This is a genomic window from Mycobacterium sp. 050128, assembly GCF_036409155.1.
Classification (GTDB): Bacteria; Actinomycetota; Actinomycetes; order Mycobacteriales; family Mycobacteriaceae; genus Mycobacterium.
The window spans coordinates 1-57,671 of sequence record NZ_JAZGLW010000009.1 but is presented as its reverse complement, the minus strand read 5'-3'; the positions used below and the strand labels follow the sequence as shown (position 1 = coordinate 57,671).

Below are 57,671 nucleotides of genomic sequence, written 5' to 3'. Positions count from 1 at the left end.
GTTGTGGGCGCTGGCTAGAGCCTGCTGATAGGGGCGTTGTTCACCCAAGCGGCGGTGTAGCTCGGCCAGCTCGGCCGCGGCGGCGTGTTCGGCGGGTCCGCCGCCACCGGTGAGGATGGCGTCGGCGAGCTGACGGGCGTGGTGGCGGGCGGCGTCGCGGCGGGCGCGCAGCGCCGGGATGTCGACGTCGTCGACGCCGGCGGGTGTAGCGGGGCGCATGGTGGGCAGGTCGTCGAGGTCGAGGCCGCCGAGGTCGTCTTCGACGAAGCCGTAGGGGTAGTCGTAGGGGTCGGGCGGGGGTTCGTGCAGCGCGGTGTCGTCGATGTTGTGGTCGTCGAGGTCGAATTGCTGTTGGCCGCTTGCGGTTTGGGCCTGTTCGGCGGGGTGGGGGATGTCGGGGTCGATGGTGGCGGCGTGGTGGGTGAGCAGTTCGACACGGTAGGTGAGCAGGCGGGCGTATTCGTCGGGCCGGATGGTTTGGGTGGCCGAGATGTCGTAGAGGTGCTCGGCCGCGGCGGCGAGCAGATCGTGCGGGGGCCAGTTGGCGGCGGTCACAGCGGCGACCAGGCCGGGCCAGGCGGGGTCGGTGATGACGGCTTCGGCGATGCGGGTGCCCAGTAGGTGGTGTAGGTGGGCGGTCCAGGCGGGCCGCAGCTTGGTGTCAGTGCCCTCCAGGGAGGGGGGAGCCAGGGTGCCGGCCAGTCGCCACCACAAGGCGGCAGCGGGCATTTCAGTGGGCAGGGGACCGTGTTGGGCTGCGGCCTCGTGCAGCAGGGCGGGGACGTCGGCGCCGGCGCGGGCGGCGTTGTCGAGGTGGGTGGCCAGCCGGGGCCAGTATGGGTCCTCGGTGAGGTGGGCGTCGATGGTGTCGGCGAGTTGGCGCCAGCGGGTGGTGTCGGCGCCGGCGCGGGTGAGAGCGGCATCGAGGCGGGAGTGGATGGCTTGCTGGATGATCGCCGAGCGGTTCGCGTGCTGTTCGGGCCCGGTAATTCGGGTGTCGGCGGCTTCGACGTGGTGGGCGGCGCGGAAGACCGCGATTTCGGCCAGCAGGTTGCGGTTGGCGTCGAGCAGGGGCCGCGCCCAGGCGGGGGCGGTGGAAGTGTCCCAGGCGCGGGCGGTGCCGCGGATGTGATCGGCTAGCTCGCTGACGAGTTCGGCGCGCTGGTGTAGGTAGGTCGCCCAGGTTGGGTCGACGGTGATGACGTGAGGGATAGCGGGCAGCCAGTGCAGCGGTCCGCGGTCTGCCGCGTCGGTGCCGGTGGGGGCTGGCAGGCGCCAGTCCAGGACGGCGGCGGGGTCGTGGGCGTTACCGAGTCCGGTGGCCGCAGCCTCACTCAGGGCTTGGAGGGGGTCGTGTCCTTCGATGGCCAGCAGGGCGAGGTGGCGGCGCAGCACGGGCCAGGCTTGGGCGTCGGTGAGGTGATGGCCGAGGTGGGCGGCAGCGGTGTCGATGTCGGCCATGACCGTGGGGCCGGCGTGTTGTTCGGCGGCCGCGGTGAGAGCGTCGGTGTACATGTCGGCGGCCAGGTGGAGCCGGTTAAGGGGGTCGGTGTCGGCGTCGGCCAGGGTGTGGGCGGATTGTTGGGCGCCGTCGCGGCTCAGGATGGTGGTCAGGATGTCGACGGCGGTGGGGGGGTGGGTGGCTTTGGGGGTCAGGATGCGGTGCGGGTCGGCTTCGGCGGTGGAGAAGTAGAGGTGGTTTTCGGTGCGGCCGCGGGTGGCGGCGACGTAGAGCTGTTGGCGGGTGAGGCGGTCGGAGCCGACGATGTGGCAGGTGCCTTCGGTGTCGCGGCCGCCGGCGGTCATGCCTTGCGCGGCGTTGATGGTGCTGGCGTAACCCAGGGTGGTGTAGGTGGTGACGTAGCGGGCGGGCAAGCGCACTGGGGTGGCCGGGCCGCGCAGCGGCACGACGGTGATCGAGCCGTCGTCGTGCACGGCGCGGATGATCCAGCGGTGGCCGTTTTTGACCCATGCGCCGTGGGTGGTGGTGCGTAGCCAGCGGGCGTTTTTCCGGGTGGCGACCCAGTCGCCGGCTGAGGCGGTCAATCCGTCGGCGAGGGTGACGGTGATGGCCGCTTGTTCATTGTTGGAGGCGTTGGACGGGGCGCTGGGGGTGTGGGTGAGGCGGTCGAGGCGGGCGCGCTCGTTGAGCTGGGCGACCAGGGCGTTGGTCGGGGCCAACAGGATGGAGTCGCGGCCGGCGGCGCGGTCGGCGGCCCACGCTGTGTAGGCCAAGTCGGAGGCGGTGGCATCGGCGCCGACATGGACGCGGTGGTGGTCGATATAGAAGCCGATTCCGGCGGGATCTCCGGAGCGGATGGCCAGGCTGGCGGCGGCTTCGGCTTTGCCGGTTTCGGGGTGGGTGAAGCGCACGACGGTGCTCAATGTGACGGTTTCGTGGCGCTCGGCCAGGTCGCGCACGATGCCGCCGGCGGAGATGGAGGCCAGTTGTTGGTCGTCGGCGATGAGGCGCATGCTGGCGCCGCGCGCCAGGGCGTGCGCGATGAGGGTGTCGAGGTCTGCGGTCGAGGCCATGCCGGCTTCGTCGATGATGAGCAGGGTGTCTGAACCGATGCGGTCAAACCATCGGCGGGCGGGGTCATCGGCGGCGGCGGGGGTGCCGTGGTGGGTGTCGGCGAGCTGGATGAGTTTGGCGATCGTGTCGGTGGGCGAGGCGAGGTCTTGGGCCAGGACTTCGGCGGCGCCCGCGGTGGGCGCCAGGCCGATGACGGTGCCGCCACTGTTGCGCCAGGCGGCCGCCAGGGCGGCCATGGCGGTGGTTTTGCCGGTGCCAGCAGGGGCGAGCGCGAGCTGAAGACGGGCGCCAGAAGTGGCCATGTCGCGCACCATGGCGACTTGCCCTTGGTTGAGTTCTAGGCCCTGGTTGGCGTGCGTTTCGGCCAGCGCTAAACCGATGCTGGTGTCATCGACGGTTCGCCCGTGACGCATCCTGGCCGCGGCCAGGATGCGTCGCTCGGCGGCCATGATGGCGGCGCTGGTGTAGACGGTGGTGTCATGACGGGTGTAGACGCTGGAACCGTCGCGGCGGCGCAGGACTGTGGGCTCTTGTTTTTCGGTGTCAGCGTGGGTGGTCAAGGTGATGCTGTGCTCGCCGAGCGCGCTGGCGACGATGCGGTTCACCAGGTCGGGGCCCCCGGGGTGGTTGGCGTAACGCAGCGCGCGTTGAGCTTGGGCGCGTACGTGATTGACCGTCCAGGTCGCCCGCGTTTCGGCGACGGTGGCGATGACGGCGTCGGCCTGTTCGTCGACCCAATGATCGGTGATCTGGAGGTATTGGCCTACGGCCTGATGGGTGACGTTGGCGATCATGGCGGTCAGGGCACGCTGGCTGCCCAGCACCTCGACGGCCTGCACGCGCCACACGTGGCGTTGCTCGGCCAGCGAGCGCGGATCGTGCTTGGCTTGGCGGGTTTCCAAGGTGGCCTGTTGGGTCAACGCCAGCATCTCGACCACGGTGGGTTCACGCCCGTGGGTGGTGTGAAATTGCTTGGCCAGCTGACCCACACGGTGGTTGATGGCCACGCTGCGCGAGGAGTATCTCTCGATGAGTTCGGTGGGCAAGCCGGCGATTTCACGCACCGGTCGTTTGCCGGGTTTGGTGTCCGTTTCAGCGAATTGGACACACAGTTTCGTGATGGTGAGGGCTTCAATGCGAGTGTTGTAAAACTCCGATGCGGCGACGGTGGCGTGATGCAGTGGTGTGCCGTCTAAGGCCAGCCAGCGCGGGATGCCATCGGCGCCAATGGCTTGCACTTTGTTGCTGATCACCAGGTGGGTGTGCAGGTTGGGGTCGCCGGCACGCGAGTCGCGGTGATCGAAGGCTGCAGCGATCAATCCGGTGGTGTTGACCTGCGCGACACCATGAGCGCCCATGCGCGCAAACGCGGCGTGTCCTTCGAGAAATTCCAGTGTTTCGGCCACGGCTTGGTGATGGCATTCTTCGATCGTCTGCGCGATCGGCGCCGGCGCGATGGCCCACAGCGCGGAGACGGATTTGACCGGGGTGAACGTGAGGTCGTAGCCGGCCACGGCGGTGGTGGCTGCCCGCGAATTGCGCGCGACGAAGCCCGACAATTCCCGGTCATCGGCCGGGGGGCGAGCATAGGTTTCAGTGAACATTTCGCGCCCGAGCGCGGTGCGGATGCGGGCCCGGATGTCGGGGGCCAGGCTTGCGTGCTCGTCACTGCCGATGGTGATGTTGTAGTCGCGGTAGGCCTGTCGCAGCCGGGTGACGAACTGGTTTTCTTTGGTGTTGATGGCGAACGGACGACCGAGCCGCGCGGCGGCAATCGTTCCTGCCTGACCGAGGCCAAAGCCGGTGAGGTGTCGGGTGATTCGGTCCGCGTTGGGGTGAAAGCCCTCCCCGAAAAGGGCTTTCATTTGGTCTTCGCTGACCTGCGATCCGTGTGGCACCGACCAAAGTTCGGCAACCGACGGGTCGGTGGCGTCGCGGGCGACGGGCTGGCCGAGTGCCGCCAGACCACGACCCATCCACGTGCCGGGGGATTCGCCTTTGGCACTGTAGTAGTCGCTGAGGCTGGGCCGCCCGCGGTCGGTCGCATCAGAGGCGGCTACTTGCCGGATCAGGTACATGTACCCGTCTCCGGCGGTTAGCTTGTGTAAGCCCATCACCGCGACATCACCACGAATTTGACTCTGGCATCGCCCCGGGCGTTACGCGACGCCCGCGATCAACCAAGTGGGGTCAGTTAGATCGCCTAACTAGCGCCCGTTACCGAATCGTGACCTGAGTGCAAGAGGTTTGATGTTCGGTGAGCGGTGGTAGTTAGGGTGGCCTAAGTGACGGTGGGCTGGTGTGGTGAGTGGTCGGGTCCGGGCATGGCAGGCGGGGGCGGTGGTGAGATTTGTGTGTTCGGGTGCGGCGTAAGGGTTTTGCGGGCTTTAACGTGTGATGCATGGGAAATAAGGCGGTCAGTAAGCAAGCGCGGCGGGCGGCGCGGGTAGCCGCGACCGCGGCGCAGGACGAGGTGATTCGGCGCACGAAGGCCAACGTCGAAGATTTAGCCGCGTTCTTCGACGCGCGGGCTCGCGTGGATGCGGTCGACGAGTGGTTGGATGAGCGCCAGCAGGCGTTGCGAGAGCAGGCCGCGCAGCGGCGCTCGGCGCAACGCCTGCTGGGCGGGACGGCGCTACAGGCGATGCGTGATCGTGGGGAGACGGTGCGCGAGATAGCGCGCATGGCAGGGATCACCGAGAAAGCGGTGCGGGAGCTGATTCGCGAAACAGAAGCAGCCGCGGCGGGGACACCGGCGCAGGCGGCCGCGGGCGCCTGCGCGCCGTTGAAGGCCGCACCGGCCTCAGACGCCTTCGGGTCAACCGGGCTAAGCGAACCGAGCACGCCCGCCGATGGCAGTGCGTGGGAGCCGGTGTCAGCACGGGCGTAGCACGGCACGGACGCTGTCAGTCGGTGCGGAGATGATGACGGCGACAAGCGGCCAGGGCCGCAATGGAGTCGAAAGCATCGGGAGTTATGGGGATTTCGCAACCGCTACGGCTGGTGGTGGATCAGCGGGCGCACGCCGACGAGTTGAGCCGGTTTGAGAACAGCCTAGTCCGCGGCCCGGGCGCGGAAGATTGCGCGATTTGGTGTTCAGCGATCGGCGCGGACGGCTATGGGCGTTTTTGGGTACGCCGCGGCGGAACACGGATCATGGTGCGAGCCAACCGTTATGCGCTCGCGGCGTCCCTGAACGGTAAGGCTTTGGAGCCCTGGGTGCGGGCACTGCATGGCTGCGACAATCCGGCATGCGTGCGGGCAAGTCTGCCCGGTGAGATCGGTCTGCTGCACATCATCGGCGGCTCACAGCGCGACAACATGGAGATGATGGCGCGCGCCGGCCGCGGCGGCGGCCGTGTGATGGTGCGCCGCGGCGATCACGGAATCAAAGCGCGGCGGGCCCGGGCGGTGGCGCTGCGCGAAGCGGTGCGCAACGGATGGGACGCCGAAGCCGTCGAGGCAGCGCTGCTGGGGTCCACCGAACCCACCCTTTGGTAAGGCGCGCGGCCGCAACACCATTGCGCACGGCGACGGGTTGGCGGCGCGGCACGAACGAGGACGCTCGTCGTGCAGAGTGGGGCGCGTGCATCGGGTCGGCGCAAGATTTCCAGGAGTGTCAGCGATCGGCTTGTGGCGGGCCGGTGTCGGCGCGTCGGCAAGAGTCGCCGCCGGCGGGATCGGTCACGAGGTTCGTTGCAGCGGGCGCCAGGAGTTCGGCGCGCGGAGCGCCGCGCTGGCGGCGAGCTGGCAAGCGTTGGCGCACACCGGGGTTGCCGGTGCCCGCGGGAAGAAAAAGGGGGGCCCGGCCACCCCCGCAAATGCAGGTGCTGGCCGGGCCCCGGTTCACCGATGGCGCGGCTACAGGGTCTGCAGGAAACGGAACGCCTGCGCCTTGAGCGATCCGCTGGCCGCGGCCGCGGTGACGGTCCGCACCGCGCGGGCAGTGCTGGCGTCGCTGGCGGTTCTGGCGCCACGGACCGGCACGACGTGGTCAAGGTATTCAGTGACCGCGTTGTAGGCCGCCCACCGGGTTCCCGCGATGGGTGTGATGGTGGGTGAGGATGTCCACAGCTTGACAATCCCACTGGCGCGTTCGAGGCGGTGCCGCCGAGTGGCGGCGGTGCCGGCCGAGTCGACCTCGAGCAGCGTGGTGGCGAAGCTGCGCATCTCCTCGGTATCCATTGGAGCCGCGTAGAGCGCGGCGGCCTCGGCTTCGAATGCTTCGATGTAACGCCAGCTGAGCTTAAGAGCGTTACGGGCTTCAGCGATAGCGGCCCGCGCTCGGCCGGTGTGGCGGATGGCGAAGCTGGCTTTGGCCGAGCCGATCGCCGCACTCTGGGTATTCGCGCACACGATGCGCACGGGGGACACGATGGATCTGAAGGCTGAACTGCCGTCGTGAGAATTCAGCGCCGCGAGGTAGAAGTCGGTGCGGTCCTTGGTGCCGTCTTTGCCGTCGAAGACCATGCTGCTGGGCAGCTTCATGGTGACGAACGCTTCCCTTCCGCCCCGCAGGGCTCCCGCGGTCTCGAAGTGCGCTCCGCCGCTTTGATCCACGAGGGCGTCGAGCAGGTTGCAGGAGGCCTCATTTTGAACGGGCTCGTACTTGCTGCCGACGACACCGAGAACGTCAAGGCGCCCGTTGATCGGGTTGGTGCGCACGGTCGCGTAGAAGTCGGGCACAGCCAGCGGTGCAGGAGTCGTGACGCCGGTGTCGTCGATGACGGGTTCCTGGGCCACCTGCAGCGGCATCTTGCGGACGTTCCAGCCGGCCAAGTGCGCGGCTTGCAAGGCCTCGCGGGCGGTCATCGCGTGCCCGACCGACTGACCGAGACGGTGCCATGCGTCGGAGCGGGAGTTGGCGAAGGAGACCTGGCCATCGGTGGTGTCGAGTTCGTGTGCCATGAGAAATTGTTCCTTTCCGAGAAACGGTGTTGGTTGGCGCCGATCGGCGCTGGGTGTAGGAGGACCGGTGGGGTGGCGGTGTCAACCCCGAAGAGGTCGGCGGGTCAGCCGGAGGCGGATTTTCGGCCCGGCGAGCTCGGGCGCGCAGCGCCGGACAGGCGAGCTGGCATAGGGCCGAGAAATGCCGCCGGTGCCGCCCGGGCGCAGCGGGAGCCGGCCGGCAGGCCGGCGGGAGCGCAGAACGGGCGAGCCCGCCGGGCGTGGGTTGACAGCGACGAGGCCCTGACGGTCAGACTTGCCACCCGCTGACGGCTAGGAAAAGGTGACGGGCTACGGATTTGGTGGCCACCCTGGGTGGCCAGTCCGGTCGCGCGGGGCGCGCCGGTATCGGTGGGAACCGGAAGAAAAAAAGGGGCCCGGCCAACCCTCCGGGTGGGGAGCTGGCCGGGCCCGGTGACCGATAGGGTCAGTCGCCGGCGGTGGCGGCGATGATGGCGTGGCTGATCTGCTGGGGTGGTATGCCCGACTGCAGCGCGGTGAGCAACATGAGAGCGAGTCGCGGCGGCGGGGTTTGGGTGGATTGGGCTTCCTTGAGCGCCGCGTCTGCGGCGATCCCAGCACGAACGCTGTCGCCGAGGAAGCAGTAGCAGGCGGCGGCGATAGTGAGCGCTTCGGCCCGGGGTTGGCCACGCAGGCGCCGGGCGATATGCGTCCACACGTAGGCCCCGGTGTCACTGTGTCGTGCGGCCGCGGCGATCATGGCGTCACGCACGGCGACGTCGGCGGTGATGGCGATGCCGGTGCGGGTGGGCAGGCTCCGGTTAATCGAGTGCCCTTCGAGGGCGTCGGCGATCTCTTGGGCGACGCGGAGAACGAGCTCGCCGTGGTCTCCCAGAGCCATCGGTGGCGCCGGGGGTAGGTAGGCGAATTCGGATTCGATGTCGCTGCGGCCGGGGCTGACTCGTTCACCGCCGAGGACACGGTGGGCGGTGACCAGTGAGTCGGTGTAGGGGTAGGTCGGGCCGGTTGCGCCGGTGCCAGGGTCATACCACTGCCCGTCGGTGGTGACGTCGCGCGTCATGATGCGGCGCAGTACCGGGATGCCGGCAGCGCGTAGCGCCTCACGCAGGGTGTCGAGGACGGTGAGGGCGTGCCATTCGTGGCTTTCGTCGCACACGGCCAAAAGCACAGCGGCGTGGCTGGTTTCGGCCCGCAGGTTGCAGGTGGCCGGGAATTTGGCTGCTTGCTCGGCGCTGATCGTGACGTCGAATCGAATCGCGGTGCGGACGACCATGTCGCCGGTGTTGGGGTCGCGGTGCAGCATGTAGGCGACGATGCTGTTGGTGGGGGCGAAGCCCAGCAGGGCCGCTGCGGCGGCAACGATGTCTGCTTCGGTGCGCAAGATGGTGTTGGGCATGGGTGTTCTCCGTTCTGTGCGGTGATTGGTGCGCCGGTCAGCGCTGGGGGAGTGGGCAATCGGGTGAGGGTGGGCGCGCAACCCCGACGAGTCCGCGCCGGACGAAGCAGGGTTTTCGGCCTGCGCTCGCCGGCGCGGCAGCGCCATCGGGCGAGCTGGCATAGGGCCGAAAAGGTCACTCGGCCTGCGCAGTTCGGCACGGGCGTGGGTTGCGCGGTCGGGCCCCCGGCCGATTAGACTGCGACCCCTGCTGACAGGCAAACAAGGTGAGGGGCTACGGATTTGGTGGCCACCGTGGGTGGCCAGTCCGGTCGCGCGGGGCGCGCCGGTATCGGTGGGAACCGGAAGAAAAAAGGGGGCCCGGCCAACCCTCCGGGTGGGGAGCTGGCCGGGCCTACCTCGGCTGCCAGACGACTAGGTGAGGACTTTGTGTGAGATGCGATCGCGGATGACGGCGAGATTGATGATGCGGTCAATACCGTTGTCGGCGATGAGCAGGGTGGCCCAGTCGTGCCAGCCGACCAATGCGGCGTCTACGTCGTCGAACAGAACGCCAGGGCGGCTGATGGCGATTTCATCGCCATTGTCGCTGCGGTATCCGTCTGCGACAACGGCTACGAGTTGGCCTGTGCCGTCGAAGATCCGCGGGTCGTTGCGGGGGGCGAAGTTTCGGCGGAACCGCAGCTGACAGGGCTTGCCATCGGCGGGGTCGACGAAGTCCCAAGCCAAGGCGAAATCAATGTCGGTCATCGTGAATTCCTTTCGTGAGGCCTGTTTTGGGCATGCGAAAGCCGGGCCCTGGTGGCGATCGGGCCCGGCTTCGAGGATTGGGTTAGACGGACTCGGCGGTGAGGATTTGGTCGACGAGTTCGGCGATGTTGTTCGACGGGGTGGTGGTCCCGGTATCGGTGGCCAGGGACCAGAGCGGCTCGTCGCCGATGCCGGCGGTTATGGTGTAGCGGTGGCGGCCTTGGGCGCGGAAGATCCAGTCGCCCGGGCCCGCGTGGAACATCAGGTCGGCGGCGTAGACCTTGACGATCCGCATGTGCGGGGTCGTGTCAAGGTCGGGAGCGGTGATCTCGACGGCGGCCGCGGTCATTTGGTCGGCCTTGTAGGTGGCCAACAGGGTGAGCTTGTGGCCCGCCGAGCTCGAGTACGTGTGGCGGCTGGTCAGGATCAGATCGTCGCCGTGGTTGTGCGCCTCGATGGTGGTGTTGCCGTACTGCTGGTGTTGCAGCAGCTCAATCGCGGTGTCGAGAAGTTCGAATGCAAGCTCGAATTCGTGATCCATGGTGTTTCTCCGTTCTGTGCGGTGAGTGGTGCGCCGGTCAGCGCTGGGGGTGCAGGGAGTCGGCTGAGGGTGGGCTGTCCACCCCGAAGAGTCCGGGGGCGGTGCCGGCGGATTTGCGGCCCGCGAGCGGCAGCGAGCTTGATAGGGCCGCAAATGTCCTCCGCCGCCGGCACCGGCACCGGGCGTGGGTGGACAGGTCGGGCCCCCGGCCGATTAGACTGCGACCCCTGCTGACGGCTTAAAGGTGGGGGGCTGCCAACCCAGAAGCCCACCAGCGGTGGGCTATTCGCGGGGCGCGCCGGCTTGCGGGCCGGAAGAAAAAAAGGGTCCCGGCCAACCCTCCGTTGGTGGGAGAGGTGGCCGGGCCCGGAATCCGTTTAGGCTGCCCGATAGTCGGCGGTGGTGGGATCTGCTTTGTAACGGTCTCCGTCGGCGAACACCGCGATCGCGACTCGGTGGACCCGTCGGAACGCGTCGATCATCGAAAGGACCGCGGCGCGGTCACGCAATTGCCAGGTGATCGGGCCGGTGTAGATCTCGACCCAGTGCAGTTTCGCGGTTTTGAGCCTGTTGAGCGCCGACTGTGCCACGACGGAGTAAGCCGGCGCCCTTGTCCACTCGACGCCAAGCACTGCGCGCCCGGCGGGTTCCTCGGCAAGGGCTGCAGCCGTGGGGATTTCCGCCGGGACGTGGATCATCTGACTCCGCGCAGCGACGAAGGCCTCGAGCAGGCCCTGGGCTGTCTGGCAATTCTGCAGGCCCATGTGCATGCCGCCGACCGTGACGCCGATACGGGCGGTCGCGGTGCGGGCGTGGTGCACGGTGATGTCGGGATCGAGCTGGCCCTTGACGGCCACGATGCTGTGGGTGATGACGCCGGCGGGCGTGACGTGAATGGGCGTGGCGGATTTAGTCATTGGTGTTGTCTCCGTTTCGGATCGTGATGATGTGCGCTGGTCAGCGCTGGGGTGCGGGTAAGCGGGTGAGGGTGGGCGGTCCACCCCGAAGAGTCCGCGGCGGGTGTTCGCCGGGTTTTGGGTCCGTGCTCGCCGGCGCGCAGCGCCCTGGGGCGAGCTGGCATAGGGCCCAAAACAGTCACTCGGTACGGCGATGCCCGGTGCGGGCGTGGGTGGACCGGTCGGGGTCCCCGTCCGCTTACCATGAGCACCCTGCTGACAGGCAAATAAGGTGAGGGGCTGCGGATTTGGTGGCCACTAGGAGGTTCCCGCTGCGGCGGTGGTCATGGATAGCTGACGCCGCGCGATGACGGGTGTTGGCCGCGCGCCACGATTAACCTTGTACGCTGGAGCGATGTTCGAAGAGGCGTTCGTGCGCGACCTGATGAATGGGCCGCAGGGTGTTCCGGCGGCCGCGGTTACCTGGCTGGTGACCGGGCAGTGGCCGGCGCCGGCGCTGCACTGGGACGTGTCGTATCCGCGAGCCGATTACTCGGGACTGCTGGCGTTTTGACCGAGCCGGCGGGGGGCGTTGAGGGCGCGAAGGCCGCTGGAGAGTGAGGCGAAGCGGCCGTACTCTTGACCGGCGGCGGTGGTTTTCTCGCCCAGCCAAATCCCGATGATTCGCGCGTGACCCTGAGAGGTGGGCGTCCACACCGGGCCTCCGGAGTCACCGGGGATGCTGGGCGGCATGCCGGTGGTCAGGTATTGATCTTGACCTTGGGCGGCAGCGATTTGACCGCAATGTTGGCCGCTGGAAACGCCGTTCCGGCAGACGGTTTCACCGATTTCGGGTTCGGGGTGGTCGTCGGTAAAGAGCGTGTGGTTATCGACGATGAACACTGATGCCAGCGAGTTGGTGCTGAAGTCGATCAATGCGTAATCCGCGCCGTCGCTGCGGGGGGGCTCGAACACGGTGCGCACGAAGTCCCCGGTGAGCCCGTTGCGCTTATCGCGCGCATACCCTGCTGTCGGGTTGGAGCGGCAGTGCCCGGCAGTGATGGCGTAGGTGTGCATGTCGGCACCGGTGTAGACGTAGCCGATCGTGCAGAACTTGTTGGCCCCGGCGGGGTTTATGTAGTCGACTTCTTCGCCGGGGCTGATGACGGTCAGTGCGGCGTGGGACGGGGGTGACCCGGCCAGTGACAGCGCTGCCGTGGCGAGCAGGCCCGAAGCGATAGCGGCGAGTCGACGGGGTGTGGTGGGCATGGGTGGGTCACCTTTCAGGTTCTAGGCGGCGGCGCGCGTGTGGCGCAGGCGGCGTTCGGAGCGCAATTGCGCGCGGGCGGTCATGCTGTCGATCCACGCGCGGGCGGTGATGGCCGCTGGCCCTGGCCGGCCTGCGGCGGCCGCGATGGCTGCCGCAGCACGGTTGGTGATGGCGGTCTCGAAACGCGTTGTCATGCAGACTCCTTCAAACGATCGGCGGCCGGAACTGGGGCGCGACGAGTGTGGCCCCGGTAGTCGACGGTGAGCCGCTCGAGAAGGCTTTCGACGGCGCGAGTGGCGGTGCGCGCCACTGGTGACAGGTGCTGGTTGCTGTAGCTGTGGAGCTCGTCGTTGGTGTGTTGCACTGTGCGCAGCTGGTGGGCGGCTTCAGCGAGCCACCGCGCCGCGTTGCGCGCGCTGCCAGGTACCACGCCGCGCCGGTCACGGTGGGCACTGGCCTCTCGTAGGGCAGTGTCGAAGCGGTCGGCGGCCGCGCCGGCCCTGGCGGCCGCAGCCAAGGCGTGCAGCTCGGCGGGGGTGATGACGGTGAAACCCCCGAGGGGGTCGCTGCGGTCCCATAAGCCAGCGTTGACGTGGTCGGTGACGTCGGATTTATCGACCTCGAGGGCCGGCATGAGTAGCACCACCTGGGCGGCGCTGGCGTGCAGACGGTCATGCAGGTTGATCGCCCGCTGATAGCCGGCGAGATCGCGGTCGGCCACGATGGCGACGTTGAGCCCGGTGAATGCGTCGACCAGCCCGGTGGGGAAGTTGGCGGCCCCCTGGGCGTTGGTGGTGGCCAGGCGGCCAAGCGCGGTCAGGGTGTCGGCGTCCTTTTCGCCTTCGGTGACCCATACCCATGCACCGGTCTTGGCTGCGCTTTGAATTGCGTTGGGCCGATACAGAACCGGGGTGAATCCGTGCGGCTTGCGGTACACCCATTGGTGTGCGTCGCGGTAGCGCTGCCGGAATTGCTTGTGGGGGTGGCCGGTGCAGGCGCATTCTTCGCGAATGACCTGCTGCACCGGTTGGCCGGCGGTGGACAGGTAGGTGTAGACCCGGACCCGGCGCCACTGGTGCTCGGCGTGGTCGGGGGTCGTGGTGATGCGCGCGGGCAATGGTCCTAACCCGGCAACTCGTCGGGCCGCCTTCGGTCGTGTGGCGCGGGTCCAGCTTTGACTGGTTGGCGGGGCAGGGTTGTCGAACAGATCGGCCAGGCGCAGTCCGAGGGCGGCGGCGATGTCGACGGCGGGGGCCTGACAGCTAAAGCAGTGCAGCAGGACCGCCCCGCCGCGGCCGGCGCGGGTGTTTTCGCGCCAACCCACCGACAGTGAGGGTGAGTGGTCGGTGTGCAGGGGGCAGCTGGCCATGAAGGCTTCACCGCCACGCGGCCGGATGGCGTGCCCTGCCGCCTGCAGGGCGTCACGCACCTGGTCCAAAGCGGTTCCGGGGGAACGGGTCTGCGCTGTGCTGGTCATCACGGAGTCTCCTTGTCGATGACCGTGTGCACTACGGCGTAGGCCGCGCGGGTCTGGCGAATGCTGTCGTCGAGGAAGGTGGCGACATCGCGTCCGTCGCGGCCGTCGGCGAACTCGACGTCGTAGACGGTGTTACTGCGCAACTGCTCCAAGCTGGTCGCGGCCTTGTGTAGGGCCTTCACGGCGTCGGAGAGGTGCGTGAGCAAATGGCTTCGCGTTTCACCGATTTGCTCAATGTGATCCAGCTCGGCGAACTCGGCAACTGCCTGCTGCAGTGCGGTGTCGGCGTACATGGGGTGGGTCCTTTCCAGTAAATGGGTCTAGGCGGCGGCCAAGCGAGCGACGCGATCCGGACGGAAACCCGCCCAGTGCTCTGTGGGGGAGACGTAGACGACGGGCGCGCCCAGATATCCCAGACTCATCACGTATTCGCGGGCCTCGGGATTTTCGGTGACATCAATTTTCTGGTATTCGATGCCTTGCTTGTCCAGCACCTTGAACGTCGCGGTGCATTGCACGCAGGCCGGTTTCGTGCAAACCGTGATTGGGGACATTGGTCGCCTCCTTTGTAAATCGTGGTTGCTGCGTTCGATAATTAAATATTACTGCCGTGAGTGGCCCTATGCCATAGTCGCGCAAAAGAAATTCGGGCAATTGTGGATCGTTCTCCACAGCGATTGAACTTAGGTCTACACACCCCCTTCCTATGCCGGTCACCTAAGATGCACGCACGCCATACCTGGTTGTCAGACTTAGCATTTGCCACCTCCTGCCAGGCAGAACAGGCGAGGCCCGAGGACCGGCACTGCACCGAAGATTCATGCTGATTCTCGGTGCTCGCGACTTGGCGGTAATCGACACACAAAAGCAATGATTGAATGCTTCTTCTGCCATTCCGTCATGAATTCATCCCTTACGACCGCTCGACATATGGTCATTGTCGGCGGCCCGCTTACACGTGCTTTGCAGTGTCATTGCTGCCATTGTTTTCGCCTCTCTGGCATTCACGATTTCAACCGGCCAGTGGGCCGTGGACTGCAAGGCCCGGGCGTGAAGTTTTCCCAGTGAGCCTCAGCGAGCGGCTCGGGGAAAAGTTCGCGAGCCACCGGGCCGCAGCAACGCGAAGGCCGGGGCCTTGCAGGTAGCGGTCCGGCCGGTGACAATCGAAAGGCCAGAGGACGCAACTTGTTTCATGTCCGCCCCTCGAAAATGCCGTCCGCCGCCGCGAAAGGTGGGGCCAGAACCGAAGTCCTGACCCCACCTGACAGTCGCGTTACTCCTTTACCGCATCGGCCAAATACTGCTCGTACACGTCCTCGGCGCTCTTGGCCTTGGTCACGACCTCCTCCACTGGGGCCAGGGGGTAGTCGTTCTTGTCAGCGAGCCAGCGCAGGTACTCGCTGCTGCCGACATGGTGTCCCCACCAGCCCGTGTTATTGCGCCAGGCGTCCTTGGGGGTCCGCGATTCCAGAGCACCGAGCACCAGGGCCAGCGTGATCACCTGAGCGCGCCCGTCGCCATTGGCGGCCAGATTGGCCACGAGCTTGGCCACGGCTTGGCCGCTGTCGACGCCGAGCAGTTCGGCGGTGGTGTCCAGCGCGTTGTTGCTGGTGAGCAACGCGCTGTCGCGAGCCAAGCAGTCCGCCACGAAGAGACCGGCACCCTTAGGTGGAGTCTTACGCGCGAGCAACTTCTTGATGAACTCACGCCGCACACCCATAGCGGCATCCCCGAGCTTGTTGAGCGCCAACACTTTCCGGCGCTCCCGCTTCTCGGTCTCGGCCTTTTCGAGCGCGGCCTGCTGGCGTGCGGCCTCGCGGGCCTCGTCGTCCAAGTCGACCACTTCGCCGGTGTCGGTGTCCACCAGTCCGGTCTGCCGGGCGAACCAGCTCTGCGGGGTCAGTGCGGCGGAACGGTAGTCGAGGCAGTAGTAATCAGGGGTGAACACCTCCTTCTCGGTGACCGTGTTCGCGTGACGCAGCCCCTCTGCGGGCGTGGCGTCGGGCAAATCCTCGGTCTCCCAGTCCACGCTCTGTTCGTCCACTACCTCGCCGGTTTCCACGTCGCACAGAGCGGTGTCGTCAACGAGAAACACAGCCCAGCGGGCGGGGTCGCTGACAGCGGTGTCGTCGGCTTCGTCCCCTTCGGCGGTCACCAGGTGATGCAGCGGTATGCAGGCCGGGTCCCACGAATCCGGGCGCTGCTCAAGGATGGTGAGCCCCTTATCGGCGAAAGGCTGGGCGGCGTGGGCTCGGGCCAGGGCGGTGTCGCGTTCCTGGCGCAGCTGGGCGACCGTGTGCTCGAACCAAGCTCCTCCCGCCGACCTCATCAGCCGCTCGACCGCGCCGGGCATGTCCTCGAATTCGGTGATCGCGGCGGCTTCGGTCAGGCTGAGTTGGCCGCTGGCCAGTGCATCCATGGCGGTGGCCGACCGTGCTGCCGTGTGAGCGGCCTTCACGGCATCCTTGCCGACAGATAACCGCTTGGCCACCTTGGTCACCGACAGCCCCGCGTCGATCATCTGCTGAATGCCGCGTGCCCGCTGTGCGTCGGTGAGATCGCGCTTCTGATCGTTCGTCACGATCTGGTGCACGATGCGGTCGATGGTCTCCTGGCTGGCATCCGCAGCGGTGGACGGCAGCACATAGACCGGAACGCTGGACAAGCCAGCCTCACGGGCGGCCAGGGTGCGCCGCTGCCCGTTCCGGACCCGGATGACTTCCGGCCGCTCGGCGTCACGCACACCCGTGATTGGCACCAGAACTCCGTTTTCAGCGATGCTGGCGATGAACGCCTTACTCAGCGCTGCGTCGTCACGGACATTGTCACCGATGTCGAGCAGCATCGGGTCAAGGTGTTCCAGCGTTCCGATGGGCTGGTCGGCGGTAGTGGCTGCGCTGTCGGTGTTGGTTGTGTCGGTCATGGTTGAACCTTTCTGTGTACGGCAGGCGTTCACATGGCCGCCTGCTCTTTTTGCCCTCTGGCAATTGAGATTTGGCCCGGCATAGGGGCGCGGAGTGCAAGGTCCGGGCGCACAGTTAGCCGCCGCGAGCGCAGCGAACGCGTCGGGTAACTGTGCGAGCCTTGCGCCCGGAGCGAAGCGGAGGCCGTGGCCTTAGCGCGAGCGAACCGCCGGGCAACAATCGAAAAAGCCAGAAAGGCAAAGAAACATCGGCTTGGGCCGGGACGGCCCAAGCCATTCAGCAGCGCCGCAGGCGCTTCAACTTCAACTCAACGCTACGATCGCGGGAATGGGGCTTCGGCAGACCCGGCGCGGGTGGGAGGAACCCCGTCCATCGCACTGTCCCGAATGCGGTGCGGAGCTCGGCGCGCACCAGGTACTTGTCGGAACAGCACATTGTCAGTGCGGACGGATGCACCGTTCTCACTGTTGCGGGGAGAACGAGCGATCTACATGCCATTGCTGGGAGGCGTTTGCCGGCTACCGCAGCTGGACGGGTGACAAGAGATTGATATTGAAATTACCTCTGCTGCAGTCAGTTTAGCTGTACTCAAGAGCGCGCGACCGCCATTGTTGCCTTGCTGTGCCCTGGCGAGATCATCTTGATTCGGTCACTTGTTGGTGGCGTAGCGAGCCGTGCGCCCGTTGCATTTGATGCAACACCATGTATGGGTCGGTCACATGGTCAGCGCGGCCTTGCTGGAAGTGAGCTGACCCCCCGATCAGTTGATCCATGTGGACCAGTTGACGGGTGCGGTCACGTTCGCTTACGACGCAGATGGAGGACCTTTCGTAGGGAACCCAATTCATTCGAAAATCGGTGGCTGTCAACAACGGCCGGCGTCGTCATAGATGGGTCGTGTAATCCGAGTAGGCGCCACCACAGTCGGTAGCATCGGCCGAGCACACCTACCTCCGCACACAGCTTGCGTACCCGCCGGATCGCGGCCAGGTCGTCAGCTTTGGCCGCTGGGTTGTTCGTGTATGCCGCGGCGAGCGCCTTTTTCGGGATGCTGTATTTAGCGACCAATTGTGGCGACGGCCGAAACATCATGGCTGTCATCACCGAGAGGATGATCGGGGCGCCGATTCCTAGTTGGAGGTGGTCGTACCATGTGAGGGTTGCCGCACGGCTCTTGAGATAGCTGCGCGCGAAGGAGAGGTGGCGGGCCTCCTCGGTGACGTGGATCCTCATTACCCGCTCGAGTACCGGGGGTAGATCGTTCTCGTCGCGCAGGACCTTGCGCTGGACGTAGTCGATGGGTTCTTCACCACCGAGCACGAAGATGAAGAACAACGGCGGGAAACGTCGGCCGAGCGGGATAACCAGCCGTGCACCGAGACGGGCATAAAGTGGGAGCCCGACGGCGTCAAAACCGCTGCGGTTGATGAATTCCTGGAACATCAATGAGTGCTGGCACTCTTCGATGACCTCGTGGTAGGCGTAGCGGAACTCGGTGGCACCGTTGGGGAGCGTGCCGGCGAACTCGAGTAGGCCCTGCTTGAGGACGCGCTCGAACTCGAGCCCGGTCTTCATCATCGCCACGGTGCGATCAAGGCCAAGGCCCGCTCGCTGGTCAGTTGGCAGATTTTGGTACCACTGCGTGTGTGCAAGCGGATCATCCGAGGTTAGCGCCCACCGCGGATCTGCGCGGTCGATCTCGAAGCCGGGGGAGTCCCATTCGATGTCGCCGTAGGCATCGAAATGGTGGGTGACGGACAGGGTGGACAGCCGCGCAAGCAGTGCCTGATACCTATCTATGTCACGATTGTCAGTTTCTGCGGACAGTGCGGCTGCAGTGGTCATGCGGACAACGCTAGGGTGCCGTAGCTGTGAATTCGTCCCACTGCGGTGGTGAAGATTTCTCCTACTGTGGGTGGAGAACCCATCGTCGGGATGGACGATGTCTCCTCGCTGGCGAAGTCCTAGGCTGAGCAAGTGCGGGTGATCGGCGGGGCGGTGGGCTATGTGCGCCGACACGCGGCCGAGATGGGTTATGACTACCCGGTCGTGTATTTCCTGATTTGCGCGATAGCCCAATTGGGATCGTTCGGTCTCGCCGCTGGCCAGCGTGTAGCGGCCGGCGCGGCATTGATCGCGGTCTTGGCCGGTGCGATTTGGGCCGTTCAGCTGATCGACTATTGGCCGAAGGGTTTCGTCCGGACCTTGTGGCACGCAGCGACGCAGATCGGGGCGGCCGCGGTGCTGTTGGCCCGTCCTGTCGAAAAAGATCTCGCACCAATCGTTCTCATCGTGACCGCGGTGATGATTTCGGCGGCTGCTTCGTTTGCTGCAAGCATGGTGGTCACCGTCGTCGCGGTAATAACGCTGGCCGTCCCGACGGCGGCGGGCACCCTCGACTGGGGGATTCCCTACATGTTCGGCGTGGTGTGGGGGGCGTGTTCGGGGCGGATGATGTTGATGCAACTGCGGCTGCTGTGGCGCGAGCGCGACGCGCGCCAAGCCCACGCCGGACGAGCCGCCAGCGAAGAGCGTCGCCGAATCGCCCGCGAGATCCACGATGTCGTCGCGCACTCGCTGAGCATCACGCTGCTCAACCTGACAGTAGCCCGCCACGCCTTGCAGCAGGACCGTGATATCGACGACGCGATCGAGGCGCTCGAAGATGCTGAACGCGTCGGACGCCAAGCGATGTCCGATATCCGCTTGACCGTCGGATTGCTAGGTACCGGACCGTCCAACCCTGCACCGGAGCCCGGGATCGACGACATCCCCACTCTCATCGAGGACTTCCGGCGCGCGGGAATGAGGATTCGCTACGAGATCGACGGTGCGCCTCAATTCGTCTCGGCAACAACCGGACTCAGTCTCTACCGCATCGTTCAGGAGTCACTGGCCAACGTGGCCAAACATGCGCCCGGAGCCGAAACCAACCTGCGCGTGGACATCACGAACGAGTGGGCGACCGTGTGTGTCACCAACACGGCATCACATCCGATCTCCGTGTCCCACAGCGGATCCGGCCTGCACGGGATGCGTCAGCGGGCCGAACTGATTGGCGGGTCGTTGCGTGCTGGACCGGCGCCGCCAGGATGGTTGGTTCAGGCCACAATCCCTACGCAGGTGGGGGATGTGACGTCGTGACGGAACGCGAGATCACCGTGCTGCTCGTCGACGACCAGGAGCTGCTGCGCTCGGGATTGCGACGAATGCTGCGGCCCAGAAACGGATTCAAGGTCGTCGGCGAGTGTTCAGACGGCTCCGAGGTACCAGCTGCTGTAGCCCAGTTGGACCCCGACGTCGTCGTAATGGACCTGCGCATGAAGCACGTCAGTGGAATCGAGGCCACGCGGTCGATTCAAAGTGCGAACGACCCGCCTCCGGTCCTCGTTCTCACCACGTTTGATGACGACGAGCTGTTGTCCGGCGCGCTGCGCGCCGGTGCTGCAGGCTTCATCCTCAAAGACGCACCGGCCGAGGAGCTTATTCGCGCCATTCGGGCTGTCGCGGAAGGTGACGCATTCCTCGACCCGTCGATTACCGGCCGCGTCCTCACGGCTTACCGCGCGACAACGCCACGCAACAAGAAAGCTCCAGTAGAGCAGCTAACCGCCCGCGAACTCGACGTCCTCACGCTTCTAGGCCAAGGACGCACGAACGCCGAGATCGGTCTAGAGCTGGGAATCTCGGCGGTGACGGTCAAGACCCACGTCAGCCACATCTTCGACAAGCTGCGGTTACGCGACCGTGCAGCAGCCATCGTTTACGCATTCGACCGCGGCATCGTGACGCCAGAAACCGACGGTTGACATCACCAACCCGATGGCACGCCCGTTCCGCAATGTGCCGAGAGTCCGAGGCTGTCGGATATTGAGAAATAGCGCAGATTTGGAATACGTGCCCTCCGCCAGCACACTGCCAGTACACGATTTATACTCCGCCCCTTGGTGAGTCGTGTAAGTTTCACACCCTGGACGGCCGTTGAGGACTGCTAAGGGTGCGGGAACACAGCCTCGATCCGGGTGTCGTCGGTAGACCAGAAGACCTCCGGCCTCGCGTCAACGGGAAACAGGTATGCCCGCCTCGCTTGCGGCAGTGACCGTGGTCAGCGGCTGCGGCCCAGCTTGTCGATTTTGACCGCTGTTGCCTCACCCGCGACGGTCTCGCGCGAAAAGCATTCGCGCGTGCCGAACAGGCGGCCGGACGCGAGCAGTTCGCCGAAGCATTGCGCGTCGTAGCCAGGATCGCGGATGGGAATAGTCGCATTACCGCGCTCTGCGACCTCACGCGATGCATGATCGCGTCAGGCGATGAGCGTGGGCGACCACTACTGGACGAGGGACTGCATATCGCAGCGCGAGAGCCCGACGACGCAAGCTGGTTTCGGTGGATGTCGGCCCTCGAGCTGCGAGAGAACGCTGCCCGACTCGAATACGACGGCAGCACACAAGCAGCGGCGGCATGGCGCGAGGCAAACAACGTCACAGGCTCTTTGTGGGCAGACTGGATCTGGAGGTCGCCGGAGGGCCGGGCGGAGGCACTCGTGAGAATGGCTGCTGCAGACGCGCACCCTCAAAGCGATGGCACCTTCGTTCTGGCTCACCACGCTGTTAAGGCCATTTCTCATGAGAATCTGCGCAACAATACTCTGCTCATGCTGATCACCACGATGATCACGATCGGCCGTACCGACCTCGCCGAAAGGGTGCTGCCTGATCTTCACGGCAAGCATGAACGGCGCGCGGCAATCTCGGCGCTGATGAACTACCACATCGACTCCGGGCAACTCGACACTGCGCTGGCGTTTGCTCGCCTGGAGACGACCGACTTCGAGCGGCGCAAGTTGATGCGCGATGTTGCAACGGCATTCGCGACGGCGAACCGCATACATGATGCGCTGCTGGTGATCGACGAGGCGACACTCGACGAGTTCATGGCCACCCTGTCGACAGCTCTGGCCGCTTGGTCGGAGCCGCCGTCCGGCGCCGTGCTCAAATCGCTACAAGCGGCAGCTCACGTCGCGGGTTGGGTACGGCGCCGACTGGCAAACCGTCCACGAGGAGCTGTCAGCGGCACCGGGGTAAGAGCTCAATTCTGGCGCGGCCACGATGGATCGCGTTGACCGCAGAACCCGCTCCTATCGTCGAGAGCCGCAGGCCCGATTCGAGTTTAATTGCAAGACTTGGTGACTTCGCTCCAGAGACCTATCGATGTCCGCTCATAGGCGACGGCGGACTCGCCGCCCTCGCCGACGGCTGCTGATTAATTAAGATGGTGCTGATGTCAGCAACCGCACTCATTCTTGCGGCCCTCGAGGCAGCGGGAATCGCTGTGGGAAAGGGTGGTGCCGGAGCGGTCGGCAGCGAGGCCGCAAAAGGCGCGTGGCGGAAAGTCTTCAGCGGAAGGACAAAGGCCGCCCAAGACGTCATGGCGATGGCGTTTGTTCGAGCCATCGAGGAATCAATGCCCGGAAGCGATGCCCGCGATATTGACTGGTGGACGCGCACCGGTCGTCGGCTCATTAGACCGTTCGTCGACAAGGATGTCGCTACCAATGTCCTTCGTGCCGTGGTCTCCTATCCAGGACGCGTCGATGACGCCCGCCAGACATTCATCGCCGCGTTAGAAGCGACCGGGCAGGACTTTTACCAGCTTGCAGTCGAATTAGATTTTGACGCTCCGCAATTCTTGTCGGCTCTTCCCGACATCGTCCTCGACGAGTTAGTACTCGCCGCTGCCGAGCAAAACAGTCCTCTATTGCAACTCGCGCAGTACGCCACGCTGCGGCAAATTGCGACGAAGCAGGACGCCGCTAGTGCGCCACCTGAATCTGAGGTGCTGGCCGACCTCGTCGAGGTCGTCGACGGCGACGACCTTCCTATGGTGGCAGGACTCGACCCCTACCGATTAGGGGCTACCCCGTCACCGTTCGGCGATGCCCAAACCTACGGCGAACATGATCCCTACGTGCCCCGCACCCGCGACAACGACCTGGCGACGGCACTAGCCGACCGAAACCAGTTGGTACTGCTCGTCGGCCCGTCGAAGGCCGGCAAGACCCGCACCGCATTCGAAGCCGTCCGCAAGCACTTTCCCCAAGCCCGCCTGCTGTTCCCGCGCCCTGGCATGTTCGGCCGGCTCGTTGCGGATCCGCGGCTGCACAACAGCCCTGACACGGTCGTGGTGTGGCTCGATGACCTCGATCGATATGTTTCCGACGCCGATCCGCTCACCCCAGCGTTGCTGTCACGGCTGAATTCCCGCAGCGGCCGCACCGTCGTGCTGGCAACCCTGCGGCAAGAACAACGCGACCGGCTCTATCAAGGTGGCGCGCTGCTACGAGACACCCGGGTGCTTCTCGAGCACGCCATTACCGTCGACCTTGCCCCGCTTACGGGGGAGGACCCCGACGAACAGGCCGCCGCCGGCCGTGCCTACCCTGGGCAGGATCTGGAATTCGGGCTCGCCGCGCGTCTCGCCGGCGCCCCCGAGCTGCTCAAGCGGTACGATGATGCCCTGTACACCGACCCGCTGCGCCACAGCGTGATTCGCGTGGCGATCGACTGGGTCCGCGTAGGACGCCCAGACCTCATCCCCGAAAGCGCCCTTGCTGCACTGGCTTTGGGCGCATTCGAAACAGAACGACCCGACCTCGACGCCACCGAGCAACAGGCCGTCGACGCCATCAAGGCTGCACGCACACCGCAAGAAGGATGGGGTCGAGTCGCTGCGCTGATCACGCGCCGCCTGACCGACCACACCCGCAGTTACCGTCCTTTCGACTACCTCGTGGCCGCAGACGACGGGCAAAACCATCCGCTGCGCCCCATTCCCGAATCGTTTTGGAATGTGGCGCTTAACAACGCGCCACCGATCATCGCCTTGGTGGTCAGTCTCGCCGCTTTCCAGCGCGAGAATATTCCCGTCGCCATCAAGGCGTCGAGGCAAGCCGCCGCCGCGGGGCTTGGCGCTGCCATGTTCAGTCTGGGCTTGCTGCTCGCCGACCACCAGGATCCTGAGGACCTGCCCGGCGCCCGCCGCTGGTACGAGAAGGCAGCCGCTGCAGGCAATACCGATGCCATGGTCAACCTTGGGGTACTGCTCGCGACCCGGTGGGACCCGCCCGACCTGGACGCCGCGCGCCGCTTATACGAGAGGGCAGCCGCGACGGGGGACACAGATGCCATGGTCAACCTTGGGGTGCTGTTCGCCGACCTGCAGGATCCTCCCAACCTCACCCTCGCCAGCCGCTGGTATCTGCTGGCCGCCGCCGCCGGCAACACTAACGCGATGAACAACCTCGGAGTCCTGTTCGCCGAGCGAAACGACCTAAACGCCGAACGGAGCTGGTACGAGAAGGCCGCCGACGCCGGCAACGCAGGCGCCATGATTAACTTGGGCCTACTCGCCGAGCGGGAGGACCCGCCAGACCTCGAAACCGCGAACGACTGGTACCAGAAGGCGGCCGACGCGGGCAACACCGACGCCATGGTCAACCTGGGGGTATTCCTTGTCGCAGAAGGTGATTCGCGTGCCGCCCGCCGCTGGTACGAAAACGCCGCCCATCTGGGGAACACCCGCGCCATGGTCAATCTCGCCATGCTCCTTGCCGAGCAAGACGATTCATCGAGCCTCAATGCCGCCTTCGAATGGCTGACAAAAGCGGCGAACGCCGGAGACATCTACGCCATGAATAATCTCGGGCTGTTACTCATCCACCGAATGAATCCGCCGGAACCCGCCGCCGGCCGCGCCTGGTTGAAGAAGGCCGCCGACAGAGACGACGCGGACGCGATGGTCAGCTTGGGCCTGCTCGCCGCACAGGAAAATCCACCCGACCTAACCACCGCGAGTAACTGGTATAAGAAGGCAGCCGACGCCGGCCACGCCGGCGCCATGTTCAACTTGGGTCTACTGGCCGAACAAGCGAATCCGCCGCATCTCGAAACCGCACACGCCTGGTACCAGAAGGCGGCCGGCACGGGCGAAACAAATGCAATGGTCAACCTCGGAGGGCTCGCCACCCACTCCAACCCGCCCGACCTGCTCGCAGCCCGCCACTGGTACGAGACGGCAGCCGAGTTGGGAAACACCACCGCCATGATCAATCTCGGCGTGCTCTTCGCCGACCTACAGGACACGCCGGACTTGCCCGCAGCCCGCCACTGGTATGAGACTGCCGCCAAGTTAGGAAACACTACCGCCATGGTCAACCTCGCGATGCTGCTCGCCGGACGGTGGAAGCCGCCGGATCCGGACGCTGCTCGCGGCTGGCTGGCGAAAGCCGCAGCGGCGGGACACAGCCTGGATGAGTTACTCAAACCCGAGCCCTAGCTCGCAAACAATCAGATCGGCCAGACACCCGCAACGATTGGTGATCGATCTGATGAATCCCTCAGGGGTACAGTCACATGCGCAGCATCATTGGCTCTATTATGTCGGACTGACAAGCCGACGACTCCTGCCGCTTCAATGGACGCTAGCGGCATTTAGTCGCTCATCCGCGGCGGTAGCGGAGAGTCGGTGAGGCACCTGGTGACGACGTCGTAAGCGTTGTCGTAGTCCGTGTCAGCCTTGATGGGATAGATCAGTCGAAGGGTCCGCATGTCGGATGTGCTGCGCCGAGTGTCGGGGATTTTGCCTCCGACGCGGTTGTCCGGGTCGTACACGTCGATGAGGCCGAACTCTTTGAGTTCGTGCAGCGAGGTGTAGGCCTCGGGTGCTATTCCATAGCGGCCCCATTTTGTCTTGTCGGCGATGCCGATTCCGTTTCCTTCTTCGGGCAATCGGGGGAGGGCACCGAAGCGCGCGGTGGCATCAATGATGATCAGCAGGGTGGCGAGCTCTTCAGCGGTCAGGACAAGGTGCCAGCCCGCACGGAAGAATCCGGCGGGGACGGTGATGACGTTGGTGGCGCCGTCGCCGGGCACGCGGTAGCGCTCGCCTGAGGCGCCTTCGTCTTTGAGTTCGAAGGCGTCGTAACGCTTGGCGGCACCGGGTGCACCAACGTCGACCAGTCGGTGCGTGCTGAGCTTGTGCAGGGCGCGGGTCATCCGCAGATTGAGCTCACGGGTGTCGACGCCACCGCCGCCGAGCGCGTTGAGCGTGGCCCACGAGGGGCCGGATGGTTGGTCGAACACGTTGTGGTGGCGATTGTCGACGTGTGCGCCGGGCTCGAATTCCAGGTGCGCAATGTAGATGGCGGTGGCGTAGACCTGTTGAGCGTTGCCGGGACGGTGGATCAATTTGGTGTTCGGCGGGCGCGTGTCGACATCGCCTTGGCGCGTGGCCAAGACGCTGCCGACTTCACGAGGAGCCCGGGGTGTATCGAGCCAAATGAAGCCGGTGCGCACCCGGATGGTCGGCTGTTGTCCGCGGTCCAGACGTCGGTAGCCCTCTAGGGCCGCGGCGACGGCGTCGGAGCGCGCCTTGAGCAGTTTTCGTCGGCGCCGGCGGATCGCTTCGGCTTTTTCCCGTCGCATCTGGTGGTACCGCTTGTTTTTCTCGGCCCGCTCGGCCGCTGCGAGGAGCGCAGGGAACCCCACCTCCATCGTTAGCCCCGGGATGTGAGGGTAGTTCTACACGGGGTAGCCACTGGCGGATAATAGAGCATAGTTGAAGAATAGCTGCTGTACGTCCCGCCAGCAACTACCCAACTATCCGCTAGTAGCTGGCCTCTGGTGAGGCGACCGGACCGGGGTGACCCGACCACTATTGCCGCCATGAAGCACGAACACACGCCGCGTCGCCTCGAGCACATCGTCAACCGCGGATGGGACTACACCATCCGCTACCTGCTGCTCTATTTGGCGGTGAACGGAAACACTCGGGTGCTGAGCGCGTGCATCGGGGCAATTACCGTCGTGATTTGCACTCTGCTCGGAAACCGGTTCTGAGCCGGCCAGCGATGCACCCTCTGTTTCGGGCCCGGGCGCTGCCACAAGGGGATTGGCGACGACCGCTCAACAACAACGGGAACCTAGATTGCGCCTACGGGCCTCATCGGCCAGAAAGCCTGCGATCCGGGCGTTCCCATGTGTCGCGCGGTAACCCCGCCGACCCGCCGACGAGTCAGGACGCTGTCGTGTCGCTCGGGCAGGGTCTTTTCGTAGCGTGCCGGCGTTCCCTCGTCTTCGTCGATTTTGTTGAGCGCTTTACCTTCACACGTCATGCAGATAGCTCAAAACGAGTCGACGCTTCGGCAATCAGTGCTACGGTGCCAAGACACGGCTACCGCTTCGGGGGATGCGGTCACCGGGAAGCGGTGGAAGCCTTGCCGGGGGCGGGGTTTTCGCCGCTTCCTCATTTCGTTCACAGAGGATCGCTAGTCCCGCGGCGATCGCGCACGCACGCCCTCCAGCTGGCATCAACTAAGACCCGGTGCCGATATCCACGTTCCGACGTAACGCCCAGGCTCAATCGGAAGATCCAATCGGCAAAACTGTTCGGGCAAGGACCCGATGGCCTTCTGAGTCTAATTCGGACACCGATGAACATCTGCGCCAGAGCAGAACGTTAGCTCCGCTACTCGCTACTTCCCCTGGGTACGAACCGAGCCTGTTGGCGTGCATGGTTTCTCGTGATCCAGCGTCTTTCTTACGGTGGCAAAATCGATTGGCGACGCGCACTCCCCCGCTGCTGGCGAGTTACGAACACCACAGTGCACGTACCGCGTTGACGCGATATAGCGCCGGCGCGCAGCACAGGCATATGCGATACTAGGCACTGTTTGGCAACGCCAGCGTGAGGGCGTCGTACTTGCGTCGACTGTTATCCATACCACCGTTGTCGTCGCTTACAGTTCGGTTTGTGGCGTTCAGTGGTGTGACCTTGAGTGTGCGCTACACCTGGCGCGTGCCGGAGCCGATCCGCGAGCAATTGCGCCTCACACATGAGTTGCGCGAAGAGCTGGTAGCCATCCGCCTAGCCTATGAGGCCGATCTACAGGCGATCTGGTCAAGTTTCCCCGCGGTGGCCGCGGCCGAAGCGCGCATTACCCAAGCCCAAGAGGCGTGCAACGTAGTGTCGGGTACCGCCAAAGACGAACGGGGGCAGTCGAAGCGCAGCACTCGGCGCAGTCCTGCCGAAACTTCAGCGATGTCGGCTCTTCGTGAGGCACGCCAGCAGCGGCGCGCAGCGATCACCGAGGTTCGCGCTCAGGCCGCAGGCCCACGCGCGGCGCGAACTGCGGCGTTCAACACCGCGCAACGAGCCCTCTACCGAACCTATGTCCAGGATCGGGGCCTGTTCTGGTGCACCTTCAACGACGTGGTGGCTCAGCATATCGGTGCGGTGAAACGCCTTCGCCAGCAACGCATCACCCGACCCGGCGCGACCCTACGCCACCACCAGTTTGACGGCTCGGGAACGATTGCTGTGCAACTGATTCGCCGCCGCGACGACCCGCCACGTTCCCCAGCAGTAGTCGCTGCCTTAGATGGTAAGTACCACAATTACTTTCAGCTTCCGTGGATCGATCCCGAGGTGTGGAACCAGATGTCAGCGAGCGACCAACGGCGTGCCGGGCGAGTCGTTGCCCGGTTCCGTTACGGCCGTGGCGCCGACGGGCAGATGCTGCTGGTGGAGCTGCCCGTCCAGCAGCATCGCCAACTGCCCGCTGACGCCGACATCACCGGTGCGCGACTGACCATCCGCCACACGCCAGCGGGACCGCGCGCCACTCTCAATGTCTCAGCCACTGTGCCCGATCCCGACACCCGGCGCACCGGCCCGGCGGTGGCAGTGCATCTGGGTTGGCGCCGCGGCGCCGACGGGATCATCGCGGCCACGTGGAGATCGACTCGGGCACTGAATATTCCGGAGGATCTTTGCGCCGTCGTGGTCGCCGAGACCACGCGGACTGGGCGGCTCGTCGTGCCCGCGACCCTCAACGATGGGTTCGCCCGTGCGGATCAAATCCGGGCCCAGCGCGGGCAAGCTACTCGCGCGCTACAGCTATCCGTTGTGACCTGGCTGGCCAAACACGGGCCGATCGACGATCCGCGCACGCCCGGCGGCGTCCTGGATGCGGCGACCGTCGAACATTGGCGCGGCGCAGCGAAATTCCACGCGTTGGCTCGGGCTTGGGCGATGGCCCCGCCGGCGGATGCCGAGTCGATCGCGGCTCTACTTCTGCGCTGGCAGCGCCGCGATCTCACACTGCGGCGCGGACCGGACCTCGGCCAGAGGCGTCACGCCATCGCTGCCCGCGACGATCTCTATCGCCGGTTCGCCGCCATGCTCGCCAGCCAGGCCAAAACCCTTGTGCTGGATGATTTGTTGCTGCCTGAACTTACCGCCGCATCCGTCCCGCGACCACGTGCAGCCCACAAAGGCGCCGCCGCGCGAACCGTGGTGGCACCCGGACGGCTGCGTACGCTCATGACCACCGCCGCTAAGCGCGAGGGCTGCGCCGTCAGGGAGGTCGGTCGCTTTGGGCTCTCCCGCATCCACGGGGACGGGTGCGGCTACGAGAACCCCGCTGATGCGCGGTACCAGTCCGCGACGGTGCACTGCGACGGCTGCGGCCAAGACTACGACCAAGATCATGCGGCCACTGCGTTGATGCTGCGTCGGGCCGGCGTTAGCCGTCATGGAGCGAGGGCTTCGACTAGCATCGTCGGCCCGTAGTGGCGGACTCGGCCGGGTATGAGCCCGACGTCGCCCATCAGGGCGTGCACTTGCTGCGGCGAGCGTTCCCGCCCGCCCTGGCAGGACACCAGCATCAGCACGTCGGCCATCGCGGACACCGTGTTCAGCTGGCCTGGTCCGTGGTGCATATCGATCGTGACCAGCCTCGAACCGGGCGGCATGGTGGCGCGGACGCGCTTGAGGATTTCGCGACAGGCGTCATCGTCCCAGTCGTGCAGGATCCATTTCATCGTGTAGACGTCGGCGTGGGCGTCGAGCTGACCGAAGAGGTCGCCGGCACGGCACTCGATCCGGTCGGTCAATCCTCGCTCGCGCAGGAATGCGTCTGCGTGTTCGAGGACCTCGGCTGAGTCGAGCAAGATGCCGCGAGCGTCAGGCCGATGGTCGAGGATGGCTGCAAGCATGTGCCCGACTCCGCCCCCGATGTCGCAGATGGTTCCGCGTCTTGGCCATGGATAGGTCCGCACGATTCCGGCAAGGTCGAACTCGGACAGCTGGCGCATCGCGTCGGCGAACGTGGCTCTCATATCGGGGCGATCGTCTAAGTACTCCCACAGCGACTTGCCGAATGCCTTTTGATATCCCGAGGTTGGGGCTCCCTCGCGCAGCTGGGCGTCGAGGTGTGCATAGGCGGCCGCGGTGTCAGGGTGCGCGAAGTAGGCAGCCCAGGACGCGATCGATTTGGGGTGTTCTCGGCGCAGCGGGGCGCCGAGACTCGTCAGGCGCACACGGCCGTGACGGTCCAGCTGCATCAGCCGCGAGGCGATCGCGGCGTTGACGATTCTGACCGTCACGTCAGGGTCCAGGTCCAATTGGTTTGCGAGGTCGACGGGATCACGCGAACTCTTGCCGAGGGCATCGGCGAGCCCGGAGGAGACCAGCACGCCGGCGATCTTCAGCTTCTGCAGCCCCATCGTCACATCGAAGAACAGCGCGAATTCTCCGGGCACCGCGGCATCAGCGAGATCAAAGACACGACGTCGAGCACCCAGGGCGGCGCGCGCGACCCACAGCGGTAAGGGCAAGACGGGCAAGCGCATCGAGATACCTAACCGAGCTTGCCACGATAGTCAGAGAGAACTGTGCCAGTGCTGATCAGCGTTTCCAGCTGGTAAGTCGCATCGAGGAAACGAGTGCGCGCCTCGGCTGTCGGGATGGGACAGGTGTGATGCTGGCCGCCGATGCGGTAACGGAAAGCCGCGAAGCGCTCATAAAGCCGATCGCGCACCGCCGGCGGAATCACGTATGCCGCCAGCGCCAATTTCCACCACCCTCCGAGGTAGGCAGCGACCTGCAGCAGCGCTGCAGACCGGATATCCACGGTCTCGTCAGGCTGTCCCGCGTTGCGGACGTAGACAGCGGAATCGACGCCCTCTAGCTGATGGTGGCGGGACCTGATGTCGCGAGCGAAGTCACTGCCCAGAGAGGCGAATCGCAGCGTTCCATCACGGTCGAACCGAAGAATGGCGCGCACCGCGCTATTGCAGACCCCGCACACACCGTCGTACAGCAGAACTGGCGCATTCGGCAGGCTCTGTACCGCACTCACGTGAACCTCCCCCCGAGGAAGCGATATCGCCCACTCCATCATCGCAAATCGCGCCGCAGCAGCGACATTCGACCTAGCTCGAATGTGGCGGCGTCGATGGCTGCCCGGATTTGCTCACGGCAACGACAGAAACCGCGTCGCTGCCAACCGGTCGATCCCGCTGCGGACCGGTTGGCTATCGGAGCTCGAGGTGGATGCTCACGCGACACGGGTAGTCCGCTACTCGTGTGTTTGGCCGTGCCCGACTGATGATTGATAGGTATGAGCCCGTTGCCGGCGGCATCACGTGAACCTCGCGATCAGGCTGCTGCCGGTCGGCTCTCTCGCGGCCAACAGCGTCTGCGGCTGAGGCGACCAGCGCCACCTGCGAGCCGCCGGCAACGCACGATGGCTTCCGTCCGGCGGGGAGTGAACCGGCTGTTTGGCTGGAGCGGCTGGCCGAGGCTCGCTGCGATAGCCACGGCACTCACCGCTGTCGCAGCATTGTGGTTCTCCGCTCAATCCCTGGGTTCCACTCAAAAGCAGTACGCCCTGTCCGAGCAGGGCCAGGTCACTGACCGATTCACGAAGGCCGTTGAACAGCTCGGCTCCGACAAGCTTGATATCCGGCTAGGCGGCATCTACTCGTTGGAACGTCTCACCCGAGATTCGCCAGCAGACCGCAGTGTGATCTTCGAAGTACTCAGTGCCTACATCCGCACGCACGCCGGGCCAGCAGACAAATGCAACGCCTTGTCAGTCCCGCTGGCCGACGTTCAAGCCGCCCTGGCGGTAATAGGACGCCGTGATCGTGCGGCACCGCAATTCGAGAGAATCGACCTCCAGACCACCTGCTTGGCCAACGTGATACTGACGAGGGCATACCTCGACGGGGTGCTGCTAAACGCGTCGTACCTGGTCGGCGCATGGTTGCCATCTGCAAGCCTCGTCGACGCTGGCCTGCTGATGGCCAACCTGAATGCGGCGAAGTTCACCGATGCGAATCTGACCGGCGCCGACTTGAGCATCGCGAACCTCTACTACTCGTCCTTAGATCAGACAAATTTGACCGGCGCAAAACTCTATGCCGCAGACCTTTCCGACGCGAACTTGATCGGCGCGACCTTGGCGCGTACGGACTTGGGAAACATTTACTACAACGCGACGACGAGATGGCCCGAAGGATTCACGCCGCCGCCCAGCCGACCCCGCAAAGACCAGACCTGACCGCAGCTAGCGCTAGATCGACGGCCGCAGTGCCTAGTACAAGGGTTGACTGCGACGGTGCCGTGCCATGCGGTCCTGCGTGGAGTCAAGAAGCCATGACGAATCCCCCACCGGGGGAGCGGCACTCAACACCCGCGACAGCCCAGACTGGCGGCTGCCCCTGGTGTGATTCATCTGATACATCGCGCAAAGCTGCAGCAACTGCTCCGCACTTTATCGAACAAAGTTGCGGCGCCGAGCAATACAGAAGGGCAGCGGGCCACAACCGGGAGCTTCACATACGACAACGAAATGAGTTGTCCCACAACAGGGATAACGAACACGGAGAGGCTCATATTCTGCGGTCCTCGCACTCGGGACACGCAGCCTGTCAACGGTCTCTGAAAATTGACCCTCTGGGGGTCTCGTGAAATGACCCACCGGGGTGGGCGCCCAACCTGGCAAAGTACTGCTCGGTTGTTGTCCGGGACCGACACGGCCGGTCCCGGACGCATGACCAACCGTGATGTTGGTGGGGCGTGGGAGCGTCACCGTTTGGCCCTGTTCATGGGAATTCTCATGCACCGATAGCGCGGGAAGGGATCCAGTTGCCGTGGAAGCCGTTGGGTATGCGTACTGGTAGGTGGATCTCGGCGATTGGCCTGGTGAGCGGGTCTGCGGCGTCGAGAATCACAAGGTAACTGGTGGCGTCGCTGCCATCGTGCACGAATGTCATCAGGTAGCCGTCGTCTTCGCTAGCCCGAATATCGGTGGAAGGGACGAAGACAGCTTCTCCGCAGCTATGTCCTTGGGGAAAACGAAATGTCGTTCGTGTTCCGTTCCACAGGTCGTATTTGTAGATCTCGGATGAGTTCGGCTCGGCCTGCAGGGCGAAGCTGGTGGTGTAGCCGAATCGGTGTGGCTGCCCACACACCGATTCTGAGATCCTTGGGTATTCCGAGGCGGTGTCATCCAGAGGGGTTTCGGTGACGGCGCCGGTGGTGAGATTGAGGGTCCAGCGGTGCAGTGTCGGCATACCGCCGGTGACGTCGTCGGGTCCTTGGCGCCAGAGACTTTCGACGCGGGTTCCGGTGATGACGATTGCGCCGCCGGCTTCGTAGGCGTTCATGGTGTGCCACACGAAGCAGGAGTCGACGTCGAACCACCGGATGGGAGCGGCCTCGTCGCGGCGTGACATCACACCGAATCGCGCTTGGTGGTAGGGGTCCCAGCGCCACGGCGGTGCGCCGGCGGCTGCCGCGGAAACGTCGAAGACCACCGGCAAGTCCATGAACACGACGTGCTCGGCGGTGATGGCGAAATCGTGCATCATCACCGCAGCCGGCAGATCGATATCCAGTGACGTGCGCAGAATGCCCTGGGAGTCGGCGCGGTAGTAGGTCAGAAAGGGTGGGCGTAGGCGATACCCGAAGAACAGCAGGTCTCCGGTCAATGGGCAGGATTTCGGGTGGGCGGTCATCGGGCCCTTCAATGCCCCGTCGAACGTGTATGGGCCAACGGTGTCCAACAGTGCGGTGAGTGCGTAGGGCAGGCCACCTTCTTCCAGCGCGAGTAGGCGGCCGGCATGTTCAACGATATGGGTGTTGGCAGTGTTCACGCGATAGTCGATGTCCCCGGTTTGCGGGTCGAGGGCCAGCGCGTAGCGCGACTGAGTGGGGTTTTTGTAGAGCGGGGTGCGGATGAAACGGTTGCGGTACCAGGTGGCGTTGCCGTCGCGCAGGCAGACCGCGTGCACCATGCCGTCGCCGGCGAACCAGTGTGGCGAATGGCCGGTGCGCGCGTTCGGGCCGTTGCGGATGAACGTTCCGGACAGTCCGTCGGGGATTTGACCGACGATACGACTGGGTACAAGCGTCGCTTCTTCGGCGACGGGAATGTTATTTCCTGCCAAATGTATTGGGACGTCCTGAGGCATTGGATCTCCTTGCGGCGGGCCGATATCCGCTCGGAGACCGAAGGTAGGCCCGCCTGGCCGCGATATCCAGGCGGGTCAGGAAAGAATTTTCCTCAAGCTCACAGGTCATGACATTGCTCACATTTGCCCTCGTGCACCAGAGGTTGGCAGCACGCTTTCGCGCCCATCGCCGAGGGGTCGGACCGATCGATCACAGCGTGTGGTGGGTCTACTGTCGGCGGCCTGCAGACTGGTTGCTTTCAGACTCGACAGACGATCGGGCGTAGCCCAAGACGGACAGCGTGTGCTCGTTGATTGCGCACCGTTGATGGGGGAGGCCGACCTCACGGTCGCAGCGCGCGACGCCTCCCCTTTCAGTATGCACCGGCTGGGTGGTCTTGCCGCAAGGCCCCCTCATTGGTGCAGACTTGCTGTCCGGCAACACTTTTGACGAGATAGCAGCAGATCAGGATGCGCGCAGTATTATCGACGATCGGTTCACGAGGCGAGGCTCAGCCAATGGTGGCCCTAGCCGTCGCACTCAAAGACGCTGGCCACGAGGTGGTGGTGTGCGCGCCGCCGGACTTCCACCAGGACAAGTCGCGGCGTGGGACGCCACCGTTGGCTATGACCGATCCGGTCCAAGGAGGTCCCATCGGTTCCCGGCGATGTCGAGGAAGACCGCGACACGTCCATACGGCTCTGCGCGGGGCTCGGTCACGAATTCAACTCCGCCGCAGACCATCCGGTCATATGCGACCTGAAAATCATCGACCCGCAAGAAGAACCCGACGCGGCCCGCGAATTGCTGCCCGATCGCAGCGGCTTGCGTATCACTGTCTGCACGGGCGAGCAGGATGCCAGTTTGGGCCCTGGGCGGACGGACCACGACCCAGCGTTTCGGGCGGCCGTCATTGGTCAAAGCCGGTGAGTCCTCGACCAGCTCGAACCCAAGCAAGTCAACGAAGAATGCGATGGCGGGGTCGTACTCCTCCACAACGATCGCCATGAGGTCGATGCGCATCTGCCGAACATAGCTCGACGGCACACGGTCAATGCGCACAAGCTGCGCCCTCGGCTTGACTCTTACCAAGATCGGACGTCTGTAAGGGTGTTACCCAACCTTGGCTAGCGGATTACGATTCGTTTGTGGCGGATCCGATGATGGTCCCGTTCCTGGTCTTAGCGGTGGTCACCGCCGTGTGGGCCGTCCTGCTCGTCTTCTTCGTCGTCTACCAAAGGCGGTCTAAACGGCAACCTCATTCGACGGCCAGTGCACGTCGGCCGGGGGTGAGCTGGCAGGTCGGTCGGTGGGACACTGACCCTCGCCATGCGTACGTCGCCAATGTGGGAGAGGACACCGCCTACGAGGTCAGCGTGACGGCGTGGGACCGAGTTATCGGGACAGCGCAGAGCGTTCCGCCGTATAGCACCGATCGCCTGTCGTCATCGTCGGGACTCCCGTGCTACGTGAATTTCTGCGCCGACGACCGACTCAAACGTCAAATGATGGTTGGCACGCACAAAGGAACGCGGAATGCAGAGGTCAGATCTGTTGATTCCGATCGACCTGGATTCGTTGTCCGAGTCAACTGGCGCTCCGCACACGGCGAGTGGTTCACGCAAAACTGTCCGGTCTCAGTGAATCTGGCGGTCTCGTGATGGGAACCGTCAGCTTGATCGAGACACGTTGACGCCGGCCAGTCTTCATCTGAGATGGCGGATCGGAGTCGGCGTCTGATCACCCCGACGGCTAACTGCGCCCATCCGGAGGATCGGGCGGCCTTGCACTTACGGCCCTAAGACCGCGGATAGATTCCCGAGAGAATAAGAGACACCATGAGCTGGGGCTTTGTTGGGGACGCGACGATCGCACGCGCCCCGAGAAGGAAGGGACGTCATGGCATCGGAGGAGCGGTTCATCGAGACTGGGCGGCTTGTGTGCGTCGAGCACTTCACCAGCCAAACCGCGCGACAGTGTGTGGCAGACAGCGCCGAGGCACAGACCGTTGACGCTGGGCGTCCACTGGAGTGTTTCGCTTGTCAGCGCACACCGGCGGGTTCTCTGGACACCCTCATTCAGCTGGTCCTAGAGAAAGCGAGCTGGCTGTATCAGCCGTATGAAACCAGCACGGCTGCCGGCCGTTTTCACAAAGAGTTCGGGGATCAATCCGCGGATACCTACCAGATGATCGAACTGCTGACCGGAGCCGATGATCCAGCATGCGTAGCGATCGTTGAGGCGTTGGACGGTAGCGAGTGGATCTCAACCTATTGGGAGAGAGGTGATTTGAGTGAGCAGGTCATCGCCGACTGGGAGGAATTTACCCTTGTGCTCCAGCATCGGGCACGTTTCACAGTACTGGAATATCTCCTTGAGCATGAGCCGCAGCTCTACACCGTTGTGGCCGGTACGCTAGCGCAGTTATCCGATGCATCGCTGCGGACCGTCATCCCTGCTGGCACTGCAGTCTACCGATCTAGGACGCACGAGGGACTGGATGCGGAGCATGCCACTGTCGACCAGATCATGCCACCGCCGCCCACGCTCGCAAGAGCAGGCCGGATGAATCCCGCTGGGATCCCGCTCTTTTACGCAGCACAGGAGGTTGAAACGGCCCTGGCCGAGGTCTTTGGCCATTCTCCGACTTCGCCGTATGCGGTCTACGGCGCCTTCGTCGCCGACGCTGATATCGTCGTGCTGGATCTGACGGGCGCACCATATCCGGTTGATTTCCTTACCGGGGATCGTGAACAGGTCACTCAAACAGTGTTTTTGAACCGCTTCGTCGACTCCATCTGCCGCCCGGTCGATCCCGCGGCCGACCCGCAGGGCCTCAACTACCTGCCGACGCAGTATCTCGTGGAAGCCATTCAGCGCAGCACCGGTGTGATGACAACGCTCCCGGCTATCGACGTCGATGGGATCGCCTATCCGAGCGCAGTGCACCCAAACGGGCGCAACTTGGTGCTGTTTGAAGATCGTTTGTCCCTGCCGACTACCGATGCGAACCCAAAGTTGCCGCTGACACTCCCTGGCAGGCCACGCCTCACGATGACCGCCTGCACCTGGCGGAAGGCCATTCCCAGCTGGGTACCTGTGGCGGGATGGCCGTAATCGGCGGCGAGTAGCGGACCGTAACAACATTGTTGCTCGAAGGGCGATGTGCACGAATGTGCATGTACGCGACCCGGCGCAGCGTCTATATGAACGCAAGGGCTTTGAAGTTCTTAGGCTAGGCCGCGGTCAGCTGGGCCTGGCAACGTTCAAACAGTTCGCTGAAATGCGCCTGTCTATCAAGGCATCGTCGCGACGGGGTGTCAGAAAGGTCCGTGGCGCAGCTCCGCCACGGTGGCCGTCCACACGGTGTCTACGGCTTCCTGTAGCCGTTTCTTTGATCCCCCGAACAGACCGGCTTCTACGGGTGGCCACTGATCGCCCGCGCTTCGTGCATCCGCCAACATGTGCGCGACCTGAGTCTCATCGAAGGGGTGACTCTCGGCCGCGTGCGTGACGAACAGCCCCAGCCAGGGCTGGTCGAGGAGGCCTGGGTTACGTTGAGCCGCCAGATCGGTGACTATAAGGCAGAAAAAGATCTCGGCGGCATCGAACAGCCTGAGGTACTGGGAATCGGTGTGGTCGGGAAAGTACGTCCGCAGCGCATCGAACAAGAAGGCCGAGACTGCGTAGACCGGTCGGCGCGGAAGTCGACCCGCTGCGAGGGCGTCCAGCAGCTGTTCGGTGAGTACACCTGTCTGGGCGGCACGCAGGGCAAGTCCGAGATGCCGCTCGTGGCCGACAATCTCCCAGGGGCCAGCCTTATCGAGGACCGCCACCTTGCGGTTCGTAAAAAGGGACCAATCGACGGTGGCATCGACGGTCAGAGCGCGGATGGCGCCGTAGTTCTCGTGTTCAACTGCCGCGATCGTGCCAGCGTACATCGTGAGCGTCGCTGGCAGCAGTGCCAACGCCTCCAGTTGTTGGTTTCGGACACTTGTGATGAGCGAACCACTCTCTTGGACAAGCGGTCTCGGCTCGGCGAGTGCGGTGATGACCTGTCGATACTCGACTTCAAGCGAAGTGCTTTCGACCCGACAGCCCTCGATGACGAGAGGAAGCAAAGGCGACGCGGCCTCGCGGTAGCCATCAGCGATCTCGACATATCGGGTGATCTGCTCCGTCGGCACTCGACTGGCGAAGCCGGGTGGAAACTGTTCAGGGTCGCTGCATACGTTGATCACACCGCGGGCGGCGCTGCGCATCAGGCGGCCAGCCAACCGGTAGTTGCCGCTACCGATCGCCTCGTCGAACGCGTCGCTGTCAGAGACCGGAGGGTCCTGCAGGAGCCGGTTCTGCAGCTCGTTGAGTTCCCGATGGGTTGCTGGCTCGGAGCCGGAGATGCCGCGGCGGAAAACGGTTCCGGACCTGTAGCTTTCGTAGTCCTTGACCAGGGAGTGGATCCGGTGGCCGGGATGCGGCGGTGCGACCGTGATGATCAGGACGTCTTGCCCGTGGAATTCGACGTAGTCGACGTCCCAGTGTGGTCCGTCGACGTAGGTTCGCAGCATCCCGGCGAGATCGGCCGCGTCGTGCACCGCGACGCCGCCGAGCACGCCGTCAGGCGCAACGCCCACGACGAGGTACCCTTCGCCCTCGCACTCGCGGGCCGCGTTCGCCGGGTCGCGATTGGCGAAAGCGATGATCGCTTTGGCCGCGCTCACCTTGTCCTTCGCCTTGGAGAAGTCCAGGGTGCTTTTCCACTCCACCCAATGGGTTTCGGGCGTCGAGACCGAAGTGGCGTAATAAATCGCTTCGACGAGTTCGCCGAAGCGATGGCTGTGTCGAAATGACACATTCATGTCGAGGTTGAGACCCATAGCGGTCGAGCATATTCCGACGCCGCGTTAGGAGCATCGGACTGGGGGACTGCCGCGGGCAAGACCAACCTCGCAGACTGATTCATGGATGCGGATGGATGGCATTCCCACTAATGACGCAGGCCACACGGGAAGTGGGCATCTCGGTCGCACTTAATCCGCGCTCGTCCCCGTCGCGTCGTGTGGCGCCAAGTGATGTTGTGTAGCAACGCAAGTCAGAATCTTAGGTGGAGCCGAGAGCCCTACAGCGTAAGCCGATTCTTTGGCCGCACGGGGCGGTTCGATGATTACTACGTTTCGTGCTGGCCGCCTAGGTGACTTTGGCCAGGCGCGCAGCGGAGCCGCTGAGGTAGTTGTAGACCGATTGCCGGCTACCCGCTCAGTGTCCGGTGCCGAAACGTACGCCGATGCTGGTGAGCACGACGTTGACAGCGAAAAGGGCGACCACGCATAGCACGACGGTTTCGTTGACGGCGGTGCCAAGGCCTTTGGAGCCACCGCGGACGGTGAGTCCGCGGTAACAGCCGACCAAGCCGGCGATGAGACCAAATGATGCTGCTTTGATCATCGCGATGACCACTTCTGGCAGGCCGGTGATGGTGGTCAGGGTGGCGAGATAGGCGCCGCGCGACACGTTTTGCAGGTAGACGCCGAAGAGGTAGCCGCCGATTAGGCCGACGGTGATGACTAGTCCGTTGAGCAGTGTTGAGACCAGGGTTGCGGCGATGACCCGGGGCACAACGAGCCGGTGGATGGGGTCGATGCCGAGCACTTCCATCGCGTCGATTTCTTCGCGGATGGTGCGAGCACCGAGGTCTGCGCAGATTGCTGTGGCCCCGGCCCCGGCTACTACCAGCACCGTGACCTGAGGCCCGAGTTGGGTGACCGCACCGATTGCTGCGCCTGCACCGGATAGGTCGGCGGCACCGAACTGGGCCAACAGAACGTTGAGGGTGAAAATGAGAAGGACGGTCAGCGGAATCGCGACCATGATGGTCGGCAGAAACGCCACCCGCATGATGAACCAGCATTGCTGGACGAATTCGCGCCATTGAAATGGCCGACGGAACAGCGCTTTTCCGGTCAGCACGCACATGCGAAAGAAGCCGCCAACCATTGTAAGAGGGGGTGTCAAACGGTCGCGCAGGTAACCGGTGAGCGTCTCTGACGTCGTGACCATGATGGGCTCCTAGCGCAGTGATTCGATCCGACGCTCCAGCAGGGCTGTCCATTCGGCGACGTATTGCTCGTCGGGCAGATCTGTTGCGGTAGCGCCGAATAGGGTGCGCGTCGCGCGTTTACCGAGCAGTGCGTTGACCGCGACCGCGGCGACGGTTGCCGCACCCTGCTTGTCGACTGCCGGGACCCAGCTCTGCACCCAGTTGGACAGTTCGGCGTAGAGCCCGTCGAACAGCGCGGCGTAGGCATCGGTGAGTCGGGCTTTAGAGCGATTCGACGGAACGCGGGAGGCGATTTGTAGCAGTTGTGTTTCCTCGTCGAGCACGGCGAGCATGTATCGCCCCAGCATCGTCAGTTCACTTCGCAAGTCGCCGAGCCCGGCGAACAGGGCGCGGATGTCACGCAGGGCGTTGCGGCGGTCGAGCTGGCGGTCGATGCCCGCTTCGAGAAGGGCTTCCTTGGATTTGAAGTGGTTGTACAGCGCACCTGATCCCGGTGCCAGGCCAGCGGCGGCTTCAATTTGGGCGACGCTGGTTTCTTGGTAGCCCTGCTCGCTGAACAGGCGCATCCCTTCGGAGACCAACCGATCCCGTGTAGGCACTTCACTCACTTGTGCTCCATAAGTACGCACTTACCTCAGATAACTTGATACTGTAGTTGCTGAATCGCATTGCCGCTAGGACTTCAGTCATGGGCACGCAGGATCCGCTACCTCAGGGCAGGCTCCGCCGCGCCCTGCCAGTGGCAGGATTGACCGCGCGGACCGCAGGTGGCGCGGTCGTTGCCACACTTCGCGCGAAGACCGGCGATGCCGACGCGATGGCGAACTTTCACGAACGCGCCGCGGAACGCTATACCGAGCTCCTCGGCCATTCCAAGGGTGTGCTGATGAAAGCCGGCCAGCTGCTATCGATGCTCGACAGCAGTGCCATCGGCAGCGGCGGCTTTTCGCCGTATCAGAAAGCATTGACGCGACTGCAGGCCGACGCGCCACCTATGGATCCAACCCTGGCCAAAGAGGTCCTGTGTGACGATCTGGGTCGCCACACAGACGAGGTTTTCGCCGAATTCGCCGACCAACCGATGGCGGCCGCATCAATAGGGCAAGTCCACCACGCGGTTCTGCACGACGGCAGACACGTCGCGGTCAAAATTCAATACCCGGGCGCGGCTCAAGCGATCCGCCAGGATCTGGCCAACACCGAACTGCTCGCGGCGTTTTTTCAACTCGCGGCTTCAGTGTCGGGTGTCGCGCTGCCGGCCAATCCTCGGGAGGCGGCGCACGAGATCGCGGCGCGGATCTTCGAGGAAACCGACTACCGCCAAGAGGCGGCCAACATCAACGCTTTCAGTCAGCTCTACCGCGGGCACCCCTTCATCCGCATCCCCGAGGTCATCGACAAGGCATCCGGTAATCGGGTACTGACCATGACCTATCTCGACGGACTCGACTGGGCCGCGGCGCAACAAGCTGACCAAGAACTCAAAAACAGGTGGGCTGAAGCCATTTGGCGGTTCGTTGGCGGTTCCTATCGGCACGCAAATCTGTTACACGGCGATCCCCATCCTGGGAACTATCGCTTCGGTACGGACGGCCAGGTCGGATTCCTCGACTTCGGCTGCGTCACCGTAGTTTCCGAGCGCAGACGACGGCCCTTCGTTGAGATGGTTCGGGCGGCAATTGACGGACGCAAGCACGATATGCACGCCTTGATGATCAAGGCCGGCTTGTTCGAGGCCGATTCCACATTGACCGCCGATGAGACATATCAGTTGATGGCGGAAATCGGATATGAATTCCTCGCGCCCCAGCCAGTAACATTTACCCCCGATTCCCTAGCGCGCGGGATCCGTGGCATGGTCGATCTGCGCTCGCCTAACCATCCTGTTCGTCGCATGTCGGTCCCCGACGACTTGGTCTTCTTCTCGCGCCACAACCTGATCATGAACCCACTCTTTGCCAGGCTGAAAGCCACCCTGCACGTCCGCGCAATCATGGACGACATGGACGGCGTCGCCGAACCGATAACTCCGCTCGGCAAGCAGCATCACAACTGGCTGCGCCAGCGTGGCTTACCGTTTGGGCTAGAAATGCATGACCATCCCTAGGCCTCGATTGGCTACGGCCCGCTGACGAGCTACATGCCTGCACGGCTTGGTGGAGCGGCGACTCGCCGGGAAATCGCGACCGCGTCCAAGCGACTCACTCTGTGAGACAACGCAAGTCCTCCGCGGCGGGGCAGTGTCACACGCAGACCTGGCGTAGCGGCATGACAAGCGTTGTGCGAGCACATAATACTGCGCTGGCAAATTTTCGGCTGAGAACATATTGCCGAATTATGTTGGGGTACAACATAATTACGAATACGGAATACTTCTCTGGATATCGGTGATATCAAGATGTATCGAATTCTTCGATCACAATGTCTGGCTGTTCTTGCTGGAAGACAACTCCGCGAAGGCATCTGAAACCTGACCCTAGTTGAGGGCGTTTCGCCGCGGCGGCAACGGGGGTCCAAGGCCGCAGCAATTCGGCGTCGGAACTAACCAAGGGAGGTACGATGCCTCAGATGGTCTCTGAGTCCATTTACGCTCAACACACTCAGGCGTATGCGATGCATACCGAGAATGGCGTCGTCAACGCTGGCTACGATCGGCCGACCATCCTTGAGCTGTGCGGCGACCTGCGCGGCAAACGTGTGCTTGAGCTGGGCTGTGCAGCCGGGGCGCTGACTGATCAACTCGCGCTACGCGCAGCCGACGTCGTCGCCGTGGATCGCGAGCCGCGACTTGTCTCAGTGGCCAGGAAGCGACTCGGCGGTCGTGCACGCGTCGAAGTCGCCGACCTGGAGCAACCACTGCGCGTGGCAACCACCGCGAGCAAGGATCTCATCGTGGCGTCATTGGTTCTGCATTACGTCGAACATTGGACGCCACTGCTTGCCGAAGTGGGGCGGATCCTGGTGCCGGGTGGCACGTTTGTCTTCTCGATTCACCATCCGATCACGGGCTGGTTGCTCTCCGATATGAGCGACTATCATCGCATTGAAATAGTTTCTGAGACATGGGATTTGGGTGGGCATGCGGTCCAGGCTCAGATGTATCGGCGGCCGCTGTCGTCAGTCTTCGGCGAACTGCGGAAGGCGGGGTTTGTGATCGATGCTGTGGCCGAGCCGCGAGTAACTGATCCGGTGGGCGATGCCGATAGGCAAGTCGTCGCTGTACTGCGAACCCAACCCGTATTTTTGTTCATACGCGCAGTCCGGAGCTAATGCGGACTTGGAGCCCGCACGGATGTAGGTGAGCAGGTCTCCGCCGGATCGAGAAGCTGGGATCGGATATAAGGACACCGCAAGGTGGGCGCCGCCAGAGGCCGCACCGGCTAAGCACGGTAACGGTGTTCAATCGCGAACTGACGGATACAAGCATTCACCTCGTCAGGAGCCTCGGCCGGCAACGCGTGTGAGGCGTCAGGCCATAGGCGATATCGCCATGCGGGCACCACCGACTGCATCCGCTGAAGCCCCTTCGCTGAATCGTGAACAGTGTTGCCCGCCAGAAGAACTTGGACCGGAAGATGCACTGAACGCAGCAGACGATCACGAGGGAAAAGCAGTAACGGCGTGCGCAAGGGCGGCGCGAAGGCAGCGAATCCGGCCACAAACAGGCCGGCAAGCATATCGACGGAACTGCCTGGTGCGGGGTGACCCGTCACCCACGTGGCGGCGCGTCGAGCTCGTACGGAATGCGGGCGCGCCAACAGCAGCGCAAGATTTCGCCAGAACCTTGCAGAGAGTCGAGCCACCGTGTTGGCCGGATCAACCAGTGTGACCGTCGCCAACCGACGGGGCGCCCGCGCCGCTGTATGTGTGGCTAGCCAACCCCCATACGAATGCCCCACCAGATGCACATCGCGTAGCCCGAGCCCCTGCAGAACCGCGTCAATGTTGCGCGCACAATCTGCGGGGTTTCAACATCGTTTTCGACTGAATGCTTGCTCCCGGCTGACCCAACACATCCATCGCATATACGGTGAAATCGCCTGTCAAACCCGCGACTTGCTCCCACCACATTGCCGAGGTCAGGAAAAAGCCGTGTATGAGTACGAGGGGCACACCGCGGTCCGGCCCGTGCTGATACACGCGAACGGTGCCGAACTTCGTTGGAACATCGTGCACGACATCCGGCCGCGGACTCAATGCCCGCAACTCCTCATACTCTGCCAAATAGTGCCGTCGTGCGTCCGCGCTCTTGAACCCACCGTCAGCCAAGCCCAACAAGGAACCCCTCCGGTCAACGCGACGATGCACCACCGAGGTCACGGTAAGCAGGGGATCGGCGGCCAGTCAATTAACCCGATCCCACGCGGATGGATCAATTTTCCGTCGACATCCCTGCTGGTTTGACAACAACCAATCCTGGTTCGGTCTTGGTGGGTGCAGCCTTGGGGTCGACGCGTGGTCTCGCATCAATGTCATCGAGTCAAAGGAATTAGGGGTGCCCCGGTTGCGATCGCTCCATGGCCGCTGCGATCACCGCGCGCGCATCTCAGCGATAGAGTCTTTCTCGTGCGAGTGGACCGCGAGTGTGTCTTCGCCGCTGTCGCGAACGAGCGGCGACTGATCGCGCTACTGGTCGAAGGCTTGGACGATACCCAGTTGGCGACGCCCAGCCTGTGTGCCGGCTGGGACGTCAAGACCGTGGCGGCCCATCTCGCTTCCTCGGTCGCCGACGGTTTCTCGGCGGCCGTGAGGATGGCTTTGCGCCGCGGCAGCCTGGATCGCGCGATCGCTGACCTCGCATGCCGTCGTGCGCGGCTGCCGGCTGCCGACATCGTTACCATCCTGCGTCGGCGCGCCGATTGCCGCTTGAGTCCGCCGGTGTTCGGGCCGGTGGCACCCTTCGCCGATATCTTGATCCATGGCGGCGACATCAGGATTCCCCTGAGCCTCCCGTTTGATCCCGATCCTGAACAGGTGGGACTTGCGCTGGATTTCCTGACCGGGCCATGGCCGCTTGGCTTCGTGCCCCTGGGCCGACTGTGGGGTATCTCGTTGCACGGCACCGACATCGATCGATCCTGGGGTAAGGGAGCCGAAATCCGCGGTCCCGTGTCAGCCTTGATGATGGCCGTCAGCGGCCGCACCACACTGCTGGACAACCTCGACGGGCCCGGACTACCTCTACTGCGCCAACGGCTGCTGTCCGCTTGACCGCGGGCACGGTTGCCGACGTGGTGAAGCAGCTAGTGATACTCGCATGGATAGTGTTTCGGGGTGTGCGTGAGATATTTGGCGAGCAGTTCGATGTCTCCGCGGGTTACCTGAATACGGCGGCCGTCGGCCTGCCATTTGCCCGCGTAGCCGCCACCCTGGTCGACACGATCGCACAGTGGCGGGCCGGGACTTTGCAACTGGCCGATTTCGACGCCGACGTGGCCATCGCACGCGATGCGTGGGCGCGACTGGTTGGAGTCGCCCCATCCGACGTGGCCACCGGGGCCAGCGTGTCCCAGCTGATCGGGCTCGTCGCCGCCAGCGTGCCTGACGGCACCAAGGTAGTCACGGTGCGCAACGAGTTCACCAGCGTCACCTTTCCTTTTGCCGCACAGCGACATCGGGGTATCAGCGTGACGGAGACAGAACCCACCCAACTGTTGTCCGAGCTGCGCCGGCACGATTTGGTGGCCGTCAGTGCGGTGCAATCCATCGACGGTGTCGCGCTGGATCTCGATGACCTGCGCACCGCGGCTCAGGCCGCAGGGACGCGGGTGCTACTCGACGTTAGCCAGGCCGCTGGTTGGCAACCGCTGCAGCTGCACTGGGCGGAGTTTGTCGTCGGCGCGGCCTATAAGTGGCTCTTGGCGCCGCGGGGCGCAGCATGGATGGCGGTGCGCCGTGACGCGCTCGCCGATGTTGTTCCGCAAGTTGCGAACTGGTTTGGCGCAGAAGATATCTGGTCTGGCCTCTATGGCCTGCCGCTACGCCTGGCGGGTGACGCCCGTCGACTCGATTTATCGCCAGTGTGGTTCTCGCAACGCGGTGCGGCCATCTCGCTGCCGTGGCTTGCCGGGCTCGATCTAACCGGCGTGCGCGAACACTGCGTGGGGCTCGCGGATGCCACACTGGCCGGCTTAGGCCTTCCTTCACGCGATTCGGCGATCATCTCACTCGAAATACCCGACCAAGCCGCGCGCCGACTGCTCGAAGCCGGAGCCATCGTCAGTGCCCGGGCCGGCCGTACTCGGTTCTCATTTCACCTCTACAACACCATCGACGACGTTGAGCTGGTGCTAAGGGCACTGAGGTAGCCGCGGTGTCAGTCCCCCGGTGGGGGAGCGGCGCTAGTGCAGGGTCCATGGCGACACGGCGCCGAAGCATCCGATGCCACGGGGAGGTAACGGGAGGTATCTGGGTGTACTGGGGGAACCCGTATCGATTGGAAGCACCAGTGCGCTGCAAAAGCGTCCACTAGTTATCGGCAACCCTCCACATCTGTAATACGTTGCGGCACAGCCGGATAACGAATACGGAGTAGTTTAGTTGACATAAGATAGCTTATCGGCACTGAATTCAGATCCTCTAGAGACCTTAATTCAGGTACGATGAAGGTTATGCGAATCATATCGATCACCGACGTCAAGGCCAAGATCAACGAGTACGTCGACGCGGTCCGCGAGACTCATGATCAGATCACGATCACCAAAAACGGCGCTCCGGCCGCCGTGTATTAACCCGCGCGGGAACCAGGTCCGACGAGGGCCAATTGTTCACATCTAGAGTTTGTAGCGTGGGCTAGTATTCATCTATAACCGCAGGCAAAAATTCTGTGTCATCATTCGCTATGGTTCAATCTATCCCCAAGACTTCGAGGGTGCTTCAATCGCCTTTCGGATTCATCAGAGCCGCAGGGTATTTAGCGTCGGCCCTCATGCTGGCTTCCGCCGTTGTACTCGCCGCCGCACCAGCAAACGCCCATACCGCTTTGGTGAGCAGCTCACCTGCCAGTGGTGCCAAGCTTGATAGTCCACCCGACCACATCACACTCACCTTTAGCGATGCGATCGAGCAGACCTTCGCCGTGGTCACCGTCACAGGCCCGAATAATGTTTCCTACCAACGGGACAACTTGCGAGTCGAGGGCCGAGACGTGACTATCGGTGTCAAGCCGCTGGACCAGGCAGCCAGCTACACGGTGGCGTTTCGAGTCGTATCTGCTGATGGGCACCCAATTGCTTACGAGTACAGCTTCGAATTGACCAAGGCCGCCACACCTGCCCCAGCCGAAACGCGGTCGAGCACCCAAAGCGCTGCCACACCAACACCTGCAAGTGCGCCAAACATTGCCGCTAACAACAATAGCGGTGCCGGGCTCGCCGCCTGGCTCATCGCCTGCGCCGCTTGTATTGCGCTGATCGCGATCGCTGTTATCGTCTATCGACGGTCACGCGGACGACCCGATCTTCCCGAATCAAGCGAAACGGCACTGTGATTCGGGGTCCTCGCCGAGCGGGGTGGTAAGGCTCGAGCTTCGTTCCATATCTTGCGTTCACTTGGTTAGAACACGGGAACGCACATGCCGACGTAATGGCACATCGCGGCGAGAGCGCCGATGATGTGGCAGATATTGTGAAAGATGACCGCCCGCGCGGCCGGCGGCAAGCCAGAGTAGTGGGTAAAGAACACCTCCGAGGCTGTATAGGGCGTTGCCGGCGCAGGCAGCCCGAGACCGGTCGTACTTATGCCGACTGGAATCGATTGAGCTCGCCCGCTTATCAACTCCAGAACAACATGGTCCCCGCCGCACACTGTTCGGCGTCTCATCAGCAGGTGAAACTTCGTACAGTCGGCTATTTTTGGTGAAAGATCACCCAAGTCGGTGCCGTGGCGAGCGCGCTAGGCGGGTGCATGCAACAACCTGAGATCCCGAATCGAGATATCTGCAATTAGGTTGCGGCCGCGGACCCTACGTGCGTGCGCCTGTCTCTCGACGCAAGTATTGATCGTGCCCCGACCACGCTTGCAGACACGTTCATATCTTTTCGGGTGTCGTCGGAATACAACATGCGCACTCGTCGCTGCAGCATGATGCCTGCCCGGTTGGTGTGAGCGTGAGCGTCTGGATGCCAATCGACGATGCATGGGTAGGTGTCCCGCAGCACGGATCGCTTACCGGTGGCGGCGCACCGATGTCGATATGTGGTGTTGACGTCAGTTTCGGCACCGAGGCGACGCCTGGCAGTGGCTGTGTTTTGGCGGCGCGGATTGCGTTGAGGATGACGAGTACCTCCGCGGCTTCGTGAATGAGCACCACTGCCGCCAATCCAAGCAGGCCCAATGCGGCAATCGGGATCAGGACGGTAATGATCGCCAGCGATAGCACGATGTTTTGCAGCATGATGCGGCGAGCTCGGCGGGCGTGAGACAAGGTTTGAGGAAGGTGGCGCAAATCCGCCCCCATGAGCGCGACGTCTGCGGTTTCGATTGCGACATCGGTACCCATAGCGCCCATGGCAATTCCGATGTCGGCGGTAGCCAGCGCTGGCGCGTCGTTAATGCCGTCGCCGACCATGGCGATCGGCTTGCCGCGCGCCAATTCGGGCAGCAGCCGCGCTTTGTCCTCTGGCAGTAGATCGGCATGGACGGTCGTGATACCTGCCTCTATCGCCAAGGCATGGGCGGTGCGCGGATTATCACCCGTGAGCATGGCGACCTCGAACCCGTTGCGGTGCAACGCGGCCACGACGTCAGCGGCTTCTGGCCGCAGTTCGTCACGGACCGCGATCGCGGCCATCAGGACGCCGTCGCGTTCAAGCAGCACGACCGTTGCTCCCGCCTGCTGTAGCCGGTCAACGTCGCTTTGCACTGGCGCTGGGTCGATCCAACCCGGCTTGCCCAGCCGCAGCGTCGCCCCGTCGAGTTGGCCCGTTAGTCCGCGCCCAGGCACGGCGGTGACTTCGGTGGCGGCCGGGATGTCGGAGGCGGTGGCGGTCAGAATCGCTTGTGCGAGTGGATGTTCACTGCGGGCTTCCAACGCCGCGGCTACCAGCAGAGCTTCGGTATCGGTGATGTCGCCGACGGTGATAGTGGTGACGACTTCGGGCCTGTTGCGGGTTAGGGTTCCCGTCTTGTCCAAAGCGACGGTCCGTATTCGCCCCAGCGCTTCGACCGCAGCTCCACCTTTCACCAGTGCACCTTGGCGGCTGGCGGCGCCGATTGCGGCCACCACCGTCAGCGGCACGGCGATCGCCAAGGCGCACGGCGACGCGGCCACCAACACGACCAGAGCGCGCTGCAACCACACCAGCGGGTCACCAAACAGTGCGCCCAGCACAGCGACGGCAACTGCCAGAATCAGGATCGCCGGCACCAGAGGTCGGGCGACCCGATCAGCGAGCCGTTGGCCGACGCCTTTGCGTTCTTGAGCCTCCTCGACGACGTGGACGATCCGCGCCAGAGAGCTGTCATTGGCGGCCGCGGTCACTTCGACCTCGATGGCACCGCTACCGTTAATGGCGCCAGCATGTAGCTGAGCACCCGGGCCGGCTTCAATCGGCACCGACTCTCCCGTAATCGCTGAAACGTCCAGGCTGGTAAGCCCGGTCGTGATGATGCCGTCGGTGGCTGCCCGTTCACCGGGACGTAGCACCATCGTCTCGCCGACCGCGAGATCCTCTGGGGACACTACGATTTCGCGGCCGTCGCGCACCACAGTGGCTGTCGGTGGCACCAGCGCCAGCAGAGCGCGAAGGCCGCGGCGGGTCCGTGTGACCGCGTAGTGTTCAAGTCCCTCAGCAACCGAGAACAAGACACCCAGCATCGCCGCCTCGGCAAATTGACTCAACGCGACGGCCCCAACCGCGGCGATCGTCATTAACGTACCCACGCCGATACGCCCGCGCCCCAACCCGCGCAACGCGGCCGGCGCGAAAGACGCCGCACCGGCCGCCGCCGAAGCGCATTCCAACACCGGAGTTACCGAACTGCGCCCGAACACCTCCGCCAGCCAGGCGGCCGACAGCAGAACGGCAGCCAGGGTTGCCCACTGCAATTCTCGGACCTGCCAGAGTTTTTCCGGCCCCGCGTGGGGTTCGGCAGCCTCGCTGTTTCCGCAGCACGCATCAGACATCGTCGCGCTCCTGCGCGGGTGACACCGAGAGGGCCATGACGGCAGTGGTGAGCTCCCGCCCCTGCTCGGTGAGGCGATACATGACCAGTCGGCCGGAGCGGCGCGCCGATACCAACTTGGCAACTTTCAGCTGACGCAAATGATGCGATACGAGGTTCTGCGACTGACTCACCACCCAGGCCATGTCGCAGACGCACAGTTCGTCACCCGTCAGCAGCGCAACAGCAATCGTGAACCGCGTCGGGTCACTCAATGCCCGGGCACGAGCGGCGAATACCTCAATTCGGCCCAAGGATGGCAGCGACTCTCGAATCGACTCTGCATGCGGCAGGTCCAAGCACAGGAGATCGCAAGTATCCAACGGCGACTCAGCCATCCTCACATACTAACGGATATTGATATGAGAAGGGAGTTTCGCTGGGCATCGGGTGAATGGCGTTCCCAATCGGGCGAATGCGGGCGCGATCGCGCGCCCGCGGAAAGCGCCGAGGCTCGACATCCGGAACTGACGAACCATGCTAGGACACAGGCACATCAGCTGACCGGGCCAATCACACCGCAAGCAACGAGGTCCGTCGATCCGGCAGCCATTCCAGGCATGCCAGGCATTCCGCCGCCATCGACGCCGTGGATCATCAAGGCGGTCCTAGCACCGCGGAGCAGATCGTCCCTCGTGAAGGCATCCGTGGTGGTCACCAGGTAAGCCGATCCGTCCTGGCGTACCTCCAGCGAGGTCAGGTCACCACTTGCGGGCTGACCGGTATGCCCAGGAGCCTGATAGTGACCGCCTGCCGATAGGAAGTTGCCGGGCGGACCGCCGCTCGGGGCCACTGAGTCCGGCTCGCACTTGCCGATTTCGTGCACGTGCATGCCGTGCAAACCGGGCGCGAGGATGCCGGGGGCATCCGTCTTGACGGTGACGGTCACATAGCCGTTGGTGACGTCGAAGGTGGCCGTGGCGATTTGCCGACCGTCAGGCGCTTTGAGCTGAGCAGAGAGGGCTTGGCCGCTCGGCGCCGCGCTCGACGTCAACGACGATGAGGCCGGAGAACCGGTGCTCGCGCGCTGCGGCGAACTGCACGCGGCGATGGCTGCGATCAAAGCCAACGCCAGGGTGGTGACAACGGCGGATTTTCTGCTCATGCCTCGTAGCCTAACTTGCACCGCGCGAGGGAGAACGCGGTCAAGGGGCTGCACGGACACGCGCCGATTCGTCCCCAACTCCTCGGTGTATGAAGTGATTTGGTTCGGACTCCGTCGTTGGCGTCCGTGGTTGAAAGCGCAAGCAACGTCGGTCGAACAATCACGAGCGCCGACTGTGCGATGCGGTTGCGGCGATGTCCTACCGAATGACAGCCAGTATCGGCACCGCCGCCGCCGAACTACACCGATGGCGTGACTCCGACACCAGCGATCTCGTCGACCAACTCATTTCGATCGCCGACGCCGCGATGTACGCCGCGAAGCGAAACGGAGGAAATCAAGTGCAGCACGCGTGAAAGGCCACTGGCGTAGCAGCAGGCGCCCGAACCTCGCTACACAACACGAGCTTTCTCGCGGGCGCGCGCAACCGTGCCGCCAGCGACTTGCCACGACGATCGGGGCAGTCGCCTCGGGCAGAGGGCAGGGCGAACAACGCTCAAGAACTGTTGGCGGCAGTTTGTCCACTCCAAGATCACAAACGATGTTGGACTCAAACAGTTTTCACGCCTGTTGAGCATCGCCGACCAGCATGGCTCGGAAATTCGTTCACTCATCTCGGCTGGTTGGCTTAGAACACGGCAAGACACATGGCCACGTAGTGGCACATCGCCGCGAGAGCGATGAAGGCGTGACAGATCTTCTGATTTAGGAATGCCCTGGGGCCAGGGTCAAGCCACAGCAGCGCATAGAGAACACCGCCGATGCTGTAGAAGGCGCCCCCGACCAGCAACATGACTACCGCTACTGCGCCGGCGCTTTGCAGGATCGTGCCGCTGTATTGCAGGACCGTGCCCGTGAAACAGATCGACGCCGACCCCACCATCAGGCATAGCGGCGCTCCCATCCAGCGCGGGGCGGTCGGAAAGAGCAACGTGAGCGCGATTCCACTCAGCGCCGCACCCCAGCCGATGGCCACCACCAGATGTTCTGTTGGATGCGGGAGAGCCAGCCAAGCGAACGGTGTGTAGCTGGCGGCGATAAAGATGAAGATCAGCGAGTGATCCAGCCATGTCTGCGGCCTGGGGTCGAGTGAATGTCGGTTGACGCGTTGAAACGTCGCGCTGATAGCCAATACGGCCACGATCGCGACGAGGTAGGCCAGGGTGGCGGCCACCGTCTGGTTGGATGGGACCGCCCACGCCACCACCAATAATGCAACGGCCGCAACAGCGGCAGTTGCAACGAAGTACGAGACTGTCCCCCTTCGCGATTTCGGCTGGGCCCGCTCGTCGGGGCGCCCCTGGCCAGGCCGACTCATTCGCGTAGAAGTGCACGGCGATCGCCGTGAAAATGCGTGTAGCCACTAATGACTGTGCAGGTGATTGCCGCAACGACGAGCATCTGGCATCCGCTGAGTAGCAGGCTAATACCGCCGCCGATAGCGCCGCCGGCAACGAAGCTGAACCAGAGCAGGAAGTAACTGAGCCACTGCGTGGCGTCACCACCACTGACGTGACGCTCGATTCCCTGTCCCATTTTGACGAGCGTCCCGCTGACGTAGCTCAGCGGGACCGAGACCTCTCCGTCCTTGACGAACGAGGTGTTCAACGCACCAACTGCAAACGCTAGGAACAACACTGGGACAAAGGAAACCTGATTGGTTGACCATCCGTCGACCGCGAAATCGACACCGGCAGCCACAGCGAGGACCAGGGCCGTGAGGACGGTCGGTCCGTGCGGATGCTCCAGCCACAGGTGGCGTCGGCATAGCGAAGCGATCACCACACCACCGATGAAGGACGCCAAAATTAGCGCGGCACCAATTGAAAGCCGTGGCTCGTTGCGGAAGAACCCCAACACGGCGCGATCGCTGTTGCCGGTCATGAACGTGACAAAGTAACCCGCAGAGTGAGTAAACGCCGTCGCCCCGATCAATCCACCCAACATCGCCAATACCCACGACAGTCGCGCCTCGCGTCCGAAAATCACACGAAACTTGGCTTTCACAGTGGACTCTCGCGTGTCCGTGTCCGTGTCCGTGTCCGTGTCCATTTCCGTGCCCGTTTCCGGGTCGATGCCTACCCGCAAATCCACTGGAGCCCAGTCCAGGCTGACCGACTCCCCACAGCCGGCACACTCATAGATGCTCACCGAGAATCGAGATCGCGCTAAGCCGGGTGCATCGCAGTGCCGGCACTGCGGCGCCGCGTCGATAACCTGATTAATTCCGTCGTTCGCCATTGGATAGCAAACCTCCCCATTGCTGAATGATTTGGCAGTTACACCTTCGGTGCTATCAATCTGAACAAGCCGAAGGATGTAATCCCTTGAACTACAGTGTGATTAGTGGTCTCATGCTGGCCATCTGACCGGCCGATCCTGCGATACCATGCGCTGAGATCAACCCGTTGAGCGACGACACCCGATGCGATTGGCCGTCACTAGATTCCGCCTCGAGTGCTACACCGAAGTCGAGCGGTGTATCGGGCCGTGTGGCTCTTCACAGTGCACATCCGCGGAATGTCCCTCCGGGCTGGCGCTTTGAGACCCCTCGTGGTCCATCTGCAGTGTGGCATGGGAAATACCGTGCTCGTGGTCTAGCAGTTCGGCCAATTCAATTCTGGTGGAATGGCAGTCGCGCGTTTCGGCGACGATGATGTGTGCTGACAGCGCCGGTTGGCCGGACGTGATTTCCCAGACGTGCAAGTCGTGGACCTCCACGACCGCATCGTGTGCGGCCATCGCCTCACCAATAACGGCAGGCTCCATGCCGCTGGGGGCGGCCTCCAAGAAGATCAGACTCGCCGCCTTGACCAACCCGACTCCGGCCCTCAGCATCAGCGCCACCACGATCAGCGTGGCGATCGCGTCCGCGCGCAAGAAACCGGTCAGAACGATGACCAGCCCGGCGACCGCGGTGGCGATGAAAGCAAACAAGTCGTTCAATATGTGCTGGAACGCGCCTTCGACATTAAGACTCGTTCGGTTGGCGCGACTAATCATCCACGTCGCGGCGACGTTGACGACGACGCCGACCAGTGCGGTGACCAACACCAACGTGCCAGCCACTTGTGGAGGATGAATCAGCCGGTTGACAGCCTCAAAGCCCAACCACCCGGCCAGTACCAACAGGGTCACACCATTGGCCTGCGCCGACAGGATCTCGACGCGGCGCCAACCGTATGTCATCCGCCCCGCTGCCGGGCGAGCAGCCAGACGAATCGCCCACAGTGCCAACGCAATCGAGGCCGCATCAGTGAGCATGTGGGCCGCGTCGGACAGCAACGCCAACGATTTCGCGACGATACCGACCGACACCTCAGCGAGCATGAAGGCCACGATCACCGCCAGCGCGCCGGCGAGCCAGCGGCGGTCAGAGTCCGGCGACGAATGCCCGTGCGCGTGGTTATGGCCGGCGCTCATCGCTGCTCCATTCCTGTGGCCGCATGTTCGTAACATATGCGGTCATCGCAATATATGCAATCCCTGATTCGTTCTGAATCACGACCACAGGCGCTCAGCCCCGCCGACAATCCGGCCGACTCCGATGCACCCGCTCGGCAAGTCGAAGCGGCGCCGATCATCCCGACGGTCGACGCTGTTGACGCAGGTGTCGGTGGACTTTGAGGTCGATCCTGATGGGTCTCGGCGGCCACAGCCGCCGAGACGGGTTTGATACTGCAACAAGGCATTTGCTTACTCCTGCATGACGTTAGTTTGCGGAAGCGACACAACTCAGGGGGTCGCTTCAATGATCTGGCTTGTTGATAGAGGACGGGCAATGACCGGATCCGGTGACGCGGTGAACCCGTCCGTCAGATGGATCGACGCAGTTTCGGTTGGCGAATGATCAAGCCGAGTCAGAATTGAGCGCGTAGTTCTGGAAAGGACTCAGCGCCGACGAACGCCGGACGCCGAGGTATCAGCGACGTGCGAGACAGAGCCGTTTCAAGATGTCTTGACCGGTCACAAGAGCGGCGGGCCCGCGGGGCGGACCACGCTTTAGCTGGGTAGACGCAAACCACAAACCGAAGGCTAGCGCCGCCGCGAACACAGCGACTACGAGAAAATCGGGTGCTGCGCGGGGAAGGTCCACCAGTGTCCCCGCTTCGGGACACGAGAGCGAAGACCCGTTATCACAATTCGTATGGTCCGCGTCCACCGCGAGTGGACCCATGGCCGAACTGATCGATGCATGCGCCGTATCGAGAGGGCCGGCGACGTGCCATACATGCTCGGCGCTGCCACCCAACAGCCACACAGCTGCGACGACGGCTATAGCCCATCGCACAAGTGGCTGTCTGGTTATGTCGCTGCGCACAGTGCCCCAAATGTAGCAGCAGCTCTGCCGGGTGCAATGAATGTTGCAGCCTTGATGCCATTTGCCAGCCAGATCGTCGCTAGTGCCGGGTCCCGACGACGACCCCGATGATCAGAATCCGAAGTCCGACAAATGGTCTTGAAGGCGGTTTCCACGGTGGTTGCGCTTGGCTGTGTGATCCCAAATTTGATGATGCACCCGTCCGCGGCAGAGTTGGCGGCCGGGTGCGCAGCGCGCGCTACGTGCCTGGAAGTTGGTCATGGTGGTGCTGTGCGTGGTCGAGGCGAAAACCGGCGTGTCAATTCACCGCGCTTTCAATCAGGCGACTCGTCGGTTGGCACGATGTAGATATGGCCGAAAGTTCCACTGATTCATAGAAACTGGGCTTAACGCGGTGGTTTCTATGAATACGGCCTGGGCTGGGCAGTCGTGCTTGTCCGGGGCGCAAGCATCTGTCAATTTGGCTCTCACATGAGATAGCCCTCCCGAGAAGAGGTCGGAATGATCACCAAAATATTGGTCTATGGGGCCGTTGCAATCGGCGCCGCCATCGGGCTTGCAGCACCTGCTGGTGCGGATCCCTCCTTCACCCAGCTCAACTGCAGCTGCGAACCGCCTGCCGCCGATCATGGACCGGCGGTCGAAGAACACGTCAATCGAGGGCTTGAAGACGCCCGCACTCGTTAATCGGCCGGGGCGGCTTCAACGCTGGGCCACCAACAGTGATTTCTATTTGGTGGTGCCAGTAGTCGGGTAGGCACCAGCCGAGGCACCTACGACCACACCAAATTCTCCCTAACAGTCGCAGCTCGCAAGAGCTGTCCAGCCGATGAAAGGTCTCACTGCAGCACTCATCCGTTTTGCATCGTCTCCCGTCTCCGCTGGCGGTTGGAGGGCTGGCGGCCATAGGGAGAGCGCTCGAACCTTGCGCTATTTCAAAAAGTGGTGTGTCCTGCGCAAATCCGTCGCCGCCGTTGCGATTCCCCGTCAGGGCAAGGGTCATCGAAAACCGCGCCTGAAACGCTTCCGGACTAGCAGCAGAACGGAATTCGATAGTGTTCGTAAGTGGCCAAGATTGGGTACGCGCGGGTGTCAACATTGGATCAACACCCCGAGCTGCAGCTTGATGCGCTTGCCCACGCTGGCTGTCTGAAGATTTACACCGACTATGCCAGCGGGACCCGGGCCCACCGGCCCCAATGGGACGCCTGCCGGGCAGGATTATGTGCAGGTGACACATTAGTCATCTCGCACATTGACCGCCTCGGGCGGAACCTGAGCGATCTCATAGACGTCGTGACCGAGCTGCACACCCGAAAGGTAGGGATTCAGTCGCTGTCCGATGGGCTTGTTGACACCACCGGCGCCCACGGCGGTTTGGTAGTCGGCATGTTCACGCTGATGGCCGAGTATGAAGCCGCACTGAGACGGGAACGGACCCAGTCCGGCCTTGCCGCTACCCGCGCTCGCGGGCGCCTCGGCGGACGCAAACGCGTAATGACCCCAGCCCTGATCAATAAGGCCCAGCAGATGTACGACACGCGCGAGTTCACTATGGCTGAGATCGCAACATGCTGCGGAGTTACACCTATGACGATCTACCGTTATATCCGCACGGGGAACCGACATATCGAAAACGGTTCAAGCTGAACGATCTCGCGAGTCAAAGATAGATATCGTTGGACCCTGATGGCTGGCCGCACAGAGCAGCCAAACCGCTTATGCCTTCCGATGGCCGACATCGGTGGCGGCCTCGGCAGGTACCCGCCTCGCAATGCTGGCCTGTAATCGACAGGGCTCTTGGTTGGTGACGGTGATGAAGAAAGAAGGTAGCTTAATGGCTCTCGTGACTGCCGTGTTTCGTGCAGTCTTCAAACTCTACCTCGATAGTTACGTGCTGAACGTTATGTGAATCGCCGTGGAAATCCCGGAGGCTCCTGACCTTGGAAACGAGGATGGAGTCATGCCGAAGGAACAGTCGTCAGGGAAGCCGACCAGCCGTA

General features: G+C 63.5%; 47 protein-coding genes and 2 pseudogenes (1 of these 49 running past the window's edge). 20 read left to right on the top strand and 29 right to left on the bottom strand.

Going from position 1 to position 57,671, the window contains the following annotated elements; all coding sequences use genetic code 11:
* Positions 1-4,650 carry the 5' portion of a MobF family relaxase gene (gene mobF, locus SKC41_RS30320; RefSeq protein WP_330981380.1) on the bottom strand. Its footprint begins 1,191 nt before the window's first position, so the window shows 4,650 of its 5,841 coding nt (coding positions 1-4,650); the start codon lies at positions 4,648-4,650; its stop codon lies beyond the left edge, outside the window.
* Positions 4,651-4,937: 287 nt separating this feature from the next.
* Here mobF and SKC41_RS30315 point away from each other — a divergent pair, with 287 nt between their 5' ends.
* Together SKC41_RS30315 and SKC41_RS30310 are read left to right on the top strand one after the other, a co-directional pair.
* Positions 4,938-5,426, top strand: coding sequence for a hypothetical protein (locus SKC41_RS30315; RefSeq protein ID WP_330981379.1), 489 nt, complete (start codon positions 4,938-4,940; stop codon positions 5,424-5,426).
* Between the two features lie 86 nt (positions 5,427-5,512).
* A complete protein-coding gene (locus SKC41_RS30310) occupies positions 5,513-6,037 on the top strand; it encodes a hypothetical protein (protein WP_330981378.1) in 525 nt (174 codons plus the stop codon).
* A gap of 360 nt (positions 6,038-6,397) precedes the next feature.
* On the opposite strand, the gene SKC41_RS30305 is transcribed toward SKC41_RS30310, so the two are convergent.
* The 5 genes from SKC41_RS30305 to SKC41_RS30285 form a co-directional block, all read right to left on the bottom strand.
* Complete coding sequence (locus SKC41_RS30305) at positions 6,398-7,444, bottom strand: DUF932 domain-containing protein (RefSeq protein ID WP_330981377.1); 1,047 nt, start codon at positions 7,442-7,444, stop codon at positions 6,398-6,400.
* Positions 7,445-7,910: 466 nt separating this feature from the next.
* Entirely contained in the window at positions 7,911-8,861 is a 951-nt protein-coding gene (locus tag SKC41_RS30300; RefSeq protein ID WP_330981376.1) for a DUF4192 domain-containing protein, read from the bottom strand.
* 414 nt (positions 8,862-9,275) lie between these two features.
* Positions 9,276-9,611, bottom strand: a complete 336-nt coding sequence (locus tag SKC41_RS30295; protein WP_330981375.1) for a hypothetical protein — start codon at positions 9,609-9,611, stop codon at positions 9,276-9,278.
* A gap of 82 nt (positions 9,612-9,693) precedes the next feature.
* Positions 9,694-10,152 carry a hypothetical protein gene (locus tag SKC41_RS30290; protein WP_330981374.1) on the bottom strand — a complete coding sequence of 153 codons (459 nt, stop codon included), beginning with the start codon at positions 10,150-10,152 and terminating at the stop codon, positions 9,694-9,696.
* Between the two features lie 377 nt (positions 10,153-10,529).
* Entirely contained in the window at positions 10,530-11,069 is a 540-nt protein-coding gene (locus SKC41_RS30285; RefSeq protein ID WP_330981373.1) for a hypothetical protein, read from the bottom strand.
* A gap of 394 nt (positions 11,070-11,463) precedes the next feature.
* Between SKC41_RS30285 and SKC41_RS30280 the strand changes: the two genes are divergently transcribed.
* Positions 11,464-11,622 carry a hypothetical protein gene (locus SKC41_RS30280; RefSeq protein WP_330981372.1) on the top strand — a complete coding sequence of 53 codons (159 nt, stop codon included), beginning with the start codon at positions 11,464-11,466 and terminating at the stop codon, positions 11,620-11,622.
* On the opposite strand, the gene SKC41_RS30275 is transcribed toward SKC41_RS30280, so the two are convergent.
* The 7 genes from SKC41_RS30275 to SKC41_RS30245 form a co-directional block, all read right to left on the bottom strand.
* Positions 11,598-12,317 carry a serine protease gene (locus SKC41_RS30275; protein WP_330981371.1) on the bottom strand — a complete coding sequence of 240 codons (720 nt, stop codon included), beginning with the start codon at positions 12,315-12,317 and terminating at the stop codon, positions 11,598-11,600. The two genes, SKC41_RS30280 and SKC41_RS30275, sit on opposite strands and share 25 nt — an antisense overlap.
* 21 nt (positions 12,318-12,338) lie before the next feature.
* The gene (locus tag SKC41_RS30270; protein ID WP_330981370.1) at positions 12,339-12,512 is read right to left on the bottom strand and encodes an amidohydrolase; all 174 of its coding nucleotides are present in this window, start codon (positions 12,510-12,512) and stop codon (positions 12,339-12,341) included.
* Complete coding sequence (locus SKC41_RS30265; RefSeq protein WP_330981369.1) at positions 12,509-13,795, bottom strand: hypothetical protein; 1,287 nt, start codon at positions 13,793-13,795, stop codon at positions 12,509-12,511. Before SKC41_RS30265 ends, SKC41_RS30270 begins: the two co-directional genes overlap by 4 nt.
* Complete coding sequence (locus SKC41_RS30260) at positions 13,795-14,088, bottom strand: hypothetical protein (protein ID WP_330981368.1); 294 nt, start codon at positions 14,086-14,088, stop codon at positions 13,795-13,797. The genes SKC41_RS30265 and SKC41_RS30260 overlap by 1 nt, the downstream gene beginning before the upstream one ends.
* Before the next feature lie 27 nt (positions 14,089-14,115).
* A complete protein-coding gene (nrdH, locus tag SKC41_RS30255; protein ID WP_330981367.1) occupies positions 14,116-14,349 on the bottom strand; it encodes a glutaredoxin-like protein NrdH in 234 nt (77 codons plus the stop codon).
* A gap of 719 nt (positions 14,350-15,068) precedes the next feature.
* Entirely contained in the window at positions 15,069-16,718 is a 1,650-nt protein-coding gene (locus SKC41_RS30250) for a ParB/RepB/Spo0J family partition protein (protein WP_330981366.1), read from the bottom strand.
* Positions 16,719-17,514: 796 nt separating this feature from the next.
* Positions 17,515-18,564, bottom strand: coding sequence for an AurF N-oxygenase family protein (locus SKC41_RS30245; RefSeq protein ID WP_330981365.1), 1,050 nt, complete (start codon positions 18,562-18,564; stop codon positions 17,515-17,517).
* Between the two features lie 132 nt (positions 18,565-18,696).
* Between SKC41_RS30245 and SKC41_RS30240 the strand changes: the two genes are divergently transcribed.
* The 4 genes from SKC41_RS30240 to SKC41_RS30225 all read left to right on the top strand — a co-directional run bounded on the left by SKC41_RS30240 (position 18,697) and on the right by SKC41_RS30225 (position 25,053).
* Positions 18,697-19,863: a sensor histidine kinase gene (locus SKC41_RS30240; RefSeq protein WP_330981364.1), complete on the top strand. Its 1,167-nt coding sequence runs from the start codon at positions 18,697-18,699 to the stop codon at positions 19,861-19,863.
* Between the two features lie 17 nt (positions 19,864-19,880).
* Positions 19,881-20,528: a response regulator gene (locus SKC41_RS30235; protein ID WP_442931872.1), complete on the top strand. Its 648-nt coding sequence runs from the start codon at positions 19,881-19,883 to the stop codon at positions 20,526-20,528.
* Between the two features lie 581 nt (positions 20,529-21,109).
* Positions 21,110-21,841 (top strand): hypothetical protein, encoded by a 732-nt coding sequence (locus SKC41_RS30230; protein WP_330981362.1) that lies wholly within the window; start codon positions 21,110-21,112, stop codon positions 21,839-21,841.
* A 305-nt stretch (positions 21,842-22,146) separates the two neighbouring features.
* A complete protein-coding gene (locus SKC41_RS30225) occupies positions 22,147-25,053 on the top strand; it encodes a tetratricopeptide repeat protein (protein ID WP_330981361.1) in 2,907 nt (968 codons plus the stop codon).
* Positions 25,054-25,208: 155 nt separating this feature from the next.
* Here the strand turns inward: SKC41_RS30225 and SKC41_RS30220 are convergent, their stop codons facing one another.
* The gene (locus SKC41_RS30220; RefSeq protein ID WP_330981360.1) at positions 25,209-26,264 is read right to left on the bottom strand and encodes a hypothetical protein; all 1,056 of its coding nucleotides are present in this window, start codon (positions 26,262-26,264) and stop codon (positions 25,209-25,211) included.
* Positions 26,265-26,441: 177 nt separating this feature from the next.
* Between SKC41_RS30220 and SKC41_RS30215 the strand changes: the two genes are divergently transcribed.
* Both SKC41_RS30215 and SKC41_RS30210 read left to right on the top strand, forming a co-directional pair.
* On the top strand, positions 26,442-26,615 hold the full coding sequence (locus SKC41_RS30215) for a hypothetical protein (RefSeq protein WP_330981359.1): 174 nt from the start codon (positions 26,442-26,444) through the stop codon (positions 26,613-26,615).
* Positions 26,616-27,528: 913 nt separating this feature from the next.
* Complete coding sequence (locus SKC41_RS30210; protein ID WP_330981358.1) at positions 27,529-29,349, top strand: hypothetical protein; 1,821 nt, start codon at positions 27,529-27,531, stop codon at positions 29,347-29,349.
* Here the strand turns inward: SKC41_RS30210 and SKC41_RS30205 are convergent.
* Positions 29,310-30,410: a methyltransferase gene (locus SKC41_RS30205; protein ID WP_330981357.1), complete on the bottom strand. Its 1,101-nt coding sequence runs from the start codon at positions 30,408-30,410 to the stop codon at positions 29,310-29,312. The genes SKC41_RS30210 and SKC41_RS30205 overlap by 40 nt on opposite strands.
* Before the next feature lie 83 nt (positions 30,411-30,493).
* A pseudogene (locus SKC41_RS30200) lies at positions 30,494-30,901 on the bottom strand (thiol-disulfide oxidoreductase DCC family protein); the annotation flags it as partial.
* A gap of 426 nt (positions 30,902-31,327) precedes the next feature.
* On the opposite strand from SKC41_RS30200, the gene SKC41_RS30195 reads away from it, so the two are divergent.
* Complete coding sequence (locus SKC41_RS30195; protein ID WP_330981356.1) at positions 31,328-32,125, top strand: pentapeptide repeat-containing protein; 798 nt, start codon at positions 31,328-31,330, stop codon at positions 32,123-32,125.
* Positions 32,126-32,681: 556 nt separating this feature from the next.
* Here the strand turns inward: SKC41_RS30195 and SKC41_RS30190 are convergent.
* Positions 32,682-34,040 (bottom strand): carotenoid oxygenase family protein, encoded by a 1,359-nt coding sequence (locus SKC41_RS30190; RefSeq protein WP_330981355.1) that lies wholly within the window; start codon positions 34,038-34,040, stop codon positions 32,682-32,684.
* 450 nt (positions 34,041-34,490) lie between these two features.
* Between SKC41_RS30190 and SKC41_RS30185 the strand changes: the two are divergent.
* Positions 34,491-34,607 (top strand): annotated as a pseudogene (locus SKC41_RS30185) (glycosyltransferase); the annotation flags it as partial.
* 37 nt (positions 34,608-34,644) lie between these two features.
* Here the strand turns inward: SKC41_RS30185 and SKC41_RS30180 are convergent.
* The gene (locus SKC41_RS30180) at positions 34,645-35,043 is read right to left on the bottom strand and encodes a VOC family protein (protein ID WP_330981354.1); all 399 of its coding nucleotides are present in this window, start codon (positions 35,041-35,043) and stop codon (positions 34,645-34,647) included.
* A gap of 876 nt (positions 35,044-35,919) precedes the next feature.
* On the opposite strand from SKC41_RS30180, the gene SKC41_RS30175 reads away from it, so the two are divergent.
* A complete protein-coding gene (locus SKC41_RS30175; RefSeq protein ID WP_330981353.1) occupies positions 35,920-37,137 on the top strand; it encodes an RES domain-containing protein in 1,218 nt (405 codons plus the stop codon).
* 203 nt (positions 37,138-37,340) lie between these two features.
* On the opposite strand, the gene SKC41_RS30170 is transcribed toward SKC41_RS30175, so the two are convergent.
* The 3 genes from SKC41_RS30170 to SKC41_RS30160 form a co-directional block, all read right to left on the bottom strand.
* Positions 37,341-38,897 (bottom strand): AlbA family DNA-binding domain-containing protein, encoded by a 1,557-nt coding sequence (locus SKC41_RS30170; protein WP_330981352.1) that lies wholly within the window; start codon positions 38,895-38,897, stop codon positions 37,341-37,343.
* 379 nt (positions 38,898-39,276) lie between these two features.
* Positions 39,277-40,077 carry an MlaE family ABC transporter permease gene (locus SKC41_RS30165; protein WP_330981351.1) on the bottom strand — a complete coding sequence of 267 codons (801 nt, stop codon included), beginning with the start codon at positions 40,075-40,077 and terminating at the stop codon, positions 39,277-39,279.
* Positions 40,078-40,086: 9 nt separating this feature from the next.
* On the bottom strand, positions 40,087-40,644 hold the full coding sequence (locus tag SKC41_RS30160) for a helix-turn-helix domain-containing protein (protein ID WP_442931871.1): 558 nt from the start codon (positions 40,642-40,644) through the stop codon (positions 40,087-40,089).
* Positions 40,645-40,766: 122 nt separating this feature from the next.
* Here SKC41_RS30160 and SKC41_RS30155 point away from each other — a divergent pair, with 122 nt between their 5' ends.
* Together SKC41_RS30155 and SKC41_RS30150 are read left to right on the top strand one after the other, a co-directional pair.
* Entirely contained in the window at positions 40,767-42,185 is a 1,419-nt protein-coding gene (locus tag SKC41_RS30155; RefSeq protein WP_330981349.1) for an ABC1 kinase family protein, read from the top strand.
* Positions 42,186-42,637: 452 nt separating this feature from the next.
* Positions 42,638-43,348, top strand: coding sequence for a class I SAM-dependent methyltransferase (locus SKC41_RS30150; protein ID WP_330981348.1), 711 nt, complete (start codon positions 42,638-42,640; stop codon positions 43,346-43,348).
* Between the two features lie 110 nt (positions 43,349-43,458).
* Here the strand turns inward: SKC41_RS30150 and SKC41_RS30145 are convergent, their stop codons facing one another.
* Complete coding sequence (locus SKC41_RS30145) at positions 43,459-43,977, bottom strand: alpha/beta fold hydrolase (protein ID WP_330981405.1); 519 nt, start codon at positions 43,975-43,977, stop codon at positions 43,459-43,461.
* Positions 43,978-44,017: 40 nt separating this feature from the next.
* Complete coding sequence (locus SKC41_RS30140) at positions 44,018-44,149, bottom strand: hypothetical protein (RefSeq protein WP_330981404.1); 132 nt, start codon at positions 44,147-44,149, stop codon at positions 44,018-44,020.
* Between the two features lie 501 nt (positions 44,150-44,650).
* On the opposite strand from SKC41_RS30140, the gene SKC41_RS30135 reads away from it, so the two are divergent.
* From SKC41_RS30135 to SKC41_RS30120, 4 genes are all read left to right on the top strand, one after another.
* A complete protein-coding gene (locus SKC41_RS30135) occupies positions 44,651-45,289 on the top strand; it encodes a maleylpyruvate isomerase family mycothiol-dependent enzyme (protein WP_330981403.1) in 639 nt (212 codons plus the stop codon).
* A 65-nt stretch (positions 45,290-45,354) separates the two neighbouring features.
* Positions 45,355-46,386 carry an aminotransferase class V-fold PLP-dependent enzyme gene (locus SKC41_RS30130; RefSeq protein ID WP_330981347.1) on the top strand — a complete coding sequence of 344 codons (1,032 nt, stop codon included), beginning with the start codon at positions 45,355-45,357 and terminating at the stop codon, positions 46,384-46,386.
* 303 nt (positions 46,387-46,689) lie between these two features.
* Entirely contained in the window at positions 46,690-46,809 is a 120-nt protein-coding gene (locus SKC41_RS30125) for a type II toxin-antitoxin system Phd/YefM family antitoxin (protein WP_330981346.1), read from the top strand.
* Between the two features lie 197 nt (positions 46,810-47,006).
* A complete protein-coding gene (locus tag SKC41_RS30120) occupies positions 47,007-47,567 on the top strand; it encodes a copper resistance CopC family protein (protein WP_330981345.1) in 561 nt (186 codons plus the stop codon).
* 540 nt (positions 47,568-48,107) lie between these two features.
* On the opposite strand, the gene SKC41_RS30115 is transcribed toward SKC41_RS30120, so the two are convergent.
* The 3 genes from SKC41_RS30115 to SKC41_RS30105 all read right to left on the bottom strand — a co-directional run bounded on the left by SKC41_RS30115 (position 48,108) and on the right by SKC41_RS30105 (position 51,347).
* Complete coding sequence (locus SKC41_RS30115; protein WP_330981344.1) at positions 48,108-50,204, bottom strand: heavy metal translocating P-type ATPase; 2,097 nt, start codon at positions 50,202-50,204, stop codon at positions 48,108-48,110.
* Positions 50,197-50,580 (bottom strand): ArsR/SmtB family transcription factor, encoded by a 384-nt coding sequence (locus SKC41_RS30110; RefSeq protein WP_330981343.1) that lies wholly within the window; start codon positions 50,578-50,580, stop codon positions 50,197-50,199. The genes SKC41_RS30115 and SKC41_RS30110 overlap by 8 nt, the downstream gene beginning before the upstream one ends.
* Positions 50,581-50,738: 158 nt before the next feature.
* Positions 50,739-51,347: a superoxide dismutase family protein gene (locus tag SKC41_RS30105; protein WP_330981342.1), complete on the bottom strand. Its 609-nt coding sequence runs from the start codon at positions 51,345-51,347 to the stop codon at positions 50,739-50,741.
* 206 nt (positions 51,348-51,553) lie between these two features.
* Here SKC41_RS30105 and SKC41_RS30100 point away from each other — a divergent pair, with 206 nt between their 5' ends.
* Positions 51,554-51,703, top strand: coding sequence for a GGDEF domain-containing protein (locus SKC41_RS30100; RefSeq protein ID WP_330981341.1), 150 nt, complete (start codon positions 51,554-51,556; stop codon positions 51,701-51,703).
* A gap of 272 nt (positions 51,704-51,975) precedes the next feature.
* Here SKC41_RS30100 and trhA read toward each other — a convergent pair whose 3' ends face one another.
* From trhA to SKC41_RS30085, 3 genes are all read right to left on the bottom strand, one after another.
* The gene (gene trhA, locus SKC41_RS30095; protein WP_330981340.1) at positions 51,976-52,665 is read right to left on the bottom strand and encodes a PAQR family membrane homeostasis protein TrhA; all 690 of its coding nucleotides are present in this window, start codon (positions 52,663-52,665) and stop codon (positions 51,976-51,978) included.
* Positions 52,662-53,399 (bottom strand): YoaK family protein, encoded by a 738-nt coding sequence (locus SKC41_RS30090; RefSeq protein WP_330981402.1) that lies wholly within the window; start codon positions 53,397-53,399, stop codon positions 52,662-52,664. Before SKC41_RS30090 ends, trhA begins: the two co-directional genes overlap by 4 nt.
* A 408-nt stretch (positions 53,400-53,807) precedes the next feature.
* Positions 53,808-54,770, bottom strand: coding sequence for a cation diffusion facilitator family transporter (locus SKC41_RS30085; RefSeq protein WP_330981339.1), 963 nt, complete (start codon positions 54,768-54,770; stop codon positions 53,808-53,810).
* Positions 54,771-56,733: 1,963 nt separating this feature from the next.
* Here SKC41_RS30085 and SKC41_RS30080 point away from each other — a divergent pair.
* Positions 56,734-57,318 (top strand): recombinase family protein, encoded by a 585-nt coding sequence (locus SKC41_RS30080; protein ID WP_330981338.1) that lies wholly within the window; start codon positions 56,734-56,736, stop codon positions 57,316-57,318.
* The last annotated feature ends 353 nt before the right edge of the window (positions 57,319-57,671 follow it).

What these genes read in the sequence shown, in the direction of transcription:
- SKC41_RS30315 (WP_330981379.1), top strand. Translation starts at nt 4,938, where the DNA reads ATGGGAAATAAGGCGGTCAGTAAGCAAGCGCGGCGGGCGGCGCGGGTA.
- SKC41_RS30310 (WP_330981378.1), top strand. Translation starts at nt 5,513, where the DNA reads ATGGGGATTTCGCAACCGCTACGGCTGGTGGTGGATCAGCGGGCGCAC.
- SKC41_RS30305 (WP_330981377.1), bottom strand. Translation starts at nt 7,444, where the DNA reads ATGGCACACGAACTCGACACCACCGATGGCCAGGTCTCCTTCGCCAAC.
- SKC41_RS30300 (WP_330981376.1), bottom strand. Translation starts at nt 8,861, where the DNA reads ATGCCCAACACCATCTTGCGCACCGAAGCAGACATCGTTGCCGCCGCA.
- SKC41_RS30295 (WP_330981375.1), bottom strand. Translation starts at nt 9,611, where the DNA reads ATGACCGACATTGATTTCGCCTTGGCTTGGGACTTCGTCGACCCCGCC.
- SKC41_RS30290 (WP_330981374.1), bottom strand. Translation starts at nt 10,152, where the DNA reads ATGGATCACGAATTCGAGCTTGCATTCGAACTTCTCGACACCGCGATT.
- SKC41_RS30285 (WP_330981373.1), bottom strand. Translation starts at nt 11,069, where the DNA reads ATGACTAAATCCGCCACGCCCATTCACGTCACGCCCGCCGGCGTCATC.
- SKC41_RS30280 (WP_330981372.1), top strand. Translation starts at nt 11,464, where the DNA reads ATGTTCGAAGAGGCGTTCGTGCGCGACCTGATGAATGGGCCGCAGGGT.
- SKC41_RS30275 (WP_330981371.1), bottom strand. Translation starts at nt 12,317, where the DNA reads ATGCCCACCACACCCCGTCGACTCGCCGCTATCGCTTCGGGCCTGCTC.
- SKC41_RS30270 (WP_330981370.1), bottom strand. Translation starts at nt 12,512, where the DNA reads ATGACAACGCGTTTCGAGACCGCCATCACCAACCGTGCTGCGGCAGCC.
- SKC41_RS30265 (WP_330981369.1), bottom strand. Translation starts at nt 13,795, where the DNA reads ATGACCAGCACAGCGCAGACCCGTTCCCCCGGAACCGCTTTGGACCAG.
- SKC41_RS30260 (WP_330981368.1), bottom strand. Translation starts at nt 14,088, where the DNA reads ATGTACGCCGACACCGCACTGCAGCAGGCAGTTGCCGAGTTCGCCGAG.
- nrdH (WP_330981367.1), bottom strand. Translation starts at nt 14,349, where the DNA reads ATGTCCCCAATCACGGTTTGCACGAAACCGGCCTGCGTGCAATGCACC.
- SKC41_RS30250 (WP_330981366.1), bottom strand. Translation starts at nt 16,718, where the DNA reads ATGACCGACACAACCAACACCGACAGCGCAGCCACTACCGCCGACCAG.
- SKC41_RS30245 (WP_330981365.1), bottom strand. Translation starts at nt 18,564, where the DNA reads ATGACCACTGCAGCCGCACTGTCCGCAGAAACTGACAATCGTGACATA.
- SKC41_RS30230 (WP_330981362.1), top strand. Translation starts at nt 21,110, where the DNA reads ATGTCGGCCCTCGAGCTGCGAGAGAACGCTGCCCGACTCGAATACGAC.
- SKC41_RS30225 (WP_330981361.1), top strand. Translation starts at nt 22,147, where the DNA reads ATGGCGATGGCGTTTGTTCGAGCCATCGAGGAATCAATGCCCGGAAGC.
- SKC41_RS30215 (WP_330981359.1), top strand. Translation starts at nt 26,442, where the DNA reads ATGAAGCACGAACACACGCCGCGTCGCCTCGAGCACATCGTCAACCGC.
- SKC41_RS30205 (WP_330981357.1), bottom strand. Translation starts at nt 30,410, where the DNA reads ATGCGCTTGCCCGTCTTGCCCTTACCGCTGTGGGTCGCGCGCGCCGCC.
- SKC41_RS30190 (WP_330981355.1), bottom strand. Translation starts at nt 34,040, where the DNA reads ATGCCTCAGGACGTCCCAATACATTTGGCAGGAAATAACATTCCCGTC.
- SKC41_RS30180 (WP_330981354.1), bottom strand. Translation starts at nt 35,043, where the DNA reads ATGCGCATCGACCTCATGGCGATCGTTGTGGAGGAGTACGACCCCGCC.
- SKC41_RS30175 (WP_330981353.1), top strand. Translation starts at nt 35,920, where the DNA reads ATGGCATCGGAGGAGCGGTTCATCGAGACTGGGCGGCTTGTGTGCGTC.
- SKC41_RS30170 (WP_330981352.1), bottom strand. Translation starts at nt 38,897, where the DNA reads ATGGGTCTCAACCTCGACATGAATGTGTCATTTCGACACAGCCATCGC.
- SKC41_RS30165 (WP_330981351.1), bottom strand. Translation starts at nt 40,077, where the DNA reads ATGGTCACGACGTCAGAGACGCTCACCGGTTACCTGCGCGACCGTTTG.
- SKC41_RS30160 (WP_442931871.1), bottom strand. Translation starts at nt 40,644, where the DNA reads ATGCGCCTGTTCAGCGAGCAGGGCTACCAAGAAACCAGCGTCGCCCAA.
- SKC41_RS30155 (WP_330981349.1), top strand. Translation starts at nt 40,767, where the DNA reads ATGGGCACGCAGGATCCGCTACCTCAGGGCAGGCTCCGCCGCGCCCTG.
- SKC41_RS30150 (WP_330981348.1), top strand. Translation starts at nt 42,638, where the DNA reads ATGCCTCAGATGGTCTCTGAGTCCATTTACGCTCAACACACTCAGGCG.
- SKC41_RS30140 (WP_330981404.1), bottom strand. Translation starts at nt 44,149, where the DNA reads ATGTGGTGGGAGCAAGTCGCGGGTTTGACAGGCGATTTCACCGTATAT.
- SKC41_RS30125 (WP_330981346.1), top strand. Translation starts at nt 46,690, where the DNA reads ATGCGAATCATATCGATCACCGACGTCAAGGCCAAGATCAACGAGTAC.
- SKC41_RS30120 (WP_330981345.1), top strand. Translation starts at nt 47,007, where the DNA reads ATGCTGGCTTCCGCCGTTGTACTCGCCGCCGCACCAGCAAACGCCCAT.
- SKC41_RS30115 (WP_330981344.1), bottom strand. Translation starts at nt 50,204, where the DNA reads ATGTCTGATGCGTGCTGCGGAAACAGCGAGGCTGCCGAACCCCACGCG.
- SKC41_RS30110 (WP_330981343.1), bottom strand. Translation starts at nt 50,580, where the DNA reads ATGGCTGAGTCGCCGTTGGATACTTGCGATCTCCTGTGCTTGGACCTG.
- SKC41_RS30105 (WP_330981342.1), bottom strand. Translation starts at nt 51,347, where the DNA reads ATGAGCAGAAAATCCGCCGTTGTCACCACCCTGGCGTTGGCTTTGATC.
- SKC41_RS30100 (WP_330981341.1), top strand. Translation starts at nt 51,554, where the DNA reads ATGACAGCCAGTATCGGCACCGCCGCCGCCGAACTACACCGATGGCGT.
- trhA (WP_330981340.1), bottom strand. Translation starts at nt 52,665, where the DNA reads ATGAGTCGGCCTGGCCAGGGGCGCCCCGACGAGCGGGCCCAGCCGAAA.
- SKC41_RS30090 (WP_330981402.1), bottom strand. Translation starts at nt 53,399, where the DNA reads ATGGACACGGACACGGACACGGACACGGACACGCGAGAGTCCACTGTG.
- SKC41_RS30085 (WP_330981339.1), bottom strand. Translation starts at nt 54,770, where the DNA reads ATGAGCGCCGGCCATAACCACGCGCACGGGCATTCGTCGCCGGACTCT.